Genomic DNA, 51474 nt, shown 5'->3' with positions numbered 1-51474 from the left:
GACTGAAGTCCCCCGCTCCGCTTCCCTCTCAGGGCTAAAGCCGCTGAGTTTCCCGCATCCCGTATTGATTTTTATGATTAATCATCTACTCCTTCAATCGGCGCAAAACCCTGCCGCTGAATATTTTCGGTTATGGTGCGGGGTTCGAGGAATTGTAGCAAATAATCCGGGCCACCTGCTTTAGAACCAACTCCCGAAAGTTTGAATCCTCCGAAGGGTTGCCGCGATACCACAGCCCCGGTAATTCCGCGATTGATGTACAGGTTTCCAACTTCAAAATCGGATGCGGCTCGATCGATATGCGAAGGTGTGCGAGAATACAATCCGCCAGTTAAAGCAAAATTCGTGCCGTTAGCAATAGCAATCGCTTCGCTGAAATTCTTTGCCCGAATCACCGACAAAACCGGGCCGAAAATTTCTTCTTGGGCGATAGTTGCTGTGGGCGATACTTCGGTAACAATGACTGGGCCGACAAAATAGCCGGTTTCCGGTGCCGACATTTCTAAAGCTATTTTAGCTTCGGCGCGGCCTGTTTCGATGTATTCGCGGATGCGCGAATGGGCATTTGCATCGATCACAGGGCCAACTTGAGTGCCGGGATTTTCTGCGGGGCCGACATTGAGCGATCGCGTCGCTTCTACCAATCTTGCCACAAAATTATCGTACACCGATTCGACCACAATTACTCGCGAACAAGCGGAACATTTTTGGCCACTGTATCCAAATGCCGAATAAACTACGCCTGCAACTGCTTGGTCTAAATCCGCACTTTCATCGACAATAATTGCATTCTTGCCGCCCATTTCAGCAATTACTCGTTTCAGGTGTTTTTGCCCAGGCTGCAAAATCGCAGCATCGGCATAAATCCGACAGCCAACTTCCTGAGAACCGGTGAAAGTAATCATGTGAACGTCAGGATGTTTCACCATGTAAGCGCCCACCGTTGAACCTTTGCAAGGCACGTATTGAAATACGCCTTTGGGGATTCCGGATTCTACCAATATTTCAGCTATTTTTGCTGCAATTACTGAGGAAACTTCCGCAGGTTTGAGTAAAGTACAATTTCCAGCAACTAAGGATGCAACTGTCATGCCGACGGGAATTGCGAGGGGAAAATTCCAAGGCGAAATGATTAAAGAAATGCCGCGCGGCTGATAGATGTAGCGGTTGGTTTCTCCGGCTACGTCGTAATTTTTTCCTTGTTCCAACCGTTCCATTTCGTCGGCGTAGTAGCGACAAAAATCTATAGCTTCGGAGACTTCGGCATCGCATTCTCTGACGGGTTTCCCGACTTCAAACACCATCCAAGCTGATAGTTCGTGCCGGCGCTGTTCCATCAATTCTGCGGCTTTGCGGAGGACGCCGGCGCGCTGTCGGACGGGGGTTTTTCGCCAACCAGTGAAGGCTGCTTTTGCTGCTTCAAGGGCTTGTTTGGCCTGTTCTTCGGAAAGCAATCCGATGGTGCCGACTACTTCTGTGGGATTGGAAGGGTTGAGAGAGTTAACTGTTGCTTCAGTATTTTGGTATTCGCCATTGATTAGGGGTAAATAGGTTTTACCTAAGTTGGCGCGCACTGATTTGATGGCTGTTTCTGCTTGTTGCCGCAATTTGGTATTGGCGTAGTCGGTATCGGCAACGTTGGGAAATACTTTGCTGTAAACTAGCTGGTCATTTCCGTTAGCAACGGGCGCGGCTAACAATTGTTCGATCGGCATTTCTTCGGAACTTTGCCGGATGAAAGAACTGTTGGCGGTATTTTCCAGCAAACGGCGGATCAAATAAGCCATTCCCGGCAGCAAATCGCCGTAGGGGCAGTAGACTCGGACGCGATAACCTCGATCGACCAAAAGCTTAGCCAATTTGTCGCCCATGCCATACAGCACTTGCATTTCAAAGCGGCGGCGCGGTATATTGAGAGTCTCGGCAATGGCGATCGCCCTCGCTTGCGATCGGACATTATGACTGCCAATAGCTGCATACAAATATTCGTGATTTTCTAGCAGCAACTGCGTCATCTGCTCGAAATTAGCATCGGTAGCAACTTTGTCATTGTAGACCGGCTGCGGCCAATCTTTCTGCATCGCTTTGATAGTTTCCTGATCCCAGTAAGCGCCTTTTACCAGCCGCACTGTTACCGGACTTCCGCGTTTTTTTGCCCAGGAAATCAGGTTTCGCAAATCTTGGGCACTGTCGCGCAAATATGCTTGCAATGTAATTCCGATATCCGTGCGACTGCGAAACTCTTCCTCTAGCAATAAGTCTTTGAGAATGGTCAGAGTTAAACTTTTGTAAGCATACTGTTCCATATCAAAATGAACAGCAGCGCCCAACTCCTTGGCGCGGCGTAGTAACAGGCGAATTCTCTCGCTTACTTTCTCCTCGCTACCTTTAGCATCCAACGGGTCAAACTGAGAATAAAAAGCCGTTAACTTTACCGATACTTGCACTCGCGGCAAAGTTTCATCATCAGCTTTGTCAATTGCATCTACCTGCGGCCAATTCTTCGCTGCCTTAGCCAGTTCCTCCATCAATTCCAAATAGCGGTTAAGATAAATTTGCGCCTCAGTTTCAGTAATGACAGCTTCCCCCAAAAGGTCAACTGTAAAACCCATTTTATCTTTGCGAAGTCGCTCTAAAGTTTTAACTACCTGCTTGATATTTTCGCCAGAAATATACTTGTGCGCCAAAGTTTCCACCGCAGGCGCAACCGTCGTCGCAGCCAATTGTCCAGGAATCGAATCAGCGTTAGTAAAATTGAGCAATTTTTTCAAAGCTTCGGGCAATTCTACCTCTTGGGCCGTCAGGTATTCTTGCAGGTGGCGGGCAATTTCCGGCTTGCTGCGGAGGGCCGGCAAACAGTCAATAAATCGAAACAATTGCACCCGCAGTCCGGGGCTAGCCATCGCCCAATCCATGAGTTTGTCGTCCCAGCGCATTTGGTCTTGGAGTTGACCGAAAAAAGAGCGCTTTTTGTCTTGAGTTGCCTTCAGGATTTCTTTGGCAATTTCTTGAGTTTTTGCTTCGTAGATGTTGGGAGATATTTGTGCAACCATTGGTAATTAGTAATGTGTAATTTTTTATTGGCAACCAGGGCGGGTTTATGTATTGTGTAACTACCCCCTGATACAATTATAGTTGCTATTTAACTTCAATTTTCACTTGGTAGTTTGCTTGGCGATCGCCTGAAATTTCAATAGTATAATCGCCGCTACTGGTTAGTTGACCTTGCCACTGGCCTGTGCTGTCAGCAGTACCTAAATTTTCACCGTTAGGAGCAATAATTGCTGCGCTAACTTGACCTTCTTGAACATTTATTGTCATGCTTTGGCCGCTATTGCACTCCAGTAAGTAGCGCCTCGATATGTTGGCTCGCAAACTATTGCTCAGAGTAGTTCCCGTAGCACCCGCTTGAAAATAAACTCGCTCGGTTACAGGGGTTTCAACTGCAGCGGGAGTTGGAGAAGGAGAAGGCAAAGGAGAAGGCAACGGCGAAGCAAGTTGCGGAACGCCAGACACAGAGGGTATTTGAGTGGGACGGGGCGACGGAGAGATTGTGGGGGGGAGTCCATTTCCAGGTGCTGGGGGAAGTCCGGGCCGACGGTTGGCGGGCGCTGTTGCGACAGGGGGAGGGCTTTCGGGAAGGGGTACGTCAGCGGGTAGTTTGATTTGAAGGTTCACTCTTTCCTGATACATTCTCCACGCTAGCAAACTGCCGAGACTGAGGACGGAACCGACTAACATTCCGCTGAGAAAAACTGCTAAGATTTGCCAGGAGCGAGCTGGTTTGGGATCGGGGTTGACATTCGGAATTGTTGGAGGCGGATAACTTGCAAGTTGAGTTGTTTCCGGCGCGATATCGGCTGCAATTGGAATTGTTTCGGCTTCGTCGATTGGCGCTGAAATATCTTCGGGCGCGGCAATTTCTGCGGGAGTTTCTACTGATGCTGAAGGTGCATCGGCACTGGCAATTTCACTGCGATCGAGCTCATCGCTAGCAGTGGAAATTGTTTCGGGTTGCTGAGTCAAAATTTGTTTTTTTTCCTGTTCGTCGCTCATGGGGCTAAAATTATTTTACAAAGACCGCTTTTAGACATTTTACGTTACTGGTGCGATCGCCTGCACAGCATCCATACGGCACGGCTATTGACAAAATGCCGTCCGTGTCTATCTAGAAATCTATCTGCTGGGGCGATCGCAATTTACCAATTTTTTAAATCTCTGTTACTTATTGAGATGGACGATTGACTCTAACCAGCATTCCTCTCAATGTTTCCACATTAGAAATAGCCTCCGAAATACGTGTAGCCATCCTCTGTCTGTCCTGCTGATCGTCTTTGCAGACAATGATACCAGCATGATTAGGTTGTGAAGCGTGCAGCCGAATAAAATCGATTCGATTGAGTGTTAAAACTGCCCGTTCCTTTGTGACAGCAAAAGCCAGAACATCTTCATCAGGAATGCCCAGATTTGCATTACTTGCTTCTTGTACAGTAAGCACATCGTGACCGAGAGCGCGAAGTAATTCAACTACTACCCGAGGGAATTGTTCATCTGCATACAAACCTGCCATGATATTAGTCTATATTGTTCAACTTAATTACTGCTTCAATCTCGTCAGGAAATGCTTCAGCATAAGCCCAGGCATTTTTCAAGTCGCTAGCACTAAGATGCGGATAATCTTCTAAAAGTTGAGCATCAGTTGCACCTAATCGACGAGACTCTACCAATCCCCAAACAGAAATTCTAGTCCCTGCAATCCTGGCATTACCGCCGACTACACCGGGAGTTTTTTCAATTCCCTGCCAGGTGTTGGCTAAACTTTGAGCTAATATCTGTATTGCTTGAGCTTTCTCGGGCGGAGTCAGGGAAAGCAGTTGCGGTTCTAATTCTTTTAGTGTCATAGTTAATCAGGGGTTTGACTGCTGAGAATGTCGTATCTATATTATAGCGATCAAGCTTTTTACTGGTAAAAATAAACCACCAGACAAGAAAATGGTACTTTTGTGGAACAGGCATCTTGCCTGTTCATAAAAATGGTGCAAGATATTATTTGTCGCGATCCTCTCTAATTAAAGCGCTACTATCTAGTATCATCCCCATATTCGCCGGACGAGACTCGCGACGACGGCTGATTTCTGCCAATAGTTCTGTTACAGACTTTTTACCTTTTCCTGAGAGGGGTTTTGTCTCTGTTGACAACTCGGTTTCTAAAATGGCGATCGCAAACGCGCTAATCGAGCAGTTTTGAGCATCGGCTAACTCTTGCAGCCTCGTATACAATTCCTCTGGTATGTTTTCTATTTACAGGGTAGCCATATCTTAAACTCCTAGCATATTTTTCCTAAATATTAGCAGAGGAAGGCGGGTTTAGGAGGTATATTGAGATTTACTGTTGGGTGGGGGCGGGTTTACGAGATTGTTCGTTACAGGCGAGTATTGTTGGTGAAACCGCCCCTACAAATTCCTGATTCACGATTCCCCATTCCCGATTCCCCATTCCCGATTCCCAATTAGTAATTATTAGGCAAAGACTGCCAAAAAGGCCGCTCTTCTGGCTTCCTCACAGTATTCGTCGCCGACTGCACGTTTCCTTTCAATTCTTGATAATACCTATCATCCAGAAAACTAACGCTGACGCCAGCAGGAAGCAGCAGTTGGCGCAATCTTTCCTGAGTGTAATCTACACCCTCAATCATTGGCCCGCGCGGATTTGAAACTAACAACTTGCCGTTAACTGGCACCGAATTGACCATATTCGGCCACCAAGCATAACCGCTGTAGCCAAACATCACCGGAACTTGAATAATTTGGTCGTCTCCGAGTAAAAACTCTCTTTTCAACCTCTCTATAATCGGATTAAGTTTCTGATTTTGCAAATAGAGATTGTGTTGAATTAAAGCACGGTTTTTCAAGGCGGCGCTGACAGTTGTTTCAGTGCTCAAACCACGATTGATCTGCACATCGCCGTAACCTCTTCCCTCCAATTCTTCCAACAGCTTAACTCCGGCTTCGGGACTGGCGATCGCCATTACATATTGTCCGGGAGTTTGAGTGGGAATAAAATTGATAATTTCATCGACTTGGCGAGTCAAAAGCCAAGAAGTATCAATATCCACCGGCGGCCCTTGAATTCTCTGAGCTTGAATAAAATCAAGTACCTCTGGATTAAAACTAGAATTTCCCGAATTACCGTAATAAACTCGACCCATTGGGTGTCCGGGAATCGGCGGTGTCACCTGCAAATTGCCGTATCCGTCAGACCACTGACTTACAGGGTCTAAAGAACGAGGATTGCCAATTTTAACTACTTTCAAATCCCGGTCTTGAGTTGATTTAATAGGCGGGTTTTTCTCTGGCTCACTATTGCTTTTTAGGGCTACATTAAACTGGCGTATCTCCGATTCTTCGGGGAGTTGAACGTATCCGTTTTTCTGGGTATCTTGCATCCAAGTGCGATCGCCCTGGAGAATTTTTACTTTGGCGCCCGTGGGTTCTACTGCTTGTTTTAGTTGGGAGATAAATTCGCTGTTGACCGAGCCTCTGTCGCTGACCTGAACTTCTGTTACTGGTGCTGTATTGGGCGCTATCATCCAAGGACTAACGCCCATTTGGATTGTTGTGGAGGCGATTTCTTGGCCGTTGTTTTGGGCAGTTGCTTTGAGATTTACAGTGCCGTTCCAATTGCGATCGGCAAATTGTTTGGCTTCCACACCTAAAACAATATTCGTGCTAAAAACTAGAGGTTTAGCACCGGATATATCTACAGGTTGCCAGCCCTCGCCAGTTTTCTGAAAAACGCTGATGTGAGGGCTGGCCATGCTGTCAGCCGTGATAAATAACTGAGAGGTTTTGAAGTTTTCAGATAGTGTTAAGTTAACTTGAGAAAGCATTGCTGCACGGCGGGGAACCATAACTTTGGTTTGTTTCCAAGTCGGTATCTTGCCGCGATCGTTATTGCGATCGTTAAATAAAATTAGCGCGCCCTTAGACAAAGACCATTGTTCTTTTCCAGCTTCGTCTTGCTCGTTAATTTGGCCATCTCTGTTAGTATCTCCCGCAAAGAAAAAGTTCGGCGGCGACGCGGCGGGTGTAACTGGGGTCAGAGTTGGTGTTGCAGTTGATTCAGGAGTTGGTTGAGTAGTTGCTTGCTGATTTCTCTCTAATTCTTGTCTTTCAAGTTCTTGTCTGGCTAATTCTTGTCGGGCTAATTCTTGCCTTTCAAGTTCTTGTCTGGCTAACTCTTGCCTTTCAAGTTCTTGTCTTTCAACTTCTTTACGAGCTAATTCTTGTCTTTCAAGTTCTTTCCTAGCTAACTCTTGCCTTTGGAATTCTTGCCTTTCTAGTTCTTTTCTGGCTAATTCTTGCTTTTCAAACTCTTGCCTTTCAAGCTCTTTTCTGGCTGATTCTTGCCTTTCAAGTTCTTTGCGAACCAATTCTTGCCTTTGGAATTCTTGCCTTTCTAGTTCTTTTCTAGCCAGGTCTTTTTTCTCTTGCTCTTTTCTCTCTATTTCTCGACGAGCAAATTCTTTTTTCTCTTGCTCTTTGCGGGCTCGCTCCCTTATCTCTTCTTCCTCGGCTCTAATTTTCTCTACCGAACGTGCAACTTGCATTTCATAGGTAGCGACACTGAGGTTTCCTTGATATTCGATGGTTTTGTCGATCGCCCCATCGGCCAAAAAAGAATCGTGAGGAATGAGTCGCAGCGTATTGATAGCCAACTCCCACAGCCGCTGGGACTCTTCCCAAGTAGCAGAAGAATGATTAGAAGAGCGTCCAATTTCGACTGCTTTGGCGGCTAATTTAGCAGCATCGTCCCAATTATATTTGGCTCTTTCTTCTATTTGAATTTGACTTTGAACGCTTTGGAGTTGCTGCGTCAGAGTTTGAGATTGCTGACGGTGGATTGCTGATTGCCAAAGTTCTGCGGGAAACGGGGCGCTGTCGGAAGTTTTGGCAAGGTTATCTAATTGTACTTTCAGCCGATCGCGCAATTTGTAGAGTTCGGAAAGGGATTGCGGATTTGCGCCCTCTGACTGTCGCCCGGAGAGTGCGAGTTGGTAGTTTAGGGAAGGTTGAGCCACTGTTGTGGGGACTGCAACCCAAATAATACCGATGACGACACCGAAACCATTGACGATCGCGATCGCAATATATCGAACCCAGCGCATATAGTTTATCCTCAGACACGCCAATAATTTTACCTAATCTTGGGAGCAATTGGGGATTTAATTATAAGGACTTACGCATGGCGGCCCAGAAACCAGGTTTTTTACAAAAATACTTTGTTGCTGCGGACTGATTCGGTAAAAAAGCCGGTTTCTTTGTCGGAGTCTGTAAGTCTTGTTATAGCAAATTCGCGCCATGTTTTAAGCAGCCTCATTTTCTGTGATTGCTTGTTCAATTTCTTCTGGGTAAGCATCAGCATAAGCCCAAGCATTGACTAAATCAGCCGCAGTCAAATGGGGATAGCACTTAAAAAGTTCCGCATCGCTGCATCCGAGACGGCGATAACCCACCAGTACCCAAACTTGTATGCGAGTATTGCCGACACAGGCATCCCCTCCACAGACACCGGGAGTCTTTTTAATGCCTAAAGAACCGTTGGTTAAATTTTGAGTTAGGATGCTGATTAGTTGAGCTTTATCAACCGCATTTAAGGTTAAGACTTGAGTTTCTAATTCTTGTATAGTCATAAGTGCGATCGCCGGAATATATTATCTAGATTATAGCAAATTCGCGCCATGTTTTAGGCTTCCCCGTTTCTAGCGATCGCTGCTTCAATTTCCTCTGAATGTGCCTCAGCATAAGCCCAAGCATTCGCCAAATATGCTGCACTCAAATGAGGAAAGTCTTGCAAAATCCGCACATCACTTGCACCCAGAATGCGATAATTTACCAGCAACCAAATAGGTATGCGAGTCTTGGCAATTCTAGCATCGCCACCACACACCCCCGGAGTTTTTTTCGATTCCTTGCCAAGTATTGCTTAAACTTTGAACTAATAGCTGTATTGCCTGAGTTTTTTCACCAAGAGTTAAGGCAAATAGTTGTTTTTCTAATTTTTTTAGTGTGATTGTTGGCTATCTAATTAAGATTGAATAACATCCGGGTTATAGTACACCGCAGTGCCCTGTCCCTACAAACAATTCGGGTAGGGATACGGCAGTGCCGTATCCTGACAAATATCTACAATTAACCAACAGAATTTGAATGCAATCTATTAGCTAGATTATAGCGATTGAATCAGCGCGATCGCCCGCCCTCGGCGCTGCCAAATTCTGGCAATACTGATTCCCCACCTATAGCTGCAATTGAAAAAATGGTAGAATTTTATTAATGCGCGATCGAGAAAATCATACACCGCTATTGTAGAAATTATTCGCAGGAATTACGCACTCAGACTAAATAAACCGCGTTTTTTAGATAATCTGTAGCTGTGTACGAGGTATTTCGCAAAAAACCCGGTTTCTGACCGCGCACTCAGACCAAATAAACCGGGTTTTTCAGGGAATTTGTGGCTGTATACGAAGTATTTTCGCAAAAAACCCGGTTTATGCCTTCACACGAGTCAGCCTTATATTCATTTAGTCGCTTTCTCCATAAATGGAAGTAAAAATCGTGAAATCGCCCTGTTATTTCCTAATTTTTATCCTTATGGGATTATCCTTAACAAGCTGCGAACAGGCGAAGTCATTTCAAGAAATAGATCGCACATTTAAAAAGAGTAATGCGATCGAACAACACAATTTTAACTTGCAAGCGGACGATCGCACGATCGATCGAACTAACAACATCCAAGGAAGTCCGGTGAGTGGGAAGTTCGAGCGAACTACCAACTCACCGGAAGAAAGTGCGATCGTGTTAGGAATTTTCGGGTTTTGTTTGATGTGTTATTTATTAGTTTTGAAGTTTCGCGGGAGGGAAGAAGCTAACAAGATGCTGAGAAGAATCCGAAGAAGAGTGAAGTGAGGATAGATACTTGCTAAACCTCATTTTTTCTTAGTGCGGTTGCGTTTTCTCGATTCAGCCGCCGTATTTTTTGCTTTTTTTTGTTTTTCTTTACTTGCTTTAGATTCATTGACAGCACTACCACTTATCGGTTTGCTGGAAAATCCCGATGTATCGGAGTTTTTAGCTGCAATTATAGGAGCAATGCTAGCATTATATATCTCCTGAAATTGTGTTAGACCTTCCCCCGTACTCATATCAAACCCTGCTTGCTGACCTAGCGTTACAAAGGATTTGGCAAATCCAAATTTAGAGGAATCTTCCATAATCTCCTTAAATTCCGGCTCGATATCCCGCAGGTATTTGATAATTGAAGTGGCATTTCGCAGTTTAAATTCTCGCTTCAAAAATTGCCAGAACGCCAATAATTCCGGGATAGCATTTTCACCTTCTTCCGGCGAAAGCAAACTCACTTTCCTGGGAAACAACTCTTCGACTACAGTTGCCACATCTTCCACTTTCATTCGAGGCAGCGTAAAACCTTCATAGCCAAAACCGTAATAAATGAACTGCGAGATCCAAAATCCAACGTCTGGATAAGTTTTACAGTATTCTTCTCCTTCGGGAGAATTGACAAATAGCTCGATTAGCGTTTCCTGATAATCTTCCAGGAGTGGTTCTGCTTCGTCATAATCTAGGTCATTTAGTTGGCGGATGTTAAAAGGTTGATCTGACATAGTTGAAAATTTTTTAATTTAATTGACGTTACCTCTAAGGTTAGTACAATTTTTGCAGTTATATTAATTCTTTAGGATTTCATTATATTTAAATAATCTCCGATCGCAGGTATATTTGACTAGCACCGATCGCCCGTGACTATTTAAACCAAGCTAGCATTGTATAGGGTGATCGACCGTCTCCAGCGAACAGCGAAAGATGTGATATAATCTCAAGTAAAACTATAATTGTTTGAGCTTGGCAGCCCGCCACTTCAAATTATGAAGTCAAGACAACAGTACGAATACATCCACTGCGGCAAAACTCCAGAAGCCATAGCTCAAAAATTTCTGACACTAACTATGGCTCAAGTTGATGCTACGATTTTGTACTATCTGGAAAATCAAGAAACTGTAGGTAAATATGTAGGAGATTGGTTAGAATATTGCCTCAAATCTGAAGCTGAATACGATCGCAATCCATCACCATTTGTCTTAAAAATGCGTAATATAAAAGAGCAAAATAAGAAATCTCAACAATTAGAGCGAATTTATTAGTTATTTTTATTTGATGCTATTATAATATTAACTAAAAGTTGTAATAAATCGCCTTTTGTTACCATGCAACCCGATAACACTGATAGCAGTGAATCTACCAGCTATCCGCCATGCAAAAGATGCGAATATAGTGGAGAATTCTTGTCTCCCGATCCTACGAGTAACTTTAAAATTTGTGCTTATAAATGCAAGGGTTACGCAGCTTTAGCAACATTCCCTTGGCCCAAAGATCGTCCCTGTCCTCAATCTTTTGACGAAAACTTTCCAGGGCCGTAAAAGTTCACATAAAAAACGGAGAACCAAAATGTCAGACTTAGAAAAAGGTCTAGCGGCTTTTAATAACGAAGATTATACCCAAGCATTTACCTTGTTAAAACCGCTAGCAGAAGAGGGCAATGCTGAATCTCAGTGCATCATTGCGAGTATGTATCATTTAGGATTAGGTGGAGAAAAGATGATATTAGAAGCAATTAAATGGTACATCAAATCCGCTGAGCAAGGCTATGGTGTTGCCTCAAACAACTTAGCAGGAATTTATCTTTGCGGTGCTGATGGTGTAGCAGCCGATCGCACTGAAGCAGAAAAATGGTTTCAAAAAGCCAGAGAACAAGGATTTTCACACACACCCATCTCCAGTGGATATTTAAACCAAGCTAGCATTGCATAATATCAAGTCCGCTGGCATCCTTCTAGCATGGAGGGGGCGGGTTTACGAGATTATTAATTTTAGTCAATTATTGTTTGTAAAACCCGCCCCTACAACATTGCAAATCAACCAGACACAATCTCAAACAAACCCAAAACAAAAACCCGGTTTCTCCAAGAAACCGGGTTTTATCATCCGCGTTAATCCGCGTTCATCTGCGGTTGCAAAATCCTACAACTGCTTCACCTCAGAAACCAATTTGGCAACCACATCCTTAGCGCTACCAAACAACATCATCGTCTTATCCTTGTAGAACAACTCATTATCTACACCGGAAAAACCAGCACTCATCCCGCGCTTAATCACGATCGTATGCTTAGCCTTATCAACCTCCAAAATCGGCATCCCATAAATCGGGCTCGCCGTATCGTGACGCGCCGCCGGATTCACCACATCATTCGCACCAATCACCAAAGCCACATCCGTTTCTTCAAACTGCGGATTGATATCGTCCATATCGTACAACTGCGGATAAGGCACGTTTGCTTCCGCCAACAGCACATTCATGTGCCCCGGCATCCGCCCAGCCACCGGGTGAATTGCGTATTTCACGTCAACACCCATTTTTTCCAAACCGTCGGCTAACTCGCGCACCGCGTGCTGTGCTTGCGCTACAGCCATCCCGTAACCGGGAATAATTACAACCGATCGCGCATAACCCAACATCATCGCACTTTCTTCGAGATTGATGCTGCGAACAGTTTTGTCAGTGGCACCACCAGCAGCCCCAGCAGCAGCCCCAGCACTAGCACTACCGCTACCAAAGGCGCTAAACAGCACACTAGAAAGCGATCGATTCATCCCCTTGCACATGATTTGCGTCAAAATAATCCCCGACGCGCCCACCAATGCACCAGCGATAATCAGCATATTGTTCATCAAAATGAACCCAGCCACACTCGCCGCAATCCCCGAATAAGAGTTAAGCAGCGACACCACCACCGGCATATCGCCACCCCCAATCGGGAGCACAAACATGATTCCCAGAATATTGGAAATCGCCACCAAACCCAGGAATACCGGCACATTTTCGGGGTTCGTCAGCATATAACCGCTGCCGGCTAAAAGTGCGATCGCCAGCATGGCATTAAACGGCTGTTGCAGCGGAAACGTCATAGGCGCACCCGGCAGCAATTCTTGCAGCTTCGCAAACGCGACAAGGCTACCAGTGAAAGTAATCCCGCCAATGAGCACACCCAAAAGGATCGTGATTGTCGCGTCTGGAGTTGGCGATTCCGGGATGCTGAGATAGCGCCAGAATTCGCCCACAGCAACGAGTGCAGAAGCCGCGCCCCCAAAACCGTTAAGCAAACCCACCATCTGTGGCATATCCGTCATCGCGACGGTTTTTGCCATAATTGTTCCCAAAATGGAACCGATGATTATTCCGACAGCAATCAATTCGTAGCTGATGACTTGCTTTTCCAGCAACGTACCGACGATCGCAATTAACATCCCGATCGCAGCTAACACATTCCCTTGACGCGCGGTTGCAGGGGAACCCAACTGTTTCAAACCGATAATAAACAAAGATGCGGCAACTAAATAACCTAGTTGAATGCCACTGGGCAGAAAATCGCTCACGCTTTAACCTCTTTTTTCTTGAACATTTGCAGCATTCGATCGGTTACTAAGAAACCGGCGACTACGTTAATTGTGGCCAGGGCGATCGCGATCGTCCCCAAAATCGAAGTAACAGTTACATTACCTTGGCCAGAAATCAGAATTGCACCTAAAACTGCAATTCCAGAAATCGCATTGGAACCCGACATCAAAGGTGTGTGCAGCGTCGGCGGGACTTTATTGATTACTTCAAATCCCACAAACGACGCTAGAGTAAACACCACTAAACCTGCAATCAATCCTTCTGCCATGACAATTGGTAATTGGTAATTGGTTATTAGTCATTAGTCATTAGTCATTAGTCATTAGTTGTTAGTTGTTAGTCAATAGTCATTAGTCCTTAGTCATCAACTGTAAAAGCTTTACCGTTTCCAAACCAGGTCAAACGTCTTCACAGACTGCTGTTTACTGCCGAGATCAGATCCCCCCTAGCCCCCCTTAAGAAGGGGGGGACAAGAAGCATTCAAAGTCAACCCCTACTCCCCTTCTTAAGGGGGATTTAGGGGGATCTGGCCTTGACTACCAACGAGATTTATCAACGGTTTTAGATTTAAGCTGACACTAATGAAACCACCCATTTTCCTACTAATGACTAATGACTGTTGACTATTAACTAACTAACGGCTGAAGCCTCAGCAGCCAAAGCATCCCGAACTCGCTGGTTGCTAATTTCGCCATCGCGGGCGACGCAAGCACCAGCAATGATATCGTCTTCAAAATTCAAATTGAGTTCCTTATCTTTCAGCATCAACTGAACTAAAGCCGAGATATTCTTCGAGTAAGTTTCGCTAGCGTGGACAGGCATAGACGAGGGCACATTAATCGGGCCGATGACATTAACGCCGTTCCATTCAACATCTTTCCCCGCTTCCGTGCATTCGCAATTGCCGCCTTGTTCGCCCGCGAGGTCAACAATTACCGATCCGGGCTTCATTTGAGAAACCATTTCTCTAGTAACTAAAATAGGTGCTTTTCTGCCGGGAACTTGAGCGGTTGTAATAACTGCATCGGAAGCGCTGACGTGTTGGGTGAGCACTTGGCGGGTGTATTCTTTGGCTGCTTCTGATAGTTCTTTTGCATAGCCTCCGGCGGCGACGGTTTCTTCCTTGAGTTCGACATCAAGGAATTTAGCGCCCAAACTTTGCACTTGTTCTTTTGTTTCCGGGCGGATGTCGAAGGCTTCGACTACCGCACCCAAACGGCGCGCAGTGGCGATCGCCTGCAAGCCCGCAACGCCCACACCCATTACCAATATTTTCGCGGGGCGAATCGTACCCGCCGCCGTTGTCAGCATCGGAAAATATTTCGGCAAAGCGGAGGCTGCAATCAATACCGCTTTGTAACCGGCGACGTTACCCTGAGATGACAGCGCATCCATGCTTTGAGCGCGGCTGGTGCGCGGGATCATTTCCATGCTGAATGCCGTTACTTTGCGATCGGCTAAACGCTGCACTAAAGCAGGATCTCCCAGAGGATTCAAAAATCCGATGAAAACGCCTCCTTCCCGGAGTTGATGAACTTCTGATTCTTGCAGGGCCCCGATTTTCACGACGAGATCGGCTTCGCCCCACAGCCTAGCGGTATCGGCGACAACCTGAGCTCCCGCTTCTTCGTAAGCAAGATCCGAGAAAAAGGATTGTGCGCCGGCACCGGCCTCAACCCAAACTTCGACGCCCTGTTTGACTAATCGGGCTACAGCGTCGGGTACTAAAGCCACCCGGCGTTCCCCTGCTGCTATTTCTTTTGCGATCGCTAATTTCATGAACTCTCCTTATTTAAGCCTTCCCAGGGCGGTTGAAGCCGCGCCTACACAGACAAAACCTGCCTCCGCAGGTTTCTTGAGGTGCGATTTTTAATCGCCCCATGCCTTGCTTTACATTGAAGCAGCCGTTGCCCTAAACTTCTCTCGTTGATACTAAAGCCGATCGCCCAAATTCGACCCGTATCTTTAACTTATCTTATACATTCAAATTCGCTAAATGGTTAAGTTTGCCACCGATTATGATATAATTTTATGTCGCCTAATTATGTAGTTAGAATGTCTGTTATCAGTATTACGCAAAAATTACGCAAAAAAAAGTGACCTCAGCCGGCGATCGCTCGCCCCCATCAAATTGCTGAGACGTGCGATATATTGTAGCCACGATCGCAAATTTCGGGCGAGCAATATTTAAGGTTCACCAAGAGTTTAATTAGAGGAGTTGTTATGCGACGATTATTTTCAGCACTAGCGGTTACAGGTTGCTTGGTGGCTGGATTACCCGCCATCAGTTTAGCCCAGTCCATGCCAGGATTCACGATTTTCGGCGGCCCCGAACGCGCCAACCAATTAAACTATCGCTTAGATTACGGCAAAGCGGGGATGAGCGGCGATAGATATCGGCTGCGAATTCCTTCCAAAAAAGTAAGTTTGGCGATCGCCCAACTGAACATATCCTATCCAGACTACTACAAAGGCGAATTCGACCCAAAAGACATTAAAGTGCGCGTCAAAGACAAAACAATAGAATTGCAAGAAGTAATCTGGGACAAAGAAAATCGATTCATAGAAATTTATCCCACAGAACCAATTCCTGCAGGAAACAATGTTGAGGTTGTACTCTCCAACGTCCAAAACCCATCTCCCGGCGGAATGTACCATTTCAACGTCCGCATCCGCACTCCTGGGGACGTTCCCTTGCTGCGTTATCTCGGTACTTGGCTGTTGAGCATTAATTGAGGGAAGAGTTTGGGGAAGGAATTTCTCGTTATTCAAGCGATCGCCACAGTTAAATTTAACTGTGGCGATCGTTTTCCTGCAAGCAAAAATTTAACAATACTCAAATCCTGGTTTTCGGGAGTTGTGAAAATAGAACCTCCGGCTCATATCGCAATTCTCAATGATTCGTAATAATGAGTCTAGGGGCAGTCCCCCGATGGTTGCCCTTCGCTAATTAGGGGTAGGCTTAGGGGCGCTACCCCTACAAAATGTTTACCAATCAAATATGATTGCTCTAGCCGTACTTGCAGCATGAATCTACTAGCAAAAATCAAAACAATAAAACTTCCTCCAGCGCTGCGATCGAGAAATTATCGCCTGTTTTTTGCAGGACAAGGCATCTCCCTGATTGGCAATTGGATGACGCAAGTCGCTACTGTTTGGCTTGTCTACAATTTGAGCGATTCACCTTGGATGCTCGGCGTGGTGGGATTTACCAGTCAAATCCCCACATTAATTTTACTGCCTTTTGCAGGAGTTTTAATCGATCGCTGGAACCGCCACCGAGTCATAATTGCCACTCAAATATTAGCGATGGTTCAATCCTTAGCGCTAGCATTTTTAGCGCTAACAGGAGTCGTTAACATTTGGCAGATCCTGGTACTGAGTTTCTTTCAAGGCGCAATTAACGCCTTTGACGCGCCGGCACGGCAAGCTTTTGTACCGGAACTTGTAGAAAAGAAAGAAGATTTAGCAAATGCGATCGCCCTCAACGCTTCCATGTTCAACGGCGCCAGACTAATCGGTCCAGCAATTGCAGGTTTGGTAATAGCTACAGTCGGCGCAAGTTATTGCTTTCTCATTGACGGACTCAGCTACATCGCTGTAATTGCAGGCTTATTAGCGATGCAAATCAAACCCCGTAAAATTGCAGCAACTAATACCAAACCCTTACAAAGATTAAAAGAAGGATTCGTTTATGCCTTCGGGTTTCCCCCGATTCGAGCAATTTTACTGCTATTAGCCTTAGTCAGTTTTGCCGGAATGTCACACACAGTATTAGTCCCTATTTTTGCCACCAAAATTCTGCACGGCGACGCACAAACCCTCGGTTTTTTGATGGCGGCTTCGGGAGTTGGCGCCTTCGCGGGCGCGATTTATTTGATTTCGCGCAAAAGTGTAGTTGGCCTCGGCAAATGGATTGCGATTTCACCGGCAATTATGGGATTCGGGCTGATAGGTTTTGGTTTGTCCCGCGTCTTGTGGCTGTCATTAATCATGATGTTATTTGTGGGGTTTGGTTTCATTTTGCAATTTGCAGGCGGGAACACATTTTTGCAAACAATTGTGGAAGACGACAAACGCGGAAGAGTGATGAGCATATATACGATGGCATTTTTTGGAGTGACACCCTTTGGGAATTTAGTTGCCGGCGGATTGGCAAATTATATCGGCGCTCCCTATACAGTCATCATTGGAGGTATAATTTGTATTTTAGGCTCGGTAGTTTTTACCAAACAGTTGCCAGCTTTAAAAAACTTAGTCCGGCCACTTTATCAAAAAATGGGTTTAATTTCGCACTAAGGATTTAGCACCCATCACAAATGCCAACATTAAACAAGATTCCCAAAGCTAATATCTGACTGTCTCTCTAGCAATCCTCAACAATTTGTAAACTTCTCTCTTTATCTCTTTCTCTGCGCCCTCTGCGCCCTCTGCGGTTAAAACATCCAAATTAATTACGCAACCAGAGGTGAAACCAATGGCAAATACAAGTGCAATACCACAGCAGAGCGATCGCGTTCCCTTAAAAACCTGGATCGGCGTCATGGGAACAATTCTCGGCGCTTTCATGGCAGTTTTGGACATCCAAATCACCAACGCATCTCTCAGAGATATTCAAGCAGCTTTAGGCGCAACCTTAGAAGAAGGTTCTTGGATTTCCACCGCCTATCTAGTCGCAGAAATTGTAGTAATTCCGATTACGGGTTGGCTGTCGCAGGTGTTTTCAGTCCGTCGCTACATCTTGGTAAATGCCGCTTTTTTTGTATTCTTTTCCATGTGCTGCGCTTGGGCGTGGAATTTGAATTCAATGATTGTATTTCGGGCTTTGCAGGGGTTTTCAGGCGGCATTTTAATCCCGATGTCTTTTACATTTTTGCTGACGAATTTGCCTCCCAAAAAGCAGCCAATCGGCATGGCGATGTTTGCAATGACAGCTACTTTTGCACCATCCATCGGGCCGACATTGGGAGGGTGGCTGACTGAGAATTACGGCTGGCAATATGTCTTTTATTTAAATTTAATTCCAGGGCTGCTGCTGCTAGCTGCTGTGTGGTACGCCGTCGCCCCCGCACCGCTGAAACTCGAACTGCTAAAAGAGGGCGACTGGTGGGGAATTGCCTCAATGGCGATCGGCTTGGGTTCCCTGCAAGTCGTGTTAGAAGAAGGAAGCCGCAAGGACTGGTTTAGTTCTGATTTTATTGTGCGTTTAAGCATAATTGCAGCAATATTTCTCAGCGCTTTTTTCTGGATTGAACTAACTCGCAAACGACCGTTTATTAACTTGCGCTTGCTGACTCGCCGCAATTTCGGTTTAGCTAGTATTGTGAATATTTCCTTGGGGGTGGGATTGTACGGTTCGGTGTACATTTTGCCCCTGTATTTAGGTCAGATTCAGCAGTACAATGCCATGCAAATTGGCGAGGTGATTATGTGGGCCGGCGTGCCGCAGTTATTCATCGTGCCGATGGTGCCGAAATTGATGCAGCGAATTGATATGCGGGTGATGATTGGTATCGGTGTGAGTTTGTTTGCGGTGAGTTGTTTTATGAATGCCAGCATGACTCACGATACGGGTATCGATCAGTTGCGTTGGTCGCAATTAGTTAGGGCATTGGGACAGCCTTTAATTATGGTGCCGCTGTCAACTATTGCCACTGCTGGTATGGAGAAACACGAGGCTGGTTCGGCTTCTGGTTTGTTTAATATGATGCGAAATATGGGAGGTTCGATAGGGATTGCGGCGCTAGCAACTTTGGTGGCGCAGCGCGAGCAATTTCACTCGAATCGATTGGGGGAATCTGTTTCTTTGTACAATCCGGCAACGCAGGAGCGACTTAATCAAATGACTCAGTATTTTGTGAGTCGTGGTGCAGATTTAAGCGTGGCAAAAGACCAGGCAATTAAGGTAATTGATAGTCTTGTCCGCCGTGAAGCTTATGTAATGGCTTTTAATGATTGTTTTTATTTTGTGGGAATTGCTTTGTTGTTAAGTGGGATTGCTATTTTGGGTTTTAAAAAGGTGAAAGCGGGTGCGGGTGCTGGGGGAGCTCATTGATTCTGTAGGGATCGGAGTGCGCTGTATCTTTGGGGCAGGCAGAATGCCCACCCCACAAGAATTTTAAGAGTTTTCAAAATGCCAACTAAATGTTTTTTAGCTTATTTACCATTCTTGTTGGGCTTCTGCTTCTGCTTGGATTAAATTTTGTCGCAGTTGCACCCAATTTATTTGATGAGAGGGCAAATCTTCGATGAGCTTTCCGCGCTGTAAATGCAGAATTCGCGTGCTAAATTGCTCGGCTAATTCTAATTGATGGTTTACCATGACAATTGTGGTTTGGCCGTTTGTTAGCTGTGTCAATACTTGCAAAAGGTGGGCGGCTTTTCCTGCGTCTAGGGCGGATGTTGGCTCGTCTAAAAGCAAGATTTTTGGTTGTAGGATGATGCCGCGGGCGATCGCCACGAGCTGTTTTTGGCCTGTGGAAAGCTGCAATTCGCTGCGATTGAGCCATTCTTGGGGTATATGCAGTTGTTCGATCGCGCCGTTAATTCTCTCAGCAATGTTTGATGCAGCCACCCCCCGCAGCTTTAAAGGATAAGCCAATGCTTCCCGCACCGACATTCCCAAAAGCTTGGATTCTTGCAGGATGAGGGTGATTTGTTTGCGGAGTTCGATCGCAGGTATTTGGCGATATTCTGTATTTTCCAGATAAATCGAGCCGCTGGTGGGACTGCTGAGCCGATTTAGCAGTCGCAACAGGGTTGTTTTGCCGGCACCTGAAGGGCCAACAATTGCCACGCGAGATCCCTTGTCTACCTGAAACGATATATTTTCCAATAAGTAGCTTGAGGCGATCGGTGTTTTCAAGCTTACACCGTCAATCCGCAGTTGAAGATTTGTTTCTGTATTATTTTCCGAATAATTAGGCATTTAATTCATTAAAAACATGACCTTTGTGGAACGGGCATCTTGCCCGTTATTAAGGCAGGCAAGATGCCCGCCCCACAATCCAACTCAAACTCAAACTTTTACAGCTTTTTCTAAAGGAAAACCCAGTTTTTCGCGCTGTTCCAAATAAAGCTGGGCAACTCGCCGCGCCAAGTTGCGAATTTTGGTGATATACCGAGTTCTTTCCGTTACCGAAATCACACCTCTAGCGTCGAGTAAATTGAAAGTGTGAGAACATTTTAACACATAATCAAGACTAGGCAAAACCAATCCTTTTTTTGTCAATTGTTCAGCTTCTTGCTCGTACAATCCAAATAGAGTAAACAGCAATTCTGGATTAGAAGCTTCAAAGTTATAAGTACACTGTTCTATTTCTCCTTGCAGGTGAACGTCGCCGTAAGTTATGCCATCTTTCCACTGAATTTTCGTCATGGCATCGACTTCTTGGAGATACATTGCAAGGCGTTCTAGTCCGTAGGTAATTTCAATGGAAACGGGGCGACAGTCAATGCTACCGCACTGTTGAAAATAGGTAAATTGGGTGATTTCCATGCCGTCGAGCCAGACTTCCCAGCCGACGCCCCAAGCTCCGAGGGTGGGCGATTCCCAGTTGTCTTCTACGAAGCGAATGTCGTGGTCTTCTGGGCGAATTCCTAATGCTCTGAGGGAGTCTAAATAGATGTCTTGGATGTTGGGAGGAGAGGGTTTAATTAAAACTTGATATTGATAGTAATGTTGGAAGCGGTTGGGATTTTCGCCGTAGCGTCCGTCGGTGGGGCGGCGACAGGGTTCGATGTAGGCGACAGACCAAGGTTCGGGGCCGATTGCTCTGAGAAAGGTGTGGGGATTCATGGTTCCTGCACCTTTTTCTGTGTCGTAGGATTGGGCGATCAGGCATCCTCGATCGCTCCAGAATTTGTTTAAGGTGGCAATGACTGATTGAAAGTTCACTGGTTTAAATATGGTTAGTATGTGTCTCAACTTATTTAAGCATATAAAAGGCAGGGTTTATTTGCATAAACCCTGCCGAAATCAGATATGGTTGTGAAAAGTTAGGCAGTTTGGAGCGAGTTGTGATTTAGTCTGCCGGAGCGAGGGAAACTAACAGAGTGATGTTGTCAACGCCGATGACATAAACCGTGTCTCCCGGTGTGAGAGTGATTTGGCGATCGCACCGTGCGGGCCACCAGCTACCTTGGAAGCGGACGCGACCTGTTTGATTCGGGTAAATCGATTCATCGACGACTGCTTCTTCGTTGAAGTAGTTAAAATTGGTGTTGATGTAATTTTTGATGAGCATATTGTTAGCTGCGCTGTATCCTTGGGTAGAGAAAATCGAGCCGAAAGCTTTTACTACGTTGAACATGATATTTACTCCTGTGGTGTTAAAATATATGGGGATGTGTAATTGTCTATTTATGCTATTTGAGAGGCTGCATTTCCTCGGTTGAGATTGATTGATTGCCTTGATATTTCATTGTTCTTGCCTTCCGTGGTTTTATCAGGATAAAAGACAAAGAATTTTTGAAATGTTGAGGGGATTTGCGAAGCGGTTGCGGGGAGTCTAAATCCAGTAATTCCGAGGTATTGAATTAAGGATTTAGTGGTTGAGCAGTTGGTGGGATTTACCTTAAGGGTAGATGTTGTTAGCTACATTAGAGATTGGCTGATTCCGCATTACTACTGCTGTGAAGATGTTTTATTTTTGGGTGTTATGTTTTGATTGGGTTGTGACTCACTTGCTTTACACTTACTAATTTGCCAGGAGTCGAATATCTTTGGGGCGATCGCCAGTCCACTTTCGGAGTCTGGTACTGGCACAGGACACTTGCAAACCTGCAAACAACGATTTTGCAAAGGTTTCTGCCTACCTATCAGGCTGGTAGCTGTGCCAATTTAGCCAAGTGGACTACCGCAAACAGTGAATTATGAACTTACGCACTCTCGATCGCCCAATCCGGAATATCCATAAATATCTAGTCCGTAACTTACGCACCAAACCCCTAAAAACCCCGTTTCTGACACCCTGTGCGCCATTAGGGGCTCGTAAGCGGATCTATGATATAAGCAAGTAAACTTGGCAACTCACCCACCCTCCCCATGCGATATTGATTTGTACCTACCTATTTAGGCATAGAAAATAGGCGATCGAGAATGACGCACATATCAGGAGGCGGTAGGAGTTTTTGATCGATGCAGGTCGATCGCACCCTGTAATCGCAATTATGGAACAGGTCGAACTTAAAATCCATTCATAAATTCAGAATCTTAAATTCATAAAAGTCATAATTATAGACAACCTGCTTGATACTGCATAATTGTTACAGGAATTTTGAATAAAGTTTTAGCTAATTGAGACAAACCGAACTTGAATTTAAGCGACTGCGGCAATTCTTGTACGGAAACTTCTACGAAGCCAAAGCGAGTATAAAATGATGCGAGTCGCTTTCCCAAGCATTCTAAATATAGCGGTTCTGTAGCTTGTTGAATTAAATATTTTGTGAGGTAGCTTCCCAAACCTCGATCGCGCCACTCTTTTGCCACCACCAAACTGCCCAATTCTTGCGCGCCCGCAAAGTTCCGCAACTGTCCGCAAGCTGCCAATTTCCCCTCGCATTCGATGACCCAGAATTGCTCCCAGCGCAACTGAGTTGGATCGAGTTTGGCGCTCCAAACTAACTTTCTAATTGATTTGATGTCTTGAGCTGAGGCTGGGCGGATGGCGCATTCAGACGGCAACGAAAAAAAACTTTCATTCATTATGATTCCATAAAATGAGCTTTAGTAAATTTATTCTTATTTTCAGATTCGAGTTCCAGATAGTGTATTTAAGTATAACTGTTGTCACTGGAAATTATACCAGCTAGCCGCTTCAAAATGCGAAAAACTTCGTAAAGTTCATTTCCGGGATTCGCAATATCGAAAAGTTTAGAGACGGCATACTGCGGTGTGTCTCGTTTGGTCATTTTGATAAATCGAAAGCTGCTACCATTTGTCAGAAGCCCAAATGTTACTGGTTCTGGGCTAGGGTCATTCAGCATATAAAATAGTAACTGAGGAAGCCCAGCTTCAACGGAATATTGTGCTCGCTTCGCTTCGATCGCAACAACCCAAAAAGATTCAATTAAAAGCAGAACATCAATACTTCCTCTGACAAGTATACCTTCATCAAGTGTGACCAGTTCCACCGATTTTTCGGCTTCTATATGAAAGGGATTCAGGTATAAATCTGCTAAAAAGAGCAATGGAGCAAGTACCACCATTTTCACGGTATCTTCTATCATGGAGTGGTCGGCACTGTTAGTATAGCCAGCCTTTACTTTGTCTAGATATCGCTTTTCTTCATCAGTAATTTCTGGTAAATCGTCAATCCACTCCCGGAAGAATTGCTCGTCTTCACAAAGTTGGAAGTTAAATTTTGTTTTGACATTGTGCAGGGTCAGTGTTTTTGCTTGAATGCTTTGTGTCATAGTTTTATCTAATTATTTATTAGTTGGTATGTATTCTAGCATATCAACTGTCGATCGCCTCCCACAAAACCTCCGCGCCAAACCTTACCGGATCGGTACAAGGCAATCCCGTCTCTGCTTGAACTTCAGCTATTGCTAACAGCGCTTCTGCCTCATTTAAATGATGAGTGTTGAGGGCGATCGCGCTCACTTTTCCCCCTGCAAAAGCACCCGCAGCAGCAGCTAACATTTCGTACAATTCGACCACTTTTGATAACTTAGGAATCGATACGTGGGGGTGATTGCGAATGCTAGTTTGTCCGGCTCGGTGGGCTAAAATTAAGTGAGTTGGCTGCGAACCCCGCAACAGAGGCAGAGTCGCCGTCGAGCCCGGATGCAATAGCGAACCTTGCCCTTCTACGTGCAGAATATCGCATTCAGAACCCAATTTTATCGCCATTTGTTCGACAGCACCAGCGGCGAAATCAACTCGCACTGCATCCAAAGGAATGCCTTCATTTCCGATCATTAAACCCGTTTGTCCCGTTGCTAAAAATTTGGAACGCAAACCCCGCTGTAAGCAAATGCGATTGAGTTCTAAACTGGTTGACATTTTGCCAACGCTCATATCTGTGCCGACGGTTAACACGCGGCGACAGCTTAATTTAGCGGCGGCTGCAGAGGCGATCGCACCGACAGATTTCGGTTCCTGACGCACGTCCCAAATCCATTGATTTTCGGTTAACGGAACTGTTACCAAAGGTGCAAGTTTCGCGTGCAAACCGTTGACAACTGACAAACCTGCTGCTACCGCTTGATTAATTTCTGGCAGCCATTCCGCAGGCAAAACACCGCCGGAAGGAGCGATACCAATTAGCAGAATATCCGGCGCAAATTGCAGTGCTTCTGCAACGGAAGCAACTATCGGTACTTGTTGAGGAATGCCCGTTAATTCAGGTAAAGATTGTCCTGCACATTGGCGGTCTATTACTGCTACAATTTGTGCTTCGCTGTAGCGCAAAAATGCTAAACCTGTTTTCCCGGAAGACCCGATAATTCCCTCGTGCAGCAGGATTGCAACTTTACCATTTTTGATCGGATAGTTTTTAGTCATTGATTTACTTTTGATACGGGGATTTTAGATTTGAGCTTCAATCTAAAATCTAAAATCTAAAATCGATTGGGTGTTAGCTGTGATTTGGGTTCAGGGTAAGATCATTCGGATCTTCTCCCAATTCTCGCAATCTGGCCTCTAGTCGCGAGGCTCGCTGGCGTTCCTGTTCCACTTGTTGTTGAGCGGCTTCGGCTTGCTGTTGAGCGGCTTCGGCTTGTTGTTGAGCGGCTTCGGCTTGTTGTTGAGCGGCTTCCTCCGGCAACAAAACTAAATTGCCAGATTCATCGAAAAAACGCACCCACGTCGCTGTTTCTCGATCGACAATTCCTTCCCAAGTACCCAACCAAAAACCTAACGTTTCGCACCACAACCAACCCCGCTCGTTGGGCACTAACGGCTGATAACGTAGGGTGGCATCTAAACGCCATCCTTGCAAAGAATTCGGCTCGAAAGGATCGAAAACAAAGTAATCAGGAGTTCTAAAAACCTGCTCGTAAATATCCTTTTTTTTGCCTGTATCCTGATTTGCCGTTGACGGCGACAGCAGTTCCACAATGACATCCGGGTAACGTCCGTTTTCTTCCCAAACTACCCAGCCTTGTCGGGAAGTATTGCTGTCAACACCCAACACAGCGAAAAAATCCGGGCCTCGGAAATCCTGATTGCGAATCTGTTTAGCGCTGTAATAAATAAACATATTGCCACCGACAAAAAAATCGTTCCGGTTAGCTAAACCTTGTTCTAAGGAACGGATTAAAACGGTCATCGCTATACGGTGGCGGTTGCTTTCCATTTCTGCACCATCATCAAAAATTAAATCAGTCGGCGGCTTGTGTTCTTCAAAGAAAAGCTTGGCTTCTCTATTAATTTGCTCTCCTATTGATTCCACTGGCATCATAGTATCTCCAGATTTGTTTTGAGCGATACTTCTATTCTACAATCTCAATTCGTCGCACTCCCAATCCCGATCGCCCGTTTGGCAGCAAACACCCATTTTCGACGATCGCACCGGTGAAAGGATCGTCTAATAAATTTAAGTGACTGTCCAAATCCAAATAGTCAGCTAGCGGTGAAAGTTGTGCTGCTGCTGTATTTGCGATCGCGCTATCTGAATAGCAGCCGAACATTACTTGCAAATTGCAGGCTTTTGCTGTGTGAATCATCCGCATTGCTTCAGTTAATCCCCCTGACTTCATCATTTTGATATTGATGCCGTGGACGCAGTGCGCTAATTTGGGTATATCGGAACTATTAAAGCAACTTTCATCAGCAAAAATTGGCAAAGGCGATTTACGGTACAGTTCTGAGAATTCATCCATATCCGCGACGGGTGAAAGCGGCTGTTCTACATATTTTATCTGGTATTTTTCCAGCCAGTGACACATCTCTGCTGCATCTTTTAAACTCCAACCGCCGTTAGCATCTACACTGATTTTAAGGTTAGCTGGCGCTTCCTCTAGCACTGCTATTAACATAGCTTTGTCTGCTTCGATTCCTGTGGGATTTCCTAATTTAACCTTAACGGCGCGGTATTTGATGCTTGCTGGATCTGTCGCATCTTTACCAAACCAATCGCGCACTCTTTCTCTTGCACCAGACGGCGAATTAATGCCGATTGTGACGGAGGTGGGGACGATGCGCGATCGATCTAATCCCCACATTTTCCACAGCGGCAAGCCTGCTTTTTTGCCCAGCCAGTCGTGCATTGCCATGTCTATGCCAGCACGGGCGGCTGAGGGTAAGTTGACCTCTGTTAATACTTGTTCGATTTTTTGGCGATCGAACGGAGTAAACTTTTCTAGTAGCGGTGCAACTTTCTGCAATGCAGCTAGCAGCATTTCGGTAGTTTGGGACCGAGAACCTGTGGAAAAGGGCGATGCTTCTCCCCAACCTTCGATTCCTTCGTGTGCTAATTTTACCCATAAATTCGTACTTTGGGCTGTTGTACCGCGGCTGATGGTAAGGGCAAACCGCTTGCGGACAGTGACAGTTTCAATTTGAAGGTGCATTGTCAGTGATTGGTAATTTTTTCTAAATAAAAATCCAAGGTGGCGGATTGCGCCGCTATTGCCATTTTTAACTTTTTACTTTATAGTTTGATTTTGCTTGTTCTAGTTTATCAAAAACTTGATGAAATTCCTTATTTCTGTTTCGCCGAAGAGAGTTGCTTTCTCTCTCAGCATTTGGGTGCTCTTCTTTGCTGTTGCTGGTTGCATCGTACAAGTTCTGCGCTACGGTTTTAACTATAAAGAACGCTGGATTAGTTTGTTTAATTTAGACCAAGAAATAAATTATCCTTCGTGGTACTCGTCATTTACTTTGCTGTTTTGCGCTATTTTGCTAGGTATTATTGCTAGTGCTAAGAAGAAGCAGGGCGATCGGTATTTTGGGCACTGGAAAGCGCTGGCGTTGATGTTTGTATTTTTTTCTTTAGATGAAATTTTGAGTTTGCACGAAATATTAATTATTAACGACTTGCGAAAAGCACTGGATTTAGGGGGAATTTTTTACTTCATTTGGGTAATTCCGGGGGCGATTTTTGTTGGGGTTACTGCGCTGGCTTATCTCAAGTTTCTCCTGCACCTACCCCGGAAAACAAGGGATTGTTTTTTACTGGCAGGCAGTATATATGTCGGTGGAGCACTTGGCATGGAAATGGTTACTGGCTATTATGCAGATGCGGTAGGTCAGCGAAACTTGATCTACGGTTTGATGACTTCTGTTGAGGAAATTATGGAAATGGTAGGGGTGATAGTATTCATCTACGCCCTGCTGTCTTACATCGGTTCCCATATTGAAACTATTGATTTGCGGTTGAAGGTAGTGGAGAATCAACAGAGGTAAAAATGACGATCGACCAAGATTCTTAACGAAATTGAAATCGCAGACTTTATGGCTATCTACTTCTACACCACTGGCAGCGAATACGGCTGTTTTTCTAATTTTTCCAGTCATGGATTCGAGTTAGACGGAGAATATTGGCCAACTACCGAGCATTATTTTCAAGCACAAAAGTTTCCCAAAACGGCTCATTGTGACCAAATTCGCCAAGCAAAAACACCGAAAGATGCCGCAAAAATGGGACGTGATCGCTCTCGTCCCCTCCGCAAAGATTGGGAAAAAGTAAAAGATGATATCATGCGAAAAGCCGTACTCCGCAAATTTGAAACTCATGCCGAAATTAGAGAAATTTTACTCGCTACTGCGGATGAGGAAATAGTCGAAAATTCCCCTGTTGATTACTATTGGGGTTGTGGTAAAGATGGCACCGGCAAAAATATGTTGGGCCAGATTTTAATGGAAGTAAGGGAAATATTGCGAAAACGCACATCAGAGTAAAACAGAACTTAAATTTCCCAAACTAAAGCAGGACTTATTTAATCCTAAGTCCTGCAATGCTCCTAAGCGAGCATTTCCTCAATTTTCTTAAACACTGAACTTAAAAATCGGTCTGAGGAACTGTCAAAACCTGTGTCAATCTCGTCGGGCTGTTCTAGTAGAGGGTTTAGCCTCTCCTCAGAGACTGCGAAGCAGGGGAAACGGTAAAAACCCTGCACCACTTTTTTTGTTTTAACAACTACTCTCAACCGGAATTAACTTTTATGGTTGCAAGTACAGCATTGTTAGCCAGTCGCCTCCCGGACACCGTTCCCCTAAAGTTGGCGATTCACAGGTAAAACAGCAAAACACCTGTTCTGGTTAAAGTTTGTTTTTTATTGATGCTGTATCTTTACTATTGTGTACGATTTGTGGAAAGTGTCAGCAGTGCTACAGAATTCTTTACATTTGTGATTTATTTGGATACCATCGCGCCACTCTGTCGCAGTTGCTGTTGAATTTTGTTAAATTCTTTCTGTTCTGCGCTTAGCAAACTATTGTCGATCGGCGATCGCATATCCCACTGTAATTCGGACAATAACAACAAACAACCAGCCATAATTATTCCTGTGGTTAGATATTGCCAAGGTGCAACAAATGTTAATAAAGGTATGCTAAATAAATGAGTTAGTCCAATCAGGAGAAAAGTGCGCGATCGCAAACCTAATCCCGTCAACAAATAGCCGATCGCGCTCAATCCCAACCACAAATCGCAAAGGTGCAGTAACAAACCTCCCCAACCGGCAAAAATACTGCAATCCGTTAGAACCAAACCAGTTATCATCAAAATCGCCCAAGAGTAAAGAATCCAGCTAACTCGCTCGACTCTTACCCAAAACAAAGTCAAAACAGCCATTCCCGCTGTGCCAACTAAAGTCAAACTTGACCACAGAATCGCCTGAAAGCTCCAACTGATGGGAAAAAACTGAGCGGTGAAAAAAATCCCCCCTGTCACCAAACCCCAAAGCAGAAAAGTTTGGTCGATGCGGGTATAAAATCCTGAGAAAAGAGTAATATTTCCAATTTGCCAGCGGAGTTGCAACAGGCCTTCGCGGTCTTGTACGTCGAGATGTTCCTGTTTGCAGCGGATTAGGGGTTCGGAGGCGTTGAAAAAGGTCATCCAGTGTTGGGGAAAGTATGAAGTTTTGTGTATTGTAACAAATCTTAAGGAATATTTTTCAGATTTTTTCTTGTTCCCAGGCTCTGCCTGGGGACGCAGATTTGGAGGCTCTGCTTGCTGTTTTCCTCAGCAACCGAAGAGGCAGAAGGCTGCGTTAAGCTTTGGACTAACGCAGCCTTGAGATTTGATCTCAAGCAAGTCTCCAATTCTTATCTGTTGGAGAATAAATGAAGGCAACATTCACAAGAATTGAGCCATCTTTTTTGCCTGTAGAGTAAATTTGCCACGTACCTGTGGGAACCTGCCGCAGATACGGTTTATTTTTCCTTAGCCGATCGTAGATTGAGCTTTTTGAGCATTGTACTAATTCGGTGGCACGTTCAACAGTGCAGCCCATTTCCACCGAAACTGCGATCGGCTGGGTGAACAGATTGAGCTGTTCGCTGTTATAATTAGTCATGAGAAATCCTCGGTCTATATAGACCATAAACAACATCAGAGTGCTACTGGTTGCAGCCAGTGGCTCCCAAAAACTGATAAGCGATCGAAAGCGTCTCTAGTAACAGCTAGGGGCGCTTGTTTGCTTCTTCAGGAAGTCTAGCACAGCTTTGTAGAAAAAACTTAACGTATTTTTTTTAAACATACAACAAAATTAACGTATTTTTTTTAAACCTATGGTAAATTAGAGGTATAAAGTCTAAAAGCCTTATCTAACAAGCATTTTCTCCTTCCGGGCTCTGCCTGGGGACGCTGCTCCGGAGGCTCTGCCTCATGTTTTCCTCCGCAACCGACGAGGCAGAGCCTCTAGATATCGGTTCCCAGGCACAGCCGGGGAACCAGTTAAACCCAATAGATATTATGAAAAATACATTTATCTCTCGATTTACTCCGAGCTTGATGTCACCAGAAACCCTGGAAGCTATCTTAGTACAGCGTCACGGATTAGCAGAACGTTTAGTAGAGCTAATTCGGGTGAGCGCCCTAACAGATAACAAGCATTTTCAACTACTAATAGGGCCGCGCGGCATTGGCAAAACGCACTTGGTTTCCCTGATTTATCACCGCGTATACAATATGGAAGATTTGCGAGATAAATTGCTAATTGCGTGGCTGCAGGAAGAAGAATGGGGGATTGCGTCTTTTTTGGATTTATTGCGGGGAATATTCCGGGCAATTGCTAAAGAATATGAGGTAGAATATGAAGCTGAGTTACATGATGATGTTGAAAAGCTTTATGATTTGTCGCCGGAGCAAGCTGAATTTAAGGCGGCAGAATTGCTGAGAGACTTTGTTGGCAAGCGGGTGCTGTTGTTGATTGTCGAAAATTTAGAGGACGTGTTTAGCGGCTTGGGGGATTTCGGGCAGAAGCAGTTGAGGGCGTATATTCAAAATCATTCATTTTTGACAATTTTGGCAACCTCACAAAGTTTGTTTGATGGAGTCAAGCTTTCTCATAATCCTTTTTATGATTTTTTTGATTTACATGAATTAGATGAGTTTAAGCTTGATGATGCTGTAGCTTTATTAAATCATATTGCCAAGTTAGAAGGGAATAGTGATTTAGCATCTTTTATTCAAAGTCCAACAGGGCGCGATCGCATTAAAGTTGTGCATTACCTTTCGGGTGGCAGTCCTCGCGTCTATATTGTTTTTTCGGCTTTTCTGATGACTCCTGAATCGCTCGATAAATTGGTAGAACCGTTCATGGAAATGCTGGATAGCCTCACGCCATACTATCAGGATCGGATGAAATATCTATCAAATCAGCAGCGAAAAATTGTTGACTTTTTGTGCGATCGAGGTGGTGCCGCACCAGTCAAAGAAATTGCTAAACGCTGTTTTATCGAGCAGCGAACTGTATCTAGCCAACTTAAAGATTTGCGAGATAAGGGTTATGTCAAAACTGAGGAAATAGGACGGGAGTCTTGGTATGAATTGCGGGAACCATTGATGCGTTTTTGTCTGGAGGTAAAGAAGCAGCGAAATAAACCGATTCGATTAATTGTGGATTTTATTCGGGTTTGGTATACGCGGCAAGAATTGCAGCAGCGATTGGGATTGAGGATGACGGATGTTGATTTGGCGGAGAAAGAAGGTCATTTTATGTATCGGCAAGGTTTGAAACCAATTCCACCTGATGCTGTCATGGAACGAGAATATTATACGCGGGCGCTTGAGGCTATTGAGAGAAATGAGGAAGACCCGCGTCTGAAGGCTTATGTTGATGAAATTGAATATTGTATTGAACAGAAAGACTATGTTTCGGCTTTAGAATATGCGGAAAAATTGGTAACAAGTCGCGGCGCGGCAAGGGATTGGGTAGAAAAGGGACGCTGCTTAAATAGGCTTAAACGCTACGATGAAGCTTTGGAATGTTTAGATAAGGCTATTGAAAGTGACTCCAATTATGCGAGGGCTTGGGCGAATCGAGGCGATGTACTCGACAGTCTTAAACGCTACGATGAAGCATTAGCATCCTTAGATCGGGCGCTCGAACTTGACGAGTATGATCCGTGGCATTGGGCTAAGCGAGGTTATCTACTTAACAACCTCAAACACTATAAAAAAGCCTTAGTATCTTACGATCGGGCGATCGAATTTGATGCCAATAATCAGGGGGTTTGGTTTCTTCGAGGTCTTTTACTCGACACACTCAAACGTTATGAAGAAGCCTTAGCATCCTTTGATCGGGCGATCGAACTAGATGCCAATTATCAGTCGGCTTGGGCTTTACGAGGCGATGTGCTCTACAACCTCAAACGCTATGAAGAAGCCTTAGAATCTTACGATCTGGCGATCGAACTTGATGCCAATTATCAGCGGGCTTGGGCTAATCGAGGCGGTGTACTCAACAACCTCAAACGCTATGATGAAGCCTTAGCATCCTTTGATCGGGTGATCGAACTTGATGACAATTATCAGTGGGCTTGGAGGTGGCGAGGCTATGTACTCAACAATCTCAAACGCTACGAAGAAGCCTTAGTATCCTACGATAAAGCGCTCGAACTAGATGCCAATGATCATTGGGCTTGGGCTAATCGAGGCGATGTACTCAGCAACCTCGAACGCTACGATGAAGCCTTAGTATCTTACGATCGCGCGATCGAACTAGATCCCAATTATCGATGGGTTTGGGTTAATCGAGGCGGTGTACTCAACAACCTCAAACGCTATGATGAAGCCTTAGTATCTTACGATCGCGCGATCGAACTAGATGCCCATCTTCAGTTGGCTTGGACAGTTCGAGGCGATGTACTCAGCAACCTTGAACGCTATGAAAAAGCCTTATCATCTTACGATCGGGCGCTCGAACTAGATGCCAATTATCAGTCGGCTTGGACACTTCGAGGCGATGTACTCAACAACCTCAAACGCTATGATGAAGCTTTAGCATCCTTTGATCGAGCGATCGAACTTGGTGATCAATCTTCATCTGTCTTCTTCAACCGTGCCATTGCCATTCTCGGATTGAATCGCTGGGATGAAGGTATCGCCGCCTTAGACGACGCATTCCAACGCTTTGAATTAGACGACGAAGCTGAGGCAGAAGATGCCGATTTAATTATCCGCAACCTGTTCATCAACACGCACGATCTAGCGATATCTCAAACTCGCATCACCAGCATAATTGCAGTTTACAAAAAACACGATGTCATCTCAATATTAGGACAAGGAATTGTGCGAAATATCCCCGCGCTAATGTCAGAAATGGTAAGCGACAAAGCCGCACGCACTTGGTTAGAATTGTGGCAAGAACTAACCAGCAAGTACGACGAATTCCAAATTCCCATCCGCCTGCTGAATGCCGCTGTCCGCTATAAGGAAACCAAGGGCGACAGACGAGTTTTGCTAGAACTTGCGATCGAAGAACGCAATTTATTAGAACCATTGGTGTCAACAAAACCAGAACAAGCTGACAACTAAACTTGCAATAATTTAGATAAGCAGCAATTTACACTATACACTTAACATTGTGTAAGTCCTTTTATGTAATATGTTATGCAAAATCCCCGCCAAATAGCCTTTCTCGCACTCCGCGAAGTCCACCGCCGCGGTGCATTCGCAGATGCCGCACTCGATCGCGCTTTCAGCAATTCTCAACTCAACGACCTTGATCGGCGTTTAGTCACAGAATTAGTTTACGGTAGCGTCAGGAGAATGCGATCGATCGACTTTATCATCGACAAACTAGCAACAAAGAAATCCTCCCAACAACCGCCCGAACTCCGCACCATCTTACATTTAGGCTTATATCAACTCGAATATCTCAACCAGATTCCCCCCTCCGCCGCCGTCAACACCACCGTTCAACTAGCAAAAGAAAACGGATTTTCAGGACTCAGCAGTTTTGTTAACGGTTTGTTGCGCCAATACATCCGTTTAACAGATAACGACTTAAACCCATTAACAGTTACTAATTATAAATCAACCGTCGAACGCCTAGGAATTCTGCACAGCTTCCCCGAATGGCTGGTAAAATTGTGGATCGAACAAATAGGCGAAACCGAAACCGAACAACTCTGTGAATGGTTCAACCAATCCCCCACAATTGACCTGAGAATCAATCCCTTAAAAAGCTCGATCGCCCAAATCGAAGCTGCCTTCAAATCCCACAACATCTCAACTAGCAGAATCCCCAACTTGCCACAAGCATTAAGACTAAATGGCAGCATCGGCGCAATTCAAAACCTCCCCGGATACAGCGAAGGTTGGTGGACAATCCAAGACAGCAGCGCTCAATTAGTCACCCATTTACTAGGGCCCCAGCCAGGGGAAACCATCATCGACGCCTGCGCCGCGCCGGGGGGAAAAACCACCCACAGCGCCGAATTAATGCAGGATGAAGGCACAATTTATGCCTGCGACAAAACCGCCAGCAGACTCAAAAAACTTAAAGAAAATGCAGACAGACTCCAGATGAAATCAATTAAAATTCATACCGGAGACAGCCGCCATTTCCCAGAGTTTGTTAACCTCGCAGACAGAGTTTTACTAGACGCACCTTGTTCTGGCCTCGGAACCCTCCACCGCCGCGCCGACGCCCGCTGGCGCCACACGCCCGAAAATATTCAACAACAATCTCAACTGCAATCGGAATTGCTAGCAAATGCAGCGACATTTGTCAAGCCCGGCGGCGTATTAGTTTATGCAACTTGCACAATTCATCCGTTGGAAAATGAAACAGTTATTCGATCGTTCTTAGACAGCAATCCTCACTGGCAAATCGAACCGCCAACAATTGATTTACCCGTACAGCCATCACCCGAAGGATGGGTGAAAGTGTGGCCGCACCGAAATCAAATGGACGGATTTTTTATGGTGAGGCTAAAGCAATTGAAAAAGGAGTAAAGTCCTTACTCCAAACCGATAGTTTAATATCCCGGTTCTTGATAAGCTGGCTCTTCATAAGCAGGTTCTTGATAAGCAGGCTCTTGATAAGCAGGCTCTTGCGGTGGGTAATACCTCGGTTGAGGATTGGGATTGTAAGGTACGATCGCACCATCCTCATTCACAATCATCCCCCGAATAATCCTCTTAGGCTCCACCGGTTTGGCCTTAATACTACCTTTGCGGCCCTCCAACTCCGGCAACTTTGGAAACTTCTCAACCGGCATTCCCTTAACAGCTTGACTCATAAAATCGCGCCAATTATACGCCGCCGTACCGCTAGTTCCCCAAGTGGGATAATTGTCATCATTTCCTAGCCAAACCCCAGTCACCACCTGTGGAATGTAACCAATAAACCACAAATCCCTGACATTTTCCGAAGTACCAGTTTTGCCTGCTACAGCGCGATCGTTTAAAGCAGCAGGCCCCCCCGTACCGTCTTGCACAACACCCTCCAACATCCAAGTAGTAATCGCAGCACTATCCTTATCCAAAACCCGCTTCGGTTTAAAATTAGCCTGATAAATCACATCTCCCCGCTGATTAATCACCCGCTTAATGCCGTGGGCTTCAATAAAATTCCCTTGCGCGGCTAAAGTACCGTAAGCATTGGTTAACTCCAGCAAATTCACCTCCGAAGAACCCAAAGCCAGGGAATAAATCGGACTCAATTTAGACTTAATTCCCATATCGTGGGCTAATTTTATCGTCGGTTCAAACCCCACATCCATCAACACCTTCACAGCTACGACATTCACCGAACGCGTCAAAGCATCAGACATCGATCGCCAACCGCTAAATTTTTTGCCATAATTATTCGGTTGATAGCCGTCGATAATAATTGGTTCATCTTCGTAACCGTCATAGGGAGAAAAACCAGCCGCCATCGCCGCGGCATAAACCAACCCTTTAAACGTCGATCCGGGCTGCCGCAAAGCCTGCGTAGCGCGATTAAATTCACTTTCCTTAAAATTTCCCCCTCCTACCAGGGCTTTAACTTCCCCAGTCTTAGTGTCCATAGAAACTAAAGCGGCCTGTTCAAAACCCTGACGGCGGCCATCAACTTCGATCGCATCTTTAACCACCTGTTCCGCTATTTTCTGCCACTTCAAATCCACCGTCGTCTCAACAGTCAAACCGCCAGCTTCCAAAGCATCCTGAGAAACATAGTGAGGCAATTCCTTCCGAATGTAACTAGCAAAATAAGGCGCGACTACTTTAAATCGCTTCGGGGCACTTGGTTTAACGGCGATAGGTTCCGCCATTGCCTGCTTCGCCTCAGCCTCTGTAATTACCTTCGCTTCCTGCATTTGTTGCAGCACCAGATTGCGGCGTTTCTTAGCAATATCGGGATTAACTAAAGGCGAATATTCGCTCGGTGCCGGTGGCAAACCCGCCAAAGTTGCCATCTCTGCCAAAGTTAATTTATCTACTGTTTTGCTAAAGAAAACCCAAGCCGCATCCGCCACCCCGTAAGCATCCGAACCCAAATAAACCAGATTTAAATACCGTTCTAAAACTTGGTCTTTACTCAACTCTCGCTCTATTTTCTGAGCTAAAAGAGCTTCCCGGACTTTCCGCCTAATACTTCTTTCCTGATTGAGAAAAACAACGCGAGCCAATTGTTGCGTAATTGTACTGCCGCCTTGCACTAAATCTCTTTCTATCAAATTAGAAACAATCGATCGCACAATACCTTGATAATCCACCCCGCGATGTTGGTAAAAACGGCGGTCTTCTATGGCAATAAAAGCTTTAACCAACAGTTCGGGAATTTCTTTAAGTTTCAGTTTATCTCTAGTTGCAGGTCCCGACTGCAACAAAATCGTATTATCTGCCGCCTTAATTGTCAGCGTTCCGTCGCGGTTAAAGGCTGACAAATCGTTAACATCCGGCAAACCTTTGTCTAATGTGTACAAAATCCATAAACCGTAGATTAAAGCGCCCCCGCCTATACTTGCCACACCTAAACTTATCCAAAATCTAGGGCGGCGGGGGATACGTTTTTTAGTATTTTCCTGCGGTGCGCTATTTTCCTGTAGTTCCGTATTTATCTGCAGTTGGGTGTTTGGCGATGCGCTATTTTCCCGCAATTCCCTACTATCCGATTTTTGGGGTGATTTAGTTCCCAGCACACTTAATCCCGGCCGCAACAATTCTTTTCCCTTGGTTTGCAAGCTGGTAACTTGAGGTTCAATTTCCAACCAAGCGATTAAGCGCTTCAATCCTTGCCAATTGCGATTGACTATTGGATATCGAGCGTATTCTGGCTCTAAATATTCCGACTCTAAATATTCTGACTCTAAATATTCTGACTCTTCTAGAGGTGCAGCATCTTCTGATACCACATACTCGGATCGCTCATCCCTTGTCCGTGTAGAAAATTCCGCCTCCGATTCCGGCGAGTTGAGCTTATTACCCTTCGCAGGCTTCGGCGGTTCTCGATCGGAATTACCGCTTATTGCGTTAGTGACTTTGCTCAATGTATCTTTGATATTTGAGAAAAATTCTGCCACGATCAGACCTTCAAACCTCATCAAGTCCGATTAAAAATTAAAAATTAAAAAAGCTAGCCTTCTTCAATTCTTAATTTTTAATTCGACATTTTTTCTTGAATAATACGCTGCCTTGAATTAGATTCTTTGAATTAAAAACTTTTTAATTCACAACTCGAAATTCAAAACTTTTCTTAACGCTGCAGAGCTTGGTATTTTTTTGAGAAGTGAATTAGGTTTTTTGAATTCAAAATTTTTTAACTCAAACCTCAAAACTCTGCTTAACTCGCATGACCCAGTGCCAAGGCTGCTACCAGCATACCCAAAACCAGGAAAGGCTGAGCACTTGCCTGATATTTAACATCATTTTCCAGGGGATTACGCAAAAAGTACATATCCTGAAAAGTAATTTGGGGAATTATCAGCAGCAGCAGAATGACAGCGTAAAGGTTTTGGTGGATGCTGATCAGGTAGCCTGCAATCCCAGCTTGAAAGATGTCGATCATCAAAACGCAAATCCAAGCTGCGGTGCTGATGCCAAACATCACTGGTAAAGATTTTAACCCTAATTGCCGATCGCCTTCAACACTTTTGAAATCGTTGACGATCGCAATCCCCAGCCCTGCCAAACTGTAAAACAGGGTCAAGATCATAATCGTGGGATCTAGTGTACCAAACAAAGCTTGACCCGCCCACCAAGGCAGGGCAATGTAGCTAGCACCCAGGGCATAATTTCCCAACCAGCCATTCTGCTTCAGTTTCAGCGGGGGCGCAGAGTAGATATAAGCTAGAAACGCGCCGCCGAGAGTCAAAACAGTCATTATCGGGAATTCATGACCCGCCCACAAGTCTAGAGCATAAGCCACCCCAATGCCAGCCGCTAATAATACCAAAATTTGCGTTACTACTTGGGGAATCGAGATGATACCGGAGGGAATCGGACGGTAGGGCTCGTTAATGGCGTCGATGTCGCGATCGTAAAAATCGTTCAAAGTTTGAGTGTACCCGGCCAGCAACGGCCCTGACATCAACATACAAGCTGCTGCGATCAAGAAATTCTCTAGGTTCCAAACATAGTTTCCAGAAGACGCAGCCCCGCACACCACGCCCCAAATTAAGGGAATCCAGGTAATCGGTTTCATCAATTGCAAGCGAATCTTCCAGATGGAAGTTTCCCCGCTAGCAGCCCCTTTCATGCCCAACAGTTGCCGAGTTTTGGCACTGCGGTTTTCGGTAGCAGCACTTTCCGGTGCAGCTTCTGGGGAGATTTGGGATGGAGGAGAGTCAGACATAATTTGATGTTAGCGGTACTGCTACTATTGTGTCGTTTTGCATTTCAATAATAATTCAGATAGCTTACCACTGATATTTAAGGCAGATTCTGGAAAACTTACCCTGGTTTGGAGTTGATGCTAGGGAAAAGTACGAGTTTCACAATATATTGAGATATCATTATTTTGTGTAAATGTCAAGATAATAAATACTTTTTTATAATTTTGCGCTTGCGCGCCTGCTGGGGGAGATTTTTGCCCGCAGGTGCATTTAATGTCAATTACCAGGAGGCGATCGAGTGTTTTGCCATACTACCCTTGAATCATCTCATCTGGCAGAAAATCTGGCAAAAATTCAGAATCTAGAACCTCGACAGCAGTGTAGATACATAATTTCGGAAACGTCTCTACAAGCAATCCAGTTTCAGCGCTTGCTTGTTCTGCTGCATCCGCATAGCATTGAGCCAATACCTCTTCAAGATATGGTTTGAGACTGGGGGAATCTTTCAGAGCTTGGCGAATGTGTCTGCGATGTTCGACAATGCGGCCTTTCCAACTACCGCTTCTTTGATCCGGTTGAAATTGCCACTTGAGCAAGTGCAGGAGAATTACCACCAGATTACTCTCTAAACTCCGGCGTTCACTTCGCCCCATGTCTTCTATTTCTGCAATCAGATTTTCCCAGTCGATGTTTGAATAGTTGCGAACCCGCAACTTTTCCACAGTGGTTTCCATCCATCTCAGGTAATCTGTATCATACAATTTTTGTGGTTCAACTTCTGATTTTGTTGTCATAAGCTGTTCGTGCTAACAACTGAAATTAACAAATATGGCGATAGGAATCAAAAGGCAGTCCCGTCCGTCGCTTGACTTCGACAACTGATTTGTAAGCGCCTTTTCTCTGCCTTTCTCTAACTATTTTTTCCGCAACATATCGATCTAAACCGCTGGCAATTAACTCTTCCGGCGAAAGAATATTTAACCGTTTCCAAGTGAACTGCAATTCTTTTTGATAATTGTAGCTGAAGCAAATCATCGGGGCGATGCGTCTGACGTGACTTTCGGGAACTCCGGCTATTTCTGATAACTCTTCGGCGTGGGTAAAAATGTAGCCTTCGTTTTGCAAAGATTCAATATCGTTGGCGTAGACGATCGGCAAACCCAAGATTCTGACCATATCGTCTTTGGTACACTCGTTAATATCTATTTTGCCGCGCACGTTTGCCAGTTCTTCGGCATTTGTCGCACTCGCCGGAACCAGTAAACCTCTGGGTGCGGTTTTGATGAGATAGCGCTTTTTCAAACTAAAAGCAGTAACAATTTGAGCAATCCACACGATCGTACCCAAATTAGTTGAAGAAGATACCGCTAGTGCTGCTAAAGTAATGGCAACACCCCATCCCATCCAACTACGAATATTTGACTTTTGGCCTGCATAGGCGATCGCCAATCCGCCGAAGTAGGGAATAAAAGCATACCACACCCAGTTTGGAGTTTGACGCAGCCAGTATAAATCTTGAGACACTTTAGTTATATCCTTAAATAGCTGTGATCTCACACTTATTTCAATCCCACTTTTTTAACAATGGGCTTCCTTCTTCCTTCTTCCCTCGGACTGACATCCGTTACATCCGTTACATCCGTTGCCGAACTTCCTTCTTCCGACTTCCATCGGACTGACATCCGTTACATCCGTTACATAATCCGTTGCCGAACTTCCTTCTTCCTTCTTAATTACAATTCTCGCAGCAATTTTTGGCGTTTTTCTTCATATTCTTCGGCGGTAATTGCGCCCATATCGTAAAGTTTTTTTAATTCGCCGATCGCCCCGGTTACATCTTTTGCCGCTCTGAGGGCATACCCAGATGGCAACGTGCCGCCATTGTACTGAACCTGAAAAGCTTGTTCCGACATCAGCAGCAGACCGATAAAATCGAAAAATGCGATCACTGACGGAATTAATGTCCAAGAAAATAACAAGTATAATACCCCTGCTAAGTTGTTACCCAAATAAAATTTGTGAACTCCGAAACCTCCTACAAAGAAAGCTAACGCAACTGCTACGGTTTTATCTTTTACCATTTTTACTTTCCCCAGTTTTTTATTTTAACTTCCGCGATCGACCTTTAACTATCGACCTTTCACGATCGAGCTAAGTAATCTTACTAATTTTTACTCATTTACTTGGGTTTTTGCGAAACTTAGACATCGCAAAATACAGCAGAACTATACCGACTTGAGCTTGTAGAATCACCAAGTAGCCTCTCAAAAAATAATTTAGTTCGCTGCCTGAATTGAGAGAAAATATTAAAATGCCCAAGGCTGCGTAGGGTGCGAAACGCATCCAACTCGGCGTTCCCTCTAACTTGTGGCTGTTCAAATTGCTCATTGGGTTTAAGCCTCATCCTAAATTAAAATTTAGCTATCAATTAGCCGGATTGTCAACTTCCGTTTGGTACGATCGCCCGCGTCAGTCTCTCAATCATCAGCCGACAAGATATTACTTCCATGTTAAACCAAGTTTTTCCGCTAAAGTAAGGGAACCGGGCGGGCAGATCTGGATCTGTGGCTGAGATTACAGATTAGGGTGAACCCGCCCCTATAGGAATTCCGGTTATTTTACCGGGCTAGATATCAGGGGCGAACCGAACACCATAGTGCTGTTTTTGGCAAGAGTCGATCGCCCTGACGAGCACTGTCAAAAAAAACCGATTAATTCACAATTATTAACAACCGCCCGAATTAACTCGCGCCGCCACCCAAAAGAAACAGACTCAGGAGAGTACCGCTGTTCCAAAGACTGTGGAGAAGCATAGGAGCAAGGAGATTGCGCGATCGCGTGTACACAAACCCCAAAACCGCACCCAAAGTCGCCAAAGGCAGAATTTCAGAGACACTCAAGTGAGCCACCGCAAACAAAAAAGCAGAAGCTGCGATCGCTCCCCAAACAGGCAGATAGCGAGTCAGAGAAGGCAGTAGAAAGCCCCGAAACACAATTTCCTCAAAAACCGGAGCCGCGATCGCAGCAGTGCCGAAAAACACCGCTAAAGCCACGTTGTCTCTACCTTCGAGAACGATCGGCAAAATCGGATTACTGCCACCTTGTCCCTGCCAAAATTGCTGATTAATCAGCGACACCAAAACTACCAAAGGCAAAGCAACAAAATAGCCGCCAAAACCCCACAAAAACCAACTTCCCCGCCAATTAATCCGAAACCAACCTTCAGGCAAAGGCAAAAAAGACTTGATCGAAAAATACAGTACCGAAAGCCCCCCAGCCGACAGCAACAAATAAGTAGCAAAGATATAAAAAGCCTTGTCGCGCGGGTCAAAAGTAGCAGGATTGAGTTTTAAAACAGCCAGAGAAACTGGCAGCAACAAATAGGGAATCAAGATTTGCCCGACAAAGAAAAAGCCGACCACAAGCACCTGCCAAACAATCTCACCGTCCCAAGGCACATCCCAAGTCAAGCTCGCATTTCGCGCCAACACCGGGCCGGAACCTGCTGTATCTAACTGCTTCCGCTGCAACAGCCACTGCACGGTCAAACCAACCAGCAAAACCGTACCAATACAAAGTGCGATCGCCGGAAAGCCAACTATAATTGCCAACTTTTCTACAGCTTGCTCAGCCGTTACTTGCTCTGCTGCTTGCAGCGCCGCCAGATCTTTAGAACGTTCTTGGAGCTTGTAAAGTTGAGCTAGAGCGCGATAGCGAAACCAGCCATCCAAAGACTTTTTAATGCGCGGCTCGGCATCCGGCAGTAGTTGAGCCGGATTGCTCCAAATTCCAGTTAAAACTTGAGCAGTTACCACCGAAGCATCGTCATCAATTTTAGTTTTGTAGCGCTCAACTAAATTTTTCCAATTTTGCAGCGCCGCCTCAGTTTTGCCACTGCTTGCCTGCAAAATTCCCAATCGCAAGTCAAGTTCGTTTAGCAGCACAGACTGTTGATTGATAGACTCTGACAAAGCCTTGTTTTGAGCCAAATTCAGAGTATTATCTTCAGACTTGGAGGCGATGGTAGACTGAATTACTTTAAATTGTGATTGACTTGTTTCGAGACTTTTGCCAGCCGAGTCTCGCGCTTCTTGATATTGCGTCAAAGCCGTATTTAAAGGATCTGCACCGACAATATTGTTGCGCGCCGAACTTAAATTAGCACTCTGATTATTTTCTCCTTGCCACTCCGAGGCGTGCAGCAGCAAATTTGTCTGGTAGAGTTCCAGCCGGCTTTGAATTTGCGGCTGATTCCAACTAGCAAGTAAAGATAAACCGACCATGGCGATCGCGATCGCCGTTAAAATACCTAAAATAACCCGCTTCAGTGTCATTCCTGCTTTTCCGTCCCGCGCGAATCCGTGGCTAAATCTTTTCCGTCTTTCATCATAGGTCGTTGCAGACGAGAGTACCCCCACAACTGGTAAAATTTCACTGGCTCATCTTTTTGACTCGTCTCGCACCCGAAGACTGGGTAAGGCGTGCACCGCGCACCCGAAGCGCGTAACAGGCTAAATCTAAAATCTAAAATCTAAAATCTAAAATCGAATGACTCGCATTATCTTAGTCCGTCACGGCAAAAGCACATACAATCAAGAACGCCGCATCCAAGGCCGCCTCGATAAATCAATTTTGACAGAAGCAGGCCGCAGCGCCGCCCTGCAAGTAGGCGACACACTCAGCAGTATCGCCTTTGATGCCGCCTATACAAGTCCCCTGAAACGAGCCAAAGAAACAGCAGATATCATCCTGTCGCGCTTGACAAATCCGCCACAACTCCAGCCAACTGATAATTTGATGGAAATCGATTTGCCTCTGTGGGAAGGAATGCTCCGCCAAGATGCGATCGACAAATTCCCCGCAGCATATCAGCAGTGGCAAAAACAGCCCGACAAATTTTCCATGAAACTGCCATCTGCTGACGGAGAAATCGAACACTTTCCCGTATTGGCAATTTTTGCTAACGCTCGTCATTTTTGGCAAGAACTTTTATCGCGCCACCAAGACGGCACAATTCTAGTAGTAGGTCACAACGGAATCAACCGCGCTCTCATCGCCACCGCGTCGGAAATTACCCCGGATTACTATCAATCAATTCAACAGTCAAATTGCGGAATTAGTGTCATTAATTTTGGCCCTTCCCCTGTTACCAACGACAAACTCGGAGAGCCAAAAAAGAAAGTTGCAGTTCAATTAGAGTCAGTGAATTTAACTTCCCATACCGGGGAAATTTTTCCCAAACCGAGGGACGGACACCAAGGCCCGCGATTGTTGCTGGTGCGTCACGGCGAAACCGACTGGAATAAAGCAGGTAAATTTCAAGGGCAAATAGACGTACCTCTCAACGAGAACGGTCGTGAACAATCCCGGCGAGCAGCAGAATTTCTCAAGGATGTAAAATTAGATTTTGCGATCAGCAGTTCCATGCTGCGCCCGAAAGAAACTGCGGAAATTATTCTCAAATATCACGGCGGTTTGCAACTGGAACTCCGCGATGAGCTAAGAGAAATCAGCCACGGACTTTGGGAAGGAAAGTTTGAATCAGAAATCGAACAATCCTATCCGGGTTTGCTCGAAGAATGGAAAACATCTCCTGAAACAGTGCAAATGCCCGAAGGAGAGAATTTGCAGCAAGTTTGGACGCGGGCGATCGCATCTTGGCAAGAAATTGTACAATCTGTTTCTGGTACTGGGATTGTGGTTGCTCACGATGCCATTAACAAAGCTATTCTCTGCCACCTATTCGGCTTGGAACCAGAACATTTCTGGAAATTCAAACAAGGAAACGGAGCCGTTAGCGTGATTGATTATCCCCACGGCCCCGATGGTTTGCCGGTATTGCAGGCGATGAATGTCACAACTCATTTGAGCGGCGGCGTTTTTGACAAAACAGCAGCCGGAGCACTGTAATCGGTAAAGTGCTGGGCGCGAACCCGTAGATGTACCGGTCTGCTGTTTGACGATTAGGCCTTCGATCCCCCCTAGCCCCCCTTCTTAAGGGGCGGACAGGAGCCTTCTCAAAGTCAACCCCTACTCCCCTTTTTAAGGGGGATTTAGGGGGATCGAGACTCGTGTCAAAGCGAAATTTATCAAAGCTTTTAGGCTTAAGTTAACACCAATGTCCACCGCTACACTTCGCCCGCCTAAAAAATGTTTGAATTTTTATAGCAACTGCCAAGATGGTTAGGACGTTCTTAATTACTGAAACCGTTGATTTTATTGCTTCTTCCTTCTTCCTTCTTCCTTCTTCCTTCTTCCTTCTGTTATATGAGCCGCGAACTGCTACAAAATGTACGAGTGCTAGATCCAGTTTCAGGGAGCGATCGCATCGCTGATATTCTGATTGCTGAAGGTAATATCAAAGCAGTTGAGGAAAAAATTGCTGAGTTTCCCGCTGACACAGAAGTGCGGGATTGCCAGGGACTGATTTTGGGGCCGGGGTTAACTGATATCTACAGTCACAGCGGAGAACCGGGTTTTGAGGATCGAGAAACCCTGGAATCCTTGATGCAGGCTGCGGCGGCTGGGGGTTTTACGCGAGTGGCGATTTTGCCGGATACCTCCCCACCTGTTGACAATTTGGCTGGTTTAGCTTTGTTGCAGCAACATATCCGCAATTTGTCGCCGGGGCTGCCCCGCTTGTATTTTTGGGGCGCGCTGACAGCGGGCGTTAAAGGTCAGCAGATGGCCGAGTTGGGCGAGCTGGCCTCCTGTGCAGTGGTGGGTTTTGCGGACGGTTTGCCGCTGTCTAATCCGGCTCTGGTGAGGCGTTTGCTGGAGTATATCAAGCCTTTGGACAAGTCTGTGGCTTTGTGGCCGTGCGATCGAACTTTAGCAGGAAAGGGCGCGGCGCGGGAGGGCGCGGTGTCGGTGCGCTTGGGTTTACCAGGAATTCCGGCGAGTGCGGAAACTTCGGCTTTGGCGGCAATCCTAGAGTTGGTGGCATCTGCGGGCACTCCGGTACACATTATGCGCGTTTCTACGGCGCGCAGCGTGGAATTGATTCGAGATGCGAAGGCGCGGGGTTTGCCGGTGAGTGCGAGTGTGACTTGGATGCACTTGCTGTTGAATGTCGGGGCAATTTCAGGAAACTCTCAAGATTCCGGCGGGAGAAATGCTCTGACTGCTTCGTTGGCCTACGATCCGAATTTACACCTAGAACCGCCGTTGGGCAATCTCAGCGACCAATTAGCGCTGATTCAAGCTGTGAAAGATGGCGTAATTGATGCGATCGCGATCGACCACAACCCGCATACTTATGAGGAGAAAACTGTGGCTTTTGCTGATAGTCCGCCGGGGGCGATCGGCTTGGAATTAGCTTTGCCTTTACTGTGGCACGGACTGGTAGAAACTGGCGAGTTTTCGGCTTTGGAACTGTGGCGGGTTTTGAGTACCCTGCCGGCCGTTTGTATCGGGCAAACCCCCGCGACGGTTGCAGCGGGAGTCTCTGCTGAGCTGATTTTGTTCGACCCGCAAATGAGTTGGACTGTTGACGGGCAAAGTCTGAAGTCGCGATCGGCAAATACGCCTTGGTTGGGACAGCAATTAGCAGGAAAAGTTGTACAAAGCTGGATTAATTGATTCTTGCGATTGAAATTCATCTGTTGTAGAACAGGCATCTTGCCTGTTTCTCAAAGTAGAACAAAAGTAGAACAGGCATCTTGCCTGTTTCTGGGAATGCTGGATGAGGTGACTCAGAAAAGAAGATAAATACATGATTGCTGCTTTTGATTCGTGGAATTCTCCACCGCTAGACTTGACATTGGATCTGGGCGAAATTCATGTTTGGCGTGTGTCTCTGGCTCAAACAGAATCTTGCTTGCAGAGTTTACAACAGACTCTCTCAGCAGACGAGCGGACAAAAGCCGAGGGTTTTCACTTTCCCAAAGGTCGATCGCAATTTATTGTGAGTCGTGGCGCGCTGAGAGCGATTCTGAGTCGTTATCTTAACATAAATTCTCACATTTTGCGCTTTGACTACAATCCCTACGGCAAACCCTCCCTCATCGTCGCCCAAGGTGGAAATACCCTGCGTTTCAATTTGTCTCACTCAGGAAACATGGCTCTAATTGCAATTACCAAAGAGCGAGATATTGGTGTCGATATTGAAGGCATAAATCCCAACTTTCCTTGCCTGGAAATTGCTGAAAAGTTTTTTTCACCCTTAGAAAATTCTGTGTTGCTTTCGCTCCCAGAACATCTCCAACCCAGAGCTTTTTTCACTTGCTGGGTTCGCAAAGAAGCATACATTAAAGCAGTCGGCAAAGGACTTTCTATTCCTCTGAATCAGTTTGATGTCAGCCTAGAACCAGGAAAACCAGCAGCACTGTTAAATGTTGAAGACAACCCCGAAGAAGTATCGAGATGGTCTTTAATGGAATTAATTCCCAGTTCAGATATGGTGGCGGCTGTTGCGGTTGCAGGAGATTGCTCGAAACTTCATTGTTGGCAGTGGACAGGGGAGTTGTGAGTTCTACCGATCGCCAAGGGTAAAAAATAACGGCAACGGTCGCTGGAAGATATCTACTGGTTGCACCTCCAAGCTATTGTATTGCACACACTCCATAGACAAATAAGGACACAAAAAAAGTTGTGTCCTTATTTGTCTATTCGACTGCAATTTGCCACCCTACAACAGATTTTAAAATTTAACCAAATCGATACCCAAATCCGCGTACCGTAATGATATATTCCGGTTGACCCGGATCTATTTCCAACTTTTCGCGTAGCCAGCGGATGTGAACATCAACTGTTTTGCTGTCTCCGATAAAATCTTGACCCCAAATTTTTTCCAGCAACTGATCGCGAGACCAAACTCGCCGGGGATAGCTCATAAATAGTTCTAGTAAGCGAAACTGTTTAGGAGAAAATTTCACTTCCAGACCGCGAACCAACACCCGGCACTCTTCAGGATACAGAGTTATGCTCTTATATTGCAGCGTCCTCGGTTCCGGTAACCGACTGAGACGCTGGCGCCGCATCAGCGCCCGACAGCGAGCGATAAACTCCCGCATTCCAAAAGGCTTGGTCAGATAATCATCCGATCCGGCTTCGAGGTAAAAAGCGCAATTGTTGGCACTTCCTCTAGCACCGATAATCAAAATAGGGACGGGATTTCCTTGATGCCGTAACATTCGACACAAATCCAAACCGTTAATTGAATCCATAATTAACAGGTTGAAGGCAAATTCACCGTGGTATGACGAAGAAGCCTGTACAGAAGGCAGAGCGTTGCGCCCGTCGCTAGTAACCACCACCTCATAGCCCTGTTCTTTAAGGGCTAAAGCTAGCATTTCCCGTAACAGATCTTCACCTTCCAATAACAAGATACGGCCGGCTTGTCCAACAGCCAACCTTGAAGGACATTCGCTTAATTCAGCAGAAGACATAAATATCAGTGGGAGTGATGTTTGTATGTGGCTAGCGCGAGGTACCTTCTTCAGTAGCTGAGGCACTCTCGCGCTGCGATCGCTTGTACGAAGGATCGCCATTTGTTCAATCGCTTAGAATCTTTCGCCAGTCCATCCCACAGACACGCGCTCGACCTTTGCTACTTGCTCATGCAAGGAATACAACCGTAGAGCAGTTGCCGGAGCCGCGCTGTCTGCCTGGGTCCAGGCCACAGAAGTCTGGTCATTTTTCGGGGTCGGTGTTAATTTCATAAAACATTGCCCGCTGTTAATTGACCACATAACACCCAATCTAGAGGGATATGCTTGTTATACTACTCTTAAAAGGTTATTAAAAGGTAAAATTTTGGTAATCAATTGGTTAAATTATTAACGTTAAGTAATATAACGGTAAAGTTGCGATCGCACTTTAGAGCTTTTTTTAATAATACAATAATAAATTGACCAAAAGTCTTTTTTTCCCGTGCCCGCTACGATCGACGATAGCAAGTAAAAATTCTGTAGACTGCCTATCATGTTGCTGCATTTGAGTACCTGGCCCGAGGTAGAAGCTTATCTCGAAAGCTCGCGAGGCATAATTATCCCGATCGGCTCCACCGAACAGCACGGGCCCACCGGCTTGATCGGCACTGACGCCATTGCTGCCAAGGCGATCGCTCGCGGTGTCGGCGAAGCTGCCAATGCCTTAATCGGCCCGACAATTAATGTAGGGATGGCCTTGCACCACACCAGCTTTCCCGGCACAATCAGCCTCCGACCGCAGACGCTGATACTCGTAATCAGGGATTATATCACATCTTTGGCAAAAGCGGGATTTGAGAAATATTTCTTCATTAACGGTCATGGCGGCAACATTGCCACCATGAAAGCAGCATTTTCCGAGACTTACGCGCATTTGTCTGACTTAAATTTACCAAATGCCGATCGAATCCAGTGTCAAATCGGCAACTGGTTCATGTGCGGATCAGTCTACAAACTAGCAAAAGAATTGTACGGAAACCAAGAAGGTTCCCACGCCACCCCCAGCGAAATCGCCTTAACCCAATACCTTTATCCAGAAGCAATCAAGCAAGCTCCGCTTTCGGAACAAGTCGCTTCCGGGCACAAAATTTACGGTGCCGCTGACTTCCGCCGCCGATTTCCCGACGGCAGAATGGGTTCAAATCCCGGCTTAGCAACCCCCGAACAAGGTCAGCAGTTTTACGAATTAGCAGTCAAAGAATTGACTAATAATTATCTGGAGTTTTTAAGTTCCGATTAACATTTTTTCTTCTCGTTACCAGGAAGCTCCTGGTAACGAGGAAAAATCTCAAACTATTCTATATTTTACAGTTATGAGTGAGTCCGCGACATGATATTTCATATCTATTCCGGCTACCCCGGAATGATATCAAATTCGCGCTTCATCGTCGGGCGTAAAGTCTAATAAAGCTGCCAATAAATAATTCGCGCAATTTTCATTTTTTTAACATCGAGTCAACAGTCAACAGTCAACAGTCAACAGTCAACAGTCAACAGTCAACAGTCAACAGTCAACAGTCAACAATTACGGACACTGCAACCGGAATCGATATCATCTATCTTAGAAAGACTATATCTCCCGATTAACCATCGGGAGAATATCAAAACTATTCCACAATCCAAGGAGTTAAACAAGGTGTCCAAGCACTCAATTCTTCTTCCTTGAACCAAAGGCTAATTTCCGCACGGGCAGTCTCGACAGCATCAGAACCGTGAATCAGATTACGGCCGACATTGACGGCAAAATCTCCCCGAATTGTCGCAGGTTCTGCATTCAGAGGATTTGTGGCGCCAATGATTTTTCTCGCCGATGCCACAACGCCGTCGCCTTCCCAAACCATCGCCACTACAGGGCCTGAAGTGATAAAGTTTACCAATCCAGCAAAGAAGGGTTTTTCTTTGTGAACATCATAATGTTGTTCCGCTAGTTCGCGACTCGCCGTCATTAGCTTCATACCAACTAGCTTAAAGCCCTTGGCTTCAAAACGACCGATAATTTCGCCGACGAGTCCGCGCTGTACGCCGTCGGGCTTAATCGCTAAAAAAGTCCGTTCCAAGATTAACTCCTATAATTGTGTTAACTGATCCAAAAGATAGAGTAACTCACAACGCACCTAAAGGCAATTCTGAGAATTGGAAATTGTCATTTTGAGGCTGATGACCGCAGGAAGAATGAAGAAGGAATAAGAAGAGGGAAGAGAAAAGAGGGAAGAAGCAATAAAAGCAAGGGTTAAAAAAACCGGGTTTCTCATAAAAATTTTTGTTTAGCAGCGATGAATCTCCGAAGAAACCTGGTTTCGAGACTCCTATGCGTCTAGGAATGATTGGCAGGGATCATCCCGATTTTGTAAAAAGCATTTTTTAGCAGTTTGAGCAGAATGCTCATTTGCCTATATTAAGTTAATCAGCCTTTAAATTATCGGTCAATAAATAATCAAACTTTTGTGGCGTGGCTTTGAGCAACGCCCGAAATATCCAATCTAAATGTATAGCAACCCTAAATCATTCGCGTAATTATTGTAGGGGCAATCCCCCCGTGGTTGCCCCGATAGATAGGGGGTAGGCAAAGAAAGGTACTACCCTACAAATTTACATGAATGATTTAGGATTGCTATAGAACATTGTATGTCTAGCGAACAAGATGCTCGATCTTCTGGCACAATATGATACAAGTCACAATTTCCTGTGACGGAAAACACTCTTACCTATGATATCAAATACAAATATGTATGATAATAAACACAATTATTTAGGCTCGAAAATATAGATAATTAACAGAGTTATGAAGATTATCTTGACAGGAACCATTTAGGCGAAAAAAGTATGAAAGCAATTGTAGCATTCATTGAACCGAAAAAGCAAGAGTTTGCAAAATTGCCCTTGTTTGACTTTCTAGCCAATAAACACATTCACGCGAATCAACGGCTAATTTTTGCACCTGTACTCGCTCCTTTGGCTGTGGGATTGAGCGATTTAAATAAATATGTATTGCGAGAATCTTCTAGTAATAGCAAAGTTCAGGAACTCATTAATAAATATACTTATAAAAAAAACTATTACTGGCACGACTATCTAGAATACCTAGAGGAACTAGGCTTAAACCAATTAATGAGTTACGGCGACTTCAGACTGCTTTGGGGTGAAGAAACTAAAAAAACTCGATCGCTCTGTTCAGTGCTTGAACGCTACGCTTGGAAAGCCTCTCCCATTGAGAAACTGGTGTTAGTGGAAGTCCTCGAAGGAACGGCAAAAGTTTTTTTTGAGGCGGCGCTAGGGCGTAGGTACAGTATTAGAACTTGACAAAAGTAGGAAAGCATGATAAGTGAATTTAGGAGCTTGTTAAATCC

At 45.3% G+C, this 51474-nt stretch carries 47 protein-coding genes and 1 pseudogene; 16 read left to right on the top strand and 32 right to left on the bottom strand.

Going from position 1 to position 51474, the window contains the following annotated elements; translation table 11 throughout:
- Positions 1–77: 77 nt before the first annotated feature.
- The 8 genes and pseudogenes from pruA to QUA36_RS22280 form a co-directional block, all read right to left on the bottom strand.
- On the bottom strand, positions 78–3053 hold the full coding sequence (gene pruA, locus QUA36_RS22315; RefSeq protein WP_333459150.1) for an L-glutamate gamma-semialdehyde dehydrogenase: 2976 nt from the start codon (positions 3051–3053) through the stop codon (positions 78–80).
- 85 nt (positions 3054–3138) lie between these two features.
- A complete protein-coding gene (locus QUA36_RS22310; protein ID WP_333459149.1) occupies positions 3139–4056 on the bottom strand; it encodes a hypothetical protein in 918 nt (305 codons plus the stop codon).
- Positions 4057–4225: 169 nt separating this feature from the next.
- Positions 4226–4570, bottom strand: a complete 345-nt coding sequence (locus QUA36_RS22305) for a DUF5615 family PIN-like protein (protein WP_172190526.1) — start codon at positions 4568–4570, stop codon at positions 4226–4228.
- Between the two features lie 4 nt (positions 4571–4574).
- Positions 4575–4901 carry a DUF433 domain-containing protein gene (locus QUA36_RS22300; protein ID WP_333163642.1) on the bottom strand — a complete coding sequence of 109 codons (327 nt, stop codon included), beginning with the start codon at positions 4899–4901 and terminating at the stop codon, positions 4575–4577.
- 145 nt (positions 4902–5046) lie between these two features.
- Positions 5047–5280: a hypothetical protein gene (locus QUA36_RS22295; RefSeq protein WP_333459148.1), complete on the bottom strand. Its 234-nt coding sequence runs from the start codon at positions 5278–5280 to the stop codon at positions 5047–5049.
- A 230-nt stretch (positions 5281–5510) separates the two neighbouring features.
- Positions 5511–8168 (bottom strand): protein-arginine deiminase family protein, encoded by a 2658-nt coding sequence (locus tag QUA36_RS22290; RefSeq protein ID WP_333459147.1) that lies wholly within the window; start codon positions 8166–8168, stop codon positions 5511–5513.
- Between the two features lie 198 nt (positions 8169–8366).
- Complete coding sequence (locus QUA36_RS22285) at positions 8367–8693, bottom strand: DUF433 domain-containing protein (protein ID WP_333459146.1); 327 nt, start codon at positions 8691–8693, stop codon at positions 8367–8369.
- Positions 8694–8746: 53 nt separating this feature from the next.
- Positions 8747–9074: pseudogene (locus QUA36_RS22280) on the bottom strand (DUF433 domain-containing protein).
- Between the two features lie 580 nt (positions 9075–9654).
- Between QUA36_RS22280 and QUA36_RS22275 the strand changes: the two are divergent.
- Positions 9655–9969 carry a hypothetical protein gene (locus QUA36_RS22275; protein ID WP_333459145.1) on the top strand — a complete coding sequence of 105 codons (315 nt, stop codon included), beginning with the start codon at positions 9655–9657 and terminating at the stop codon, positions 9967–9969.
- A 20-nt stretch (positions 9970–9989) separates the two neighbouring features.
- Here the strand turns inward: QUA36_RS22275 and QUA36_RS22270 are convergent, their stop codons facing one another.
- Positions 9990–10685 (bottom strand): hypothetical protein, encoded by a 696-nt coding sequence (locus QUA36_RS22270; RefSeq protein ID WP_333459144.1) that lies wholly within the window; start codon positions 10683–10685, stop codon positions 9990–9992.
- Between the two features lie 261 nt (positions 10686–10946).
- On the opposite strand from QUA36_RS22270, the gene QUA36_RS22265 reads away from it, so the two are divergent.
- Both QUA36_RS22265 and QUA36_RS22260 read left to right on the top strand, forming a co-directional pair.
- A complete protein-coding gene (locus QUA36_RS22265) occupies positions 10947–11222 on the top strand; it encodes a hypothetical protein (protein ID WP_333459143.1) in 276 nt (91 codons plus the stop codon).
- 304 nt (positions 11223–11526) lie between these two features.
- Positions 11527–11889, top strand: coding sequence for a tetratricopeptide repeat protein (locus tag QUA36_RS22260; protein WP_333163661.1), 363 nt, complete (start codon positions 11527–11529; stop codon positions 11887–11889).
- Positions 11890–12099: 210 nt separating this feature from the next.
- Here the strand turns inward: QUA36_RS22260 and QUA36_RS22255 are convergent, their stop codons facing one another.
- The 3 genes from QUA36_RS22255 to QUA36_RS22245 all read right to left on the bottom strand — a co-directional run bounded on the left by QUA36_RS22255 (position 12100) and on the right by QUA36_RS22245 (position 15313).
- Complete coding sequence (locus QUA36_RS22255) at positions 12100–13512, bottom strand: NAD(P)(+) transhydrogenase (Re/Si-specific) subunit beta (RefSeq protein WP_333459142.1); 1413 nt, start codon at positions 13510–13512, stop codon at positions 12100–12102.
- Positions 13509–13802 carry an NAD(P) transhydrogenase subunit alpha gene (locus tag QUA36_RS22250; RefSeq protein WP_106150865.1) on the bottom strand — a complete coding sequence of 98 codons (294 nt, stop codon included), beginning with the start codon at positions 13800–13802 and terminating at the stop codon, positions 13509–13511. Before QUA36_RS22250 ends, QUA36_RS22255 begins: the two co-directional genes overlap by 4 nt.
- Positions 13803–14164: 362 nt before the next feature.
- Positions 14165–15313, bottom strand: a complete 1149-nt coding sequence (locus QUA36_RS22245) for a Re/Si-specific NAD(P)(+) transhydrogenase subunit alpha (RefSeq protein WP_333163665.1) — start codon at positions 15311–15313, stop codon at positions 14165–14167.
- Between the two features lie 444 nt (positions 15314–15757).
- Here QUA36_RS22245 and QUA36_RS22240 point away from each other — a divergent pair, with 444 nt between their 5' ends.
- The 4 genes from QUA36_RS22240 to QUA36_RS22225 all read left to right on the top strand — a co-directional run bounded on the left by QUA36_RS22240 (position 15758) and on the right by QUA36_RS22225 (position 19589).
- The gene (locus tag QUA36_RS22240; protein WP_333163667.1) at positions 15758–16270 is read left to right on the top strand and encodes a DUF2808 domain-containing protein; all 513 of its coding nucleotides are present in this window, start codon (positions 15758–15760) and stop codon (positions 16268–16270) included.
- Between the two features lie 9 nt (positions 16271–16279).
- A complete protein-coding gene (locus QUA36_RS22235; protein WP_333459141.1) occupies positions 16280–16441 on the top strand; it encodes a hypothetical protein in 162 nt (53 codons plus the stop codon).
- 120 nt (positions 16442–16561) lie between these two features.
- Positions 16562–17833, top strand: a complete 1272-nt coding sequence (locus QUA36_RS22230) for an MFS transporter (protein WP_333459140.1) — start codon at positions 16562–16564, stop codon at positions 17831–17833.
- A gap of 178 nt (positions 17834–18011) precedes the next feature.
- Entirely contained in the window at positions 18012–19589 is a 1578-nt protein-coding gene (locus QUA36_RS22225; RefSeq protein ID WP_333459139.1) for a DHA2 family efflux MFS transporter permease subunit, read from the top strand.
- Between the two features lie 105 nt (positions 19590–19694).
- Here the strand turns inward: QUA36_RS22225 and QUA36_RS22220 are convergent, their stop codons facing one another.
- The 8 genes from QUA36_RS22220 to QUA36_RS22185 form a co-directional block, all read right to left on the bottom strand.
- The gene (locus QUA36_RS22220) at positions 19695–20462 is read right to left on the bottom strand and encodes an ATP-binding cassette domain-containing protein (protein ID WP_333459138.1); all 768 of its coding nucleotides are present in this window, start codon (positions 20460–20462) and stop codon (positions 19695–19697) included.
- A 90-nt stretch (positions 20463–20552) separates the two neighbouring features.
- A complete protein-coding gene (gene glyQ, locus QUA36_RS22215; protein ID WP_242720870.1) occupies positions 20553–21431 on the bottom strand; it encodes a glycine--tRNA ligase subunit alpha in 879 nt (292 codons plus the stop codon).
- 127 nt (positions 21432–21558) lie between these two features.
- The gene (locus QUA36_RS22210) at positions 21559–21846 is read right to left on the bottom strand and encodes an NfeD family protein (RefSeq protein ID WP_333121703.1); all 288 of its coding nucleotides are present in this window, start codon (positions 21844–21846) and stop codon (positions 21559–21561) included.
- A 923-nt stretch (positions 21847–22769) separates the two neighbouring features.
- Positions 22770–23240, bottom strand: a complete 471-nt coding sequence (locus QUA36_RS22205) for a GNAT family N-acetyltransferase (RefSeq protein ID WP_333459137.1) — start codon at positions 23238–23240, stop codon at positions 22770–22772.
- A gap of 68 nt (positions 23241–23308) precedes the next feature.
- Entirely contained in the window at positions 23309–23950 is a 642-nt protein-coding gene (locus QUA36_RS22200; RefSeq protein ID WP_333459136.1) for a type I restriction endonuclease, read from the bottom strand.
- A 43-nt stretch (positions 23951–23993) separates the two neighbouring features.
- The gene (locus QUA36_RS22195) at positions 23994–25043 is read right to left on the bottom strand and encodes a DUF1611 domain-containing protein (RefSeq protein ID WP_333459135.1); all 1050 of its coding nucleotides are present in this window, start codon (positions 25041–25043) and stop codon (positions 23994–23996) included.
- A 73-nt stretch (positions 25044–25116) separates the two neighbouring features.
- Positions 25117–25941: a Uma2 family endonuclease gene (locus tag QUA36_RS22190; RefSeq protein ID WP_445301449.1), complete on the bottom strand. Its 825-nt coding sequence runs from the start codon at positions 25939–25941 to the stop codon at positions 25117–25119.
- A gap of 31 nt (positions 25942–25972) precedes the next feature.
- The gene (locus tag QUA36_RS22185) at positions 25973–27052 is read right to left on the bottom strand and encodes a dipeptide epimerase (RefSeq protein ID WP_333459134.1); all 1080 of its coding nucleotides are present in this window, start codon (positions 27050–27052) and stop codon (positions 25973–25975) included.
- 121 nt (positions 27053–27173) lie between these two features.
- On the opposite strand from QUA36_RS22185, the gene QUA36_RS22180 reads away from it, so the two are divergent.
- Positions 27174–27887, top strand: a complete 714-nt coding sequence (locus tag QUA36_RS22180) for a hypothetical protein (RefSeq protein WP_333459133.1) — start codon at positions 27174–27176, stop codon at positions 27885–27887.
- Positions 27888–27935: 48 nt separating this feature from the next.
- Positions 27936–28382, top strand: coding sequence for an NADAR family protein (locus QUA36_RS22175; RefSeq protein ID WP_333454602.1), 447 nt, complete (start codon positions 27936–27938; stop codon positions 28380–28382).
- A gap of 454 nt (positions 28383–28836) precedes the next feature.
- Here QUA36_RS22175 and QUA36_RS22170 read toward each other — a convergent pair whose 3' ends face one another.
- Complete coding sequence (locus QUA36_RS22170) at positions 28837–29541, bottom strand: hypothetical protein (RefSeq protein ID WP_333459132.1); 705 nt, start codon at positions 29539–29541, stop codon at positions 28837–28839.
- A gap of 190 nt (positions 29542–29731) precedes the next feature.
- The gene (locus QUA36_RS22165) at positions 29732–30001 is read right to left on the bottom strand and encodes a hypothetical protein (protein ID WP_333459131.1); all 270 of its coding nucleotides are present in this window, start codon (positions 29999–30001) and stop codon (positions 29732–29734) included.
- A gap of 311 nt (positions 30002–30312) precedes the next feature.
- Here QUA36_RS22165 and QUA36_RS22160 point away from each other — a divergent pair, with 311 nt between their 5' ends.
- The gene (locus tag QUA36_RS22160; protein WP_333459130.1) at positions 30313–33465 is read left to right on the top strand and encodes a tetratricopeptide repeat protein; all 3153 of its coding nucleotides are present in this window, start codon (positions 30313–30315) and stop codon (positions 33463–33465) included.
- A 75-nt stretch (positions 33466–33540) separates the two neighbouring features.
- The gene (locus QUA36_RS22155) at positions 33541–34890 is read left to right on the top strand and encodes a 16S rRNA (cytosine(967)-C(5))-methyltransferase (RefSeq protein WP_333459129.1); all 1350 of its coding nucleotides are present in this window, start codon (positions 33541–33543) and stop codon (positions 34888–34890) included.
- A gap of 23 nt (positions 34891–34913) precedes the next feature.
- Here QUA36_RS22155 and QUA36_RS22150 read toward each other — a convergent pair whose 3' ends face one another.
- From QUA36_RS22150 to QUA36_RS22115, 8 genes are all read right to left on the bottom strand, one after another.
- Positions 34914–37466 (bottom strand): penicillin-binding protein 1A, encoded by a 2553-nt coding sequence (locus QUA36_RS22150; RefSeq protein WP_333459128.1) that lies wholly within the window; start codon positions 37464–37466, stop codon positions 34914–34916.
- Between the two features lie 239 nt (positions 37467–37705).
- Positions 37706–38716 carry a chlorophyll synthase ChlG gene (chlG, locus tag QUA36_RS22145; protein ID WP_006633316.1) on the bottom strand — a complete coding sequence of 337 codons (1011 nt, stop codon included), beginning with the start codon at positions 38714–38716 and terminating at the stop codon, positions 37706–37708.
- Between the two features lie 291 nt (positions 38717–39007).
- Complete coding sequence (locus tag QUA36_RS22140) at positions 39008–39490, bottom strand: DUF29 domain-containing protein (RefSeq protein ID WP_333459127.1); 483 nt, start codon at positions 39488–39490, stop codon at positions 39008–39010.
- Between the two features lie 25 nt (positions 39491–39515).
- Positions 39516–40220, bottom strand: a complete 705-nt coding sequence (locus QUA36_RS22135) for a helix-hairpin-helix domain-containing protein (protein WP_333330837.1) — start codon at positions 40218–40220, stop codon at positions 39516–39518.
- A gap of 35 nt (positions 40221–40255) precedes the next feature.
- Entirely contained in the window at positions 40256–40378 is a 123-nt protein-coding gene (locus tag QUA36_RS22130; RefSeq protein ID WP_333459126.1) for a hypothetical protein, read from the bottom strand.
- A 51-nt stretch (positions 40379–40429) separates the two neighbouring features.
- Positions 40430–40777: an NINE protein gene (locus QUA36_RS22125; protein WP_333149719.1), complete on the bottom strand. Its 348-nt coding sequence runs from the start codon at positions 40775–40777 to the stop codon at positions 40430–40432.
- A 94-nt stretch (positions 40778–40871) separates the two neighbouring features.
- The gene (locus QUA36_RS22120; protein WP_333459125.1) at positions 40872–41084 is read right to left on the bottom strand and encodes a hypothetical protein; all 213 of its coding nucleotides are present in this window, start codon (positions 41082–41084) and stop codon (positions 40872–40874) included.
- Between the two features lie 353 nt (positions 41085–41437).
- Complete coding sequence (locus QUA36_RS22115) at positions 41438–43030, bottom strand: type II CAAX endopeptidase family protein (protein ID WP_333459124.1); 1593 nt, start codon at positions 43028–43030, stop codon at positions 41438–41440.
- A 214-nt stretch (positions 43031–43244) separates the two neighbouring features.
- On the opposite strand from QUA36_RS22115, the gene QUA36_RS22110 reads away from it, so the two are divergent.
- From QUA36_RS22110 to QUA36_RS22100, 3 genes are all read left to right on the top strand, one after another.
- Positions 43245–44606 (top strand): histidine phosphatase family protein, encoded by a 1362-nt coding sequence (locus tag QUA36_RS22110; RefSeq protein ID WP_333459123.1) that lies wholly within the window; start codon positions 43245–43247, stop codon positions 44604–44606.
- Between the two features lie 357 nt (positions 44607–44963).
- A complete protein-coding gene (locus QUA36_RS22105; protein ID WP_333459122.1) occupies positions 44964–46277 on the top strand; it encodes a dihydroorotase in 1314 nt (437 codons plus the stop codon).
- Positions 46278–46410: 133 nt separating this feature from the next.
- A complete protein-coding gene (locus QUA36_RS22100; RefSeq protein ID WP_333459121.1) occupies positions 46411–47166 on the top strand; it encodes a 4'-phosphopantetheinyl transferase superfamily protein in 756 nt (251 codons plus the stop codon).
- Between the two features lie 178 nt (positions 47167–47344).
- Here QUA36_RS22100 and QUA36_RS22095 read toward each other — a convergent pair whose 3' ends face one another.
- A complete protein-coding gene (locus QUA36_RS22095) occupies positions 47345–48085 on the bottom strand; it encodes a response regulator transcription factor (RefSeq protein WP_333457018.1) in 741 nt (246 codons plus the stop codon).
- Between the two features lie 535 nt (positions 48086–48620).
- Here QUA36_RS22095 and QUA36_RS22090 point away from each other — a divergent pair.
- Positions 48621–49367 carry a creatininase family protein gene (locus tag QUA36_RS22090; RefSeq protein WP_333459120.1) on the top strand — a complete coding sequence of 249 codons (747 nt, stop codon included), beginning with the start codon at positions 48621–48623 and terminating at the stop codon, positions 49365–49367.
- A 367-nt stretch (positions 49368–49734) separates the two neighbouring features.
- On the opposite strand, the gene ndk is transcribed toward QUA36_RS22090, so the two are convergent.
- Positions 49735–50184: a nucleoside-diphosphate kinase gene (ndk, locus tag QUA36_RS22085; RefSeq protein ID WP_333035325.1), complete on the bottom strand. Its 450-nt coding sequence runs from the start codon at positions 50182–50184 to the stop codon at positions 49735–49737.
- 766 nt (positions 50185–50950) lie between these two features.
- Here ndk and QUA36_RS22080 point away from each other — a divergent pair.
- Positions 50951–51427 carry a hypothetical protein gene (locus QUA36_RS22080; RefSeq protein WP_333459119.1) on the top strand — a complete coding sequence of 159 codons (477 nt, stop codon included), beginning with the start codon at positions 50951–50953 and terminating at the stop codon, positions 51425–51427.
- Positions 51428–51474 lie beyond the last annotated feature (47 nt).

The organism is Microcoleus sp. Pol10D4 (assembly GCF_036701555.1).
Taxonomy (GTDB): domain Bacteria; phylum Cyanobacteriota; class Cyanobacteriia; order Cyanobacteriales; family Microcoleaceae; genus Microcoleus.
Note: the sequence above shows the minus strand (reverse complement) of the source record. Positions and strands in the feature narration are given on the sequence as shown.

Coding starts and splice junctions, on each gene's coding strand:
- pruA (WP_333459150.1), bottom strand. CDS start 3,053: ATGGTTGCACAAATATCTCCCAACATCTACGAAGCAAAAACTCAAGAA.
- QUA36_RS22310 (WP_333459149.1), bottom strand. CDS start 4,056: ATGAGCGACGAACAGGAAAAAAAACAAATTTTGACTCAGCAACCCGAA.
- QUA36_RS22305 (WP_172190526.1), bottom strand. CDS start 4,570: ATGGCAGGTTTGTATGCAGATGAACAATTCCCTCGGGTAGTAGTTGAA.
- QUA36_RS22300 (WP_333163642.1), bottom strand. CDS start 4,901: ATGACACTAAAAGAATTAGAACCGCAACTGCTTTCCCTGACTCCGCCC.
- QUA36_RS22290 (WP_333459147.1), bottom strand. CDS start 8,168: ATGCGCTGGGTTCGATATATTGCGATCGCGATCGTCAATGGTTTCGGT.
- QUA36_RS22285 (WP_333459146.1), bottom strand. CDS start 8,693: ATGACTATACAAGAATTAGAAACTCAAGTCTTAACCTTAAATGCGGTT.
- QUA36_RS22275 (WP_333459145.1), top strand. CDS start 9,655: ATGGGATTATCCTTAACAAGCTGCGAACAGGCGAAGTCATTTCAAGAA.
- QUA36_RS22270 (WP_333459144.1), bottom strand. CDS start 10,685: ATGTCAGATCAACCTTTTAACATCCGCCAACTAAATGACCTAGATTAT.
- QUA36_RS22265 (WP_333459143.1), top strand. CDS start 10,947: ATGAAGTCAAGACAACAGTACGAATACATCCACTGCGGCAAAACTCCA.
- QUA36_RS22260 (WP_333163661.1), top strand. CDS start 11,527: ATGTCAGACTTAGAAAAAGGTCTAGCGGCTTTTAATAACGAAGATTAT.
- QUA36_RS22250 (WP_106150865.1), bottom strand. CDS start 13,802: ATGGCAGAAGGATTGATTGCAGGTTTAGTGGTGTTTACTCTAGCGTCG.
- QUA36_RS22245 (WP_333163665.1), bottom strand. CDS start 15,313: ATGAAATTAGCGATCGCAAAAGAAATAGCAGCAGGGGAACGCCGGGTG.
- QUA36_RS22240 (WP_333163667.1), top strand. CDS start 15,758: ATGCGACGATTATTTTCAGCACTAGCGGTTACAGGTTGCTTGGTGGCT.
- QUA36_RS22230 (WP_333459140.1), top strand. CDS start 16,562: ATGAATCTACTAGCAAAAATCAAAACAATAAAACTTCCTCCAGCGCTG.
- QUA36_RS22225 (WP_333459139.1), top strand. CDS start 18,012: ATGGCAAATACAAGTGCAATACCACAGCAGAGCGATCGCGTTCCCTTA.
- QUA36_RS22220 (WP_333459138.1), bottom strand. CDS start 20,462: ATGCCTAATTATTCGGAAAATAATACAGAAACAAATCTTCAACTGCGG.
- QUA36_RS22210 (WP_333121703.1), bottom strand. CDS start 21,846: ATGTTCAACGTAGTAAAAGCTTTCGGCTCGATTTTCTCTACCCAAGGA.
- QUA36_RS22205 (WP_333459137.1), bottom strand. CDS start 23,240: ATGAATGAAAGTTTTTTTTCGTTGCCGTCTGAATGCGCCATCCGCCCA.
- QUA36_RS22200 (WP_333459136.1), bottom strand. CDS start 23,950: ATGACACAAAGCATTCAAGCAAAAACACTGACCCTGCACAATGTCAAA.
- QUA36_RS22195 (WP_333459135.1), bottom strand. CDS start 25,043: ATGACTAAAAACTATCCGATCAAAAATGGTAAAGTTGCAATCCTGCTG.
- QUA36_RS22190 (WP_445301449.1), bottom strand. CDS start 25,941: ATGATGCCAGTGGAATCAATAGGAGAGCAAATTAATAGAGAAGCCAAG.
- QUA36_RS22185 (WP_333459134.1), bottom strand. CDS start 27,052: ATGCACCTTCAAATTGAAACTGTCACTGTCCGCAAGCGGTTTGCCCTT.
- QUA36_RS22180 (WP_333459133.1), top strand. CDS start 27,174: ATGAAATTCCTTATTTCTGTTTCGCCGAAGAGAGTTGCTTTCTCTCTC.
- QUA36_RS22175 (WP_333454602.1), top strand. CDS start 27,936: ATGGCTATCTACTTCTACACCACTGGCAGCGAATACGGCTGTTTTTCT.
- QUA36_RS22170 (WP_333459132.1), bottom strand. CDS start 29,541: ATGACCTTTTTCAACGCCTCCGAACCCCTAATCCGCTGCAAACAGGAA.
- QUA36_RS22165 (WP_333459131.1), bottom strand. CDS start 30,001: ATGACTAATTATAACAGCGAACAGCTCAATCTGTTCACCCAGCCGATC.
- QUA36_RS22160 (WP_333459130.1), top strand. CDS start 30,313: ATGTTTTCCTCCGCAACCGACGAGGCAGAGCCTCTAGATATCGGTTCC.
- QUA36_RS22155 (WP_333459129.1), top strand. CDS start 33,541: ATGCAAAATCCCCGCCAAATAGCCTTTCTCGCACTCCGCGAAGTCCAC.
- QUA36_RS22150 (WP_333459128.1), bottom strand. CDS start 37,466: ATGAGGTTTGAAGGTCTGATCGTGGCAGAATTTTTCTCAAATATCAAA.
- chlG (WP_006633316.1), bottom strand. CDS start 38,716: ATGTCTGACTCTCCTCCATCCCAAATCTCCCCAGAAGCTGCACCGGAA.
- QUA36_RS22140 (WP_333459127.1), bottom strand. CDS start 39,490: ATGACAACAAAATCAGAAGTTGAACCACAAAAATTGTATGATACAGAT.
- QUA36_RS22130 (WP_333459126.1), bottom strand. CDS start 40,378: ATGTCAGTCCGATGGAAGTCGGAAGAAGGAAGTTCGGCAACGGATGTA.
- QUA36_RS22125 (WP_333149719.1), bottom strand. CDS start 40,777: ATGGTAAAAGATAAAACCGTAGCAGTTGCGTTAGCTTTCTTTGTAGGA.
- QUA36_RS22120 (WP_333459125.1), bottom strand. CDS start 41,084: ATGAGCAATTTGAACAGCCACAAGTTAGAGGGAACGCCGAGTTGGATG.
- QUA36_RS22115 (WP_333459124.1), bottom strand. CDS start 43,030: ATGACACTGAAGCGGGTTATTTTAGGTATTTTAACGGCGATCGCGATC.
- QUA36_RS22110 (WP_333459123.1), top strand. CDS start 43,245: ATGACTCGCATTATCTTAGTCCGTCACGGCAAAAGCACATACAATCAA.
- QUA36_RS22105 (WP_333459122.1), top strand. CDS start 44,964: ATGAGCCGCGAACTGCTACAAAATGTACGAGTGCTAGATCCAGTTTCA.
- QUA36_RS22100 (WP_333459121.1), top strand. CDS start 46,411: ATGATTGCTGCTTTTGATTCGTGGAATTCTCCACCGCTAGACTTGACA.
- QUA36_RS22095 (WP_333457018.1), bottom strand. CDS start 48,085: ATGTCTTCTGCTGAATTAAGCGAATGTCCTTCAAGGTTGGCTGTTGGA.
- QUA36_RS22090 (WP_333459120.1), top strand. CDS start 48,621: ATGTTGCTGCATTTGAGTACCTGGCCCGAGGTAGAAGCTTATCTCGAA.
- QUA36_RS22080 (WP_333459119.1), top strand. CDS start 50,951: ATGAAAGCAATTGTAGCATTCATTGAACCGAAAAAGCAAGAGTTTGCA.